The 46,821-nt window shown below is 59.9% G+C and carries 43 protein-coding genes and 1 riboswitch; of the genes, 15 read left to right on the top strand and 28 right to left on the bottom strand.

The features are described from left to right. Positions 1-163: 163 nt before the first annotated feature. The 5 genes from ACR0J1_RS19125 to ACR0J1_RS19105 form a co-directional block, all read right to left on the bottom strand. Entirely contained in the window at positions 164-2,173 is a 2,010-nt protein-coding gene (locus ACR0J1_RS19125) for a putative 2-aminoethylphosphonate ABC transporter permease subunit (RefSeq protein ID WP_480734260.1), read from the bottom strand. Then, positions 2,173-3,303: a putative 2-aminoethylphosphonate ABC transporter ATP-binding protein gene (locus tag ACR0J1_RS19120; protein WP_480734259.1), complete on the bottom strand. Its 1,131-nt coding sequence runs from the start codon at positions 3,301-3,303 to the stop codon at positions 2,173-2,175. Before ACR0J1_RS19120 ends, ACR0J1_RS19125 begins: the two co-directional genes overlap by 1 nt. Positions 3,304-3,438: 135 nt before the next feature. Continuing rightward, positions 3,439-4,461: a putative 2-aminoethylphosphonate ABC transporter substrate-binding protein gene (locus ACR0J1_RS19115; RefSeq protein WP_480734258.1), complete on the bottom strand. Its 1,023-nt coding sequence runs from the start codon at positions 4,459-4,461 to the stop codon at positions 3,439-3,441. Positions 4,462-4,813: 352 nt separating this feature from the next. Next, positions 4,814-6,496 carry a Na/Pi cotransporter family protein gene (locus ACR0J1_RS19110; RefSeq protein ID WP_480734257.1) on the bottom strand — a complete coding sequence of 561 codons (1,683 nt, stop codon included), beginning with the start codon at positions 6,494-6,496 and terminating at the stop codon, positions 4,814-4,816. A gap of 82 nt (positions 6,497-6,578) precedes the next feature. After that, a complete protein-coding gene (locus tag ACR0J1_RS19105) occupies positions 6,579-7,358 on the bottom strand; it encodes a DeoR/GlpR family DNA-binding transcription regulator (protein WP_480734256.1) in 780 nt (259 codons plus the stop codon). Positions 7,359-7,555: 197 nt separating this feature from the next. Beyond that, a riboswitch (cobalamin riboswitch) is annotated at positions 7,556-7,769 on the top strand. A 101-nt stretch (positions 7,770-7,870) separates the two neighbouring features. On the opposite strand from ACR0J1_RS19105, the gene ACR0J1_RS19100 reads away from it, so the two are divergent. The 4 genes from ACR0J1_RS19100 to ACR0J1_RS19085 are packed head-to-tail and all read left to right on the top strand — an operon-like array spanning position 7,871 to position 10,989. Continuing rightward, the gene (locus tag ACR0J1_RS19100; RefSeq protein WP_480734255.1) at positions 7,871-8,227 is read left to right on the top strand and encodes a DUF1636 family protein; all 357 of its coding nucleotides are present in this window, start codon (positions 7,871-7,873) and stop codon (positions 8,225-8,227) included. Next, on the top strand, positions 8,224-9,030 hold the full coding sequence (locus ACR0J1_RS19095; protein ID WP_480734254.1) for an ABC transporter ATP-binding protein: 807 nt from the start codon (positions 8,224-8,226) through the stop codon (positions 9,028-9,030). The genes ACR0J1_RS19100 and ACR0J1_RS19095 overlap by 4 nt, the downstream gene beginning before the upstream one ends. Beyond that, positions 9,027-9,974 (top strand): ABC transporter substrate-binding protein, encoded by a 948-nt coding sequence (locus ACR0J1_RS19090; RefSeq protein ID WP_480734253.1) that lies wholly within the window; start codon positions 9,027-9,029, stop codon positions 9,972-9,974. The genes ACR0J1_RS19095 and ACR0J1_RS19090 overlap by 4 nt, the downstream gene beginning before the upstream one ends. 1 nt (position 9,975) lies before the next feature. Then, complete coding sequence (locus ACR0J1_RS19085; RefSeq protein ID WP_480734252.1) at positions 9,976-10,989, top strand: FecCD family ABC transporter permease; 1,014 nt, start codon at positions 9,976-9,978, stop codon at positions 10,987-10,989. A gap of 45 nt (positions 10,990-11,034) precedes the next feature. Here the strand turns inward: ACR0J1_RS19085 and ACR0J1_RS19080 are convergent, their stop codons facing one another. The 8 genes from ACR0J1_RS19080 to ACR0J1_RS19045 all read right to left on the bottom strand — a co-directional run bounded on the left by ACR0J1_RS19080 (position 11,035) and on the right by ACR0J1_RS19045 (position 19,397). After that, positions 11,035-12,045 carry an AbrB family transcriptional regulator gene (locus ACR0J1_RS19080; RefSeq protein ID WP_480734251.1) on the bottom strand — a complete coding sequence of 337 codons (1,011 nt, stop codon included), beginning with the start codon at positions 12,043-12,045 and terminating at the stop codon, positions 11,035-11,037. A 147-nt stretch (positions 12,046-12,192) separates the two neighbouring features. Beyond that, positions 12,193-13,536, bottom strand: coding sequence for an MmgE/PrpD family protein (locus ACR0J1_RS19075; protein ID WP_480734250.1), 1,344 nt, complete (start codon positions 13,534-13,536; stop codon positions 12,193-12,195). A 1-nt stretch (position 13,537) separates the two neighbouring features. Next, positions 13,538-14,719 (bottom strand): M20 aminoacylase family protein, encoded by a 1,182-nt coding sequence (locus tag ACR0J1_RS19070; RefSeq protein WP_480734249.1) that lies wholly within the window; start codon positions 14,717-14,719, stop codon positions 13,538-13,540. A gap of 76 nt (positions 14,720-14,795) precedes the next feature. After that, on the bottom strand, positions 14,796-16,322 hold the full coding sequence (locus tag ACR0J1_RS19065) for a tripartite tricarboxylate transporter permease (RefSeq protein ID WP_480734248.1): 1,527 nt from the start codon (positions 16,320-16,322) through the stop codon (positions 14,796-14,798). A 34-nt stretch (positions 16,323-16,356) separates the two neighbouring features. Then, positions 16,357-16,884 carry a hypothetical protein gene (locus ACR0J1_RS19060; protein ID WP_480734247.1) on the bottom strand — a complete coding sequence of 176 codons (528 nt, stop codon included), beginning with the start codon at positions 16,882-16,884 and terminating at the stop codon, positions 16,357-16,359. Between the two features lie 64 nt (positions 16,885-16,948). Then, the gene (locus ACR0J1_RS19055) at positions 16,949-17,932 is read right to left on the bottom strand and encodes a tripartite tricarboxylate transporter substrate binding protein (protein ID WP_480734246.1); all 984 of its coding nucleotides are present in this window, start codon (positions 17,930-17,932) and stop codon (positions 16,949-16,951) included. Further along, positions 17,908-18,735: a creatininase family protein gene (locus ACR0J1_RS19050; RefSeq protein ID WP_480734245.1), complete on the bottom strand. Its 828-nt coding sequence runs from the start codon at positions 18,733-18,735 to the stop codon at positions 17,908-17,910. The genes ACR0J1_RS19055 and ACR0J1_RS19050 overlap by 25 nt, the downstream gene beginning before the upstream one ends. Then, on the bottom strand, positions 18,732-19,397 hold the full coding sequence (locus ACR0J1_RS19045) for an RraA family protein (RefSeq protein ID WP_480734563.1): 666 nt from the start codon (positions 19,395-19,397) through the stop codon (positions 18,732-18,734). The genes ACR0J1_RS19050 and ACR0J1_RS19045 overlap by 4 nt, the downstream gene beginning before the upstream one ends. Before the next feature lie 146 nt (positions 19,398-19,543). On the opposite strand from ACR0J1_RS19045, the gene ACR0J1_RS19040 reads away from it, so the two are divergent. Next, complete coding sequence (locus tag ACR0J1_RS19040; RefSeq protein ID WP_480734243.1) at positions 19,544-20,242, top strand: GntR family transcriptional regulator; 699 nt, start codon at positions 19,544-19,546, stop codon at positions 20,240-20,242. 49 nt (positions 20,243-20,291) lie between these two features. Continuing rightward, positions 20,292-21,806 carry a M81 family metallopeptidase gene (locus ACR0J1_RS19035; protein WP_480734242.1) on the top strand — a complete coding sequence of 505 codons (1,515 nt, stop codon included), beginning with the start codon at positions 20,292-20,294 and terminating at the stop codon, positions 21,804-21,806. Here ACR0J1_RS19035 and ACR0J1_RS19030 read toward each other — a convergent pair. After that, positions 21,794-21,988 (bottom strand): helix-turn-helix domain-containing protein, encoded by a 195-nt coding sequence (locus ACR0J1_RS19030; protein WP_480734241.1) that lies wholly within the window; start codon positions 21,986-21,988, stop codon positions 21,794-21,796. The two genes, ACR0J1_RS19035 and ACR0J1_RS19030, sit on opposite strands and share 13 nt — an antisense overlap. 264 nt (positions 21,989-22,252) lie before the next feature. On the opposite strand from ACR0J1_RS19030, the gene ACR0J1_RS19025 reads away from it, so the two are divergent. Further along, positions 22,253-23,878 carry an AMP-binding protein gene (locus tag ACR0J1_RS19025; RefSeq protein WP_480734240.1) on the top strand — a complete coding sequence of 542 codons (1,626 nt, stop codon included), beginning with the start codon at positions 22,253-22,255 and terminating at the stop codon, positions 23,876-23,878. Positions 23,879-23,999: 121 nt separating this feature from the next. Here the strand turns inward: ACR0J1_RS19025 and ACR0J1_RS19020 are convergent, their stop codons facing one another. From ACR0J1_RS19020 to ACR0J1_RS18990, 7 genes are all read right to left on the bottom strand, one after another. Next, a complete protein-coding gene (locus tag ACR0J1_RS19020) occupies positions 24,000-25,055 on the bottom strand; it encodes an aldolase/citrate lyase family protein (protein WP_480734239.1) in 1,056 nt (351 codons plus the stop codon). Positions 25,056-25,068: 13 nt separating this feature from the next. Continuing rightward, entirely contained in the window at positions 25,069-25,869 is an 801-nt protein-coding gene (gene hpaH / locus ACR0J1_RS19015) for a 2-oxo-hept-4-ene-1,7-dioate hydratase (protein WP_480734238.1), read from the bottom strand. Then, positions 25,866-26,720, bottom strand: coding sequence for a fumarylacetoacetate hydrolase family protein (locus tag ACR0J1_RS19010; protein WP_480734237.1), 855 nt, complete (start codon positions 26,718-26,720; stop codon positions 25,866-25,868). The genes hpaH and ACR0J1_RS19010 overlap by 4 nt, the downstream gene beginning before the upstream one ends. Continuing rightward, a complete protein-coding gene (locus ACR0J1_RS19005; protein WP_480734236.1) occupies positions 26,717-28,114 on the bottom strand; it encodes a pyridoxal phosphate-dependent decarboxylase family protein in 1,398 nt (465 codons plus the stop codon). Before ACR0J1_RS19005 ends, ACR0J1_RS19010 begins: the two co-directional genes overlap by 4 nt. A 103-nt stretch (positions 28,115-28,217) precedes the next feature. Then, on the bottom strand, positions 28,218-29,060 hold the full coding sequence (hpaD, locus tag ACR0J1_RS19000) for a 3,4-dihydroxyphenylacetate 2,3-dioxygenase (RefSeq protein ID WP_480734235.1): 843 nt from the start codon (positions 29,058-29,060) through the stop codon (positions 28,218-28,220). Positions 29,061-29,111: 51 nt separating this feature from the next. Beyond that, positions 29,112-30,620, bottom strand: a complete 1,509-nt coding sequence (hpaE, locus tag ACR0J1_RS18995) for a 5-carboxymethyl-2-hydroxymuconate semialdehyde dehydrogenase (RefSeq protein ID WP_480734234.1) — start codon at positions 30,618-30,620, stop codon at positions 29,112-29,114. A gap of 12 nt (positions 30,621-30,632) precedes the next feature. Further along, positions 30,633-31,022 carry a 5-carboxymethyl-2-hydroxymuconate Delta-isomerase gene (locus ACR0J1_RS18990; RefSeq protein WP_480734233.1) on the bottom strand — a complete coding sequence of 130 codons (390 nt, stop codon included), beginning with the start codon at positions 31,020-31,022 and terminating at the stop codon, positions 30,633-30,635. Positions 31,023-31,128: 106 nt separating this feature from the next. On the opposite strand from ACR0J1_RS18990, the gene hpaR reads away from it, so the two are divergent. Then, positions 31,129-31,569 (top strand): homoprotocatechuate degradation operon regulator HpaR, encoded by a 441-nt coding sequence (gene hpaR / locus ACR0J1_RS18985; RefSeq protein WP_480734232.1) that lies wholly within the window; start codon positions 31,129-31,131, stop codon positions 31,567-31,569. A 7-nt stretch (positions 31,570-31,576) separates the two neighbouring features. Here hpaR and ACR0J1_RS18980 read toward each other — a convergent pair whose 3' ends face one another. Both ACR0J1_RS18980 and ACR0J1_RS18975 read right to left on the bottom strand, forming a co-directional pair. After that, positions 31,577-32,929 (bottom strand): aminotransferase class III-fold pyridoxal phosphate-dependent enzyme, encoded by a 1,353-nt coding sequence (locus tag ACR0J1_RS18980; RefSeq protein WP_480734231.1) that lies wholly within the window; start codon positions 32,927-32,929, stop codon positions 31,577-31,579. Between the two features lie 31 nt (positions 32,930-32,960). Next, complete coding sequence (locus tag ACR0J1_RS18975; RefSeq protein ID WP_480734230.1) at positions 32,961-33,740, bottom strand: IclR family transcriptional regulator; 780 nt, start codon at positions 33,738-33,740, stop codon at positions 32,961-32,963. Positions 33,741-33,847: 107 nt separating this feature from the next. Between ACR0J1_RS18975 and ACR0J1_RS18970 the strand changes: the two genes are divergently transcribed. From ACR0J1_RS18970 to ACR0J1_RS18945, 6 genes are all read left to right on the top strand, one after another. Next, entirely contained in the window at positions 33,848-34,777 is a 930-nt protein-coding gene (locus ACR0J1_RS18970; protein ID WP_480734229.1) for a tripartite tricarboxylate transporter substrate-binding protein, read from the top strand. 59 nt (positions 34,778-34,836) lie between these two features. Further along, on the top strand, positions 34,837-35,373 hold the full coding sequence (locus ACR0J1_RS18965; protein ID WP_480734228.1) for a tripartite tricarboxylate transporter TctB family protein: 537 nt from the start codon (positions 34,837-34,839) through the stop codon (positions 35,371-35,373). 7 nt (positions 35,374-35,380) lie between these two features. Then, positions 35,381-36,913 (top strand): tripartite tricarboxylate transporter permease, encoded by a 1,533-nt coding sequence (locus tag ACR0J1_RS18960; RefSeq protein ID WP_480734227.1) that lies wholly within the window; start codon positions 35,381-35,383, stop codon positions 36,911-36,913. 7 nt (positions 36,914-36,920) lie between these two features. Further along, positions 36,921-38,405, top strand: coding sequence for an aldehyde dehydrogenase (locus tag ACR0J1_RS18955; RefSeq protein ID WP_480734226.1), 1,485 nt, complete (start codon positions 36,921-36,923; stop codon positions 38,403-38,405). A gap of 37 nt (positions 38,406-38,442) precedes the next feature. Beyond that, on the top strand, positions 38,443-39,678 hold the full coding sequence (locus ACR0J1_RS18950) for a Tm-1-like ATP-binding domain-containing protein (RefSeq protein ID WP_480734225.1): 1,236 nt from the start codon (positions 38,443-38,445) through the stop codon (positions 39,676-39,678). Between the two features lie 97 nt (positions 39,679-39,775). Then, positions 39,776-40,414, top strand: coding sequence for a DsbA family protein (locus ACR0J1_RS18945; protein WP_480734224.1), 639 nt, complete (start codon positions 39,776-39,778; stop codon positions 40,412-40,414). Between the two features lie 22 nt (positions 40,415-40,436). Here the strand turns inward: ACR0J1_RS18945 and ACR0J1_RS18940 are convergent, their stop codons facing one another. The 5 genes from ACR0J1_RS18940 to ACR0J1_RS18920 form a co-directional block, all read right to left on the bottom strand. Next, a complete protein-coding gene (locus tag ACR0J1_RS18940; protein ID WP_480734223.1) occupies positions 40,437-41,297 on the bottom strand; it encodes an ABC transporter permease in 861 nt (286 codons plus the stop codon). Next, entirely contained in the window at positions 41,294-42,160 is an 867-nt protein-coding gene (locus tag ACR0J1_RS18935) for an ABC transporter permease (protein ID WP_480533053.1), read from the bottom strand. Before ACR0J1_RS18935 ends, ACR0J1_RS18940 begins: the two co-directional genes overlap by 4 nt. A gap of 3 nt (positions 42,161-42,163) precedes the next feature. After that, on the bottom strand, positions 42,164-43,270 hold the full coding sequence (locus tag ACR0J1_RS18930) for an ABC transporter ATP-binding protein (protein ID WP_480734222.1): 1,107 nt from the start codon (positions 43,268-43,270) through the stop codon (positions 42,164-42,166). Positions 43,271-43,336: 66 nt separating this feature from the next. Beyond that, complete coding sequence (locus ACR0J1_RS18925) at positions 43,337-44,398, bottom strand: extracellular solute-binding protein (RefSeq protein WP_480734221.1); 1,062 nt, start codon at positions 44,396-44,398, stop codon at positions 43,337-43,339. 201 nt (positions 44,399-44,599) lie between these two features. Further along, positions 44,600-45,592, bottom strand: coding sequence for a porin (locus ACR0J1_RS18920; protein WP_480734677.1), 993 nt, complete (start codon positions 45,590-45,592; stop codon positions 44,600-44,602). A gap of 401 nt (positions 45,593-45,993) precedes the next feature. On the opposite strand from ACR0J1_RS18920, the gene ACR0J1_RS18915 reads away from it, so the two are divergent. Next, the gene (locus ACR0J1_RS18915; RefSeq protein WP_480734219.1) at positions 45,994-46,710 is read left to right on the top strand and encodes a type 1 glutamine amidotransferase; all 717 of its coding nucleotides are present in this window, start codon (positions 45,994-45,996) and stop codon (positions 46,708-46,710) included. Positions 46,711-46,821 lie beyond the last annotated feature (111 nt).

Genomic DNA, 46,821 nt, shown 5'->3' with positions numbered 1-46,821 from the left:
GCTCCAATACCGCGTAACTAACACACGTTTGCAACCACTCTCCCCATATGTAAAATCGAGAATATCGATCAATGGATAAGCACGGCTTATAGATCAAAAAGAGTCGAAACAGCAAATGCCCGCGGTTCCCAACCGCGGGCATTTATTGTTTTTTGTGAGTGGCTTATCGGTTGCGCCAGGCTTGCGTTCGACTGAGGATTCCTTTTGACGCAATCAGGTGCAAAATACGCGCCCCGGCATTGGTGTAGAAGATCATCATCCCCATCGCAGCAGCTGGTGCAATGTCGCCGGCATCATCCATGTTCAGAACCGCGATCGAGGCCAGAGTAGTCTTGGGTGAATACAAGAACACCACTGCCGACACCGTCGTCATCGCGTTGACGAACAGGTAGATCGAGATATCCAGCACTGCAGGCAAGCAAACCGGCACCGTCACTCGGGCGAACAGCTTCATGGTGGGCTGTTTTAGCGACGACGAGACGGATTCGAACTCGCGGTCCATCTGCTTGAGCGCCGTTACGGCGGTCAGGTGCGACACGGTATAGAAGTGTGTCACCGAGCAGATCACAAGAATGGCCATCGTCCCGTAGATCGCATTCAGCGGGTTTGCGGGATTGTTGAAAAAGAAGATATAGGCCAGGCCCAGTACCATTCCGGGGATCGCCATGGGCAGCATGGCAAACATCTGGAACAACGCGCGCCCGGTTTTGAACCCGTTTGACTTTTCAACAAGATAGGCGCCGAAAAACACGACCGAGGTGCCGATCACTGCAGTCAGCAGCGCCATTCTGATCGAGTTAAAGTACGACGCCCAACCGCCGCCATCCATGCGGTTGAAGTCATAGTTGCGCAAGCTCAGGCTCAGATCGTACGGCCAGAACTTGATCAGTGCAGCGAACTGACAGACCGCCAGAATGCCGACAATAAACAGGGCGACCAGGCTGCAATAGATCAGCATGATGCGATCGGTTTTTGGGTTCGGGTTCGGCTGATAAGGCACGGAGCGCGCCGACAGCAGCGCCACCTGTTTCGACTGCACCAACCGGTCTATTGCAAAGGCCAGGATCGCCGGCACCACCAGAACCACGGATACGACAGCGCCCATTTCAAAGTTCTGCTGACCGATCACCTGCTTGAAGATATCGACCGCCAGAACGTTGAACTGTCCACCAATAACCTTAGGAAGACCAAAATCCGTGATCACCAGATTGAACACCACAAATGCAGCTGAGATCAGACCATAGCGCACGCCGGGGATAGTCACGGTCCAGAAGGTCCGCCATGGCGTCGAGCGCAGGCTGGCGGCAGCCTCGTACAGCCGGGCATCGGAAATGGCCAAAGCCGTCGAAATGATGATGAACGCATGGGGAAAGGTGAAGAAGACCGAACCTATGATGATCCCGATAGGCCCATAGATACTGGCGCCAAACAGCAGTTCCTTGATCATACCCTGGTTGCCGAAGAGATACACCAAAGCGATCCCCGGTAAGAGTGATGGCACAAGGATTGGGGCCATCGCAACCAGACGAAACAGGCCTTTAAAGCGCATACAGCTGCGGTTCAGTGCATAGGCAAACCAAAAGGCCAGCGTCACAGTAATGATCGTAACAACGACCGAAATCCAAAGTGAGTTCTTGATCGAGTTGAACAGCGCCGGGGTTGAGAAATAGCTGACGAAGTTGTCCACGCCCGTCGATTTGACCGGCCGCAACTGAACTCTGCGGAACGTGTTCGAATCGAGCTCGACCCAATCAGTGCCTGTTTGCAGATTGGACCCGATCAGGAACCGCCCATCTGGCACGGTATTGCGGATCTGGTACATCACCGGGCTGCGGAAACTGAAATCCGGGAAAAACGGGGTGACAGACAGCCGTCCGTCCGAGCCGGTCGACAAGTCTTGTTCGCTGTAAGCGCCGGTTTCAGCATTCAGCTGGGCGCCATTCAGCACGGTGCCGCTGAATACGCCATTGTCGTCGCTGACCTGAAACTCGTATTGCGACAACTCCATGCGAAAGGTCGAAAACGATTTGGACAGCATCGCCCAAAGCGGGAACGCCAGCGTCACAACCAAATACAGAGCGATGATGATCATGCCACCGCGCATGATTATATCGTCGCGGCTCAGCTTGCCCTTGATGATCGGGCCGGCGGGCAGAGAGGTGGTATCGGTCATCAGCCCTCCTCCGCCGGGGTGAAGGCCATCAGGCGGTTGCGGGGCAGTTCGATCATCATCTGGCCACCCTCTTCAAGACCCAGACGACGGACCGCGTTGATCGAGAAATCGGCGATCAGCTCTTCGTCTCCGAAGGTCTTGTGGGACAGACGGCAGCGCCAGAACGAGCCAAGGAACTCCATCTCGGTGATCAGCACCTCAAAAGCGTTTTCGGGCGTGGTGACGATGTCGGGCGCACCCGGTGAACGCGCGCCTTCGCCATGCGGAATGATATCCTCAGGCCGGACGGCGGCAACGATGCGACTGCCCTTCTGATGCGAATGCGGCTCGCATTTCAGAACTGAATTGCCAAGTTCCAGCGTTTCCGTGTCGCCTGCCGCTGCAGTCAACTGGTTCATCTCACCGATGAAATCGGCCACGAACAGGTTGGCCGGGTGGCGATAGATCTCGGTCGGGGTGCCGACCTGTTCGATCACGCCGTGGTTCATGACGACGATCCGGTCGGCCATGGCCAGCGCCTCTTCCTGATCGTGGGTCACCATCACGGTGGTCACGCCCAGTTTACGCTGCAATTCCTTGATTTCATGCCGCAAATGCACACGAACCTTGGCATCCAGCGCCGAAAGCGGTTCATCCAGCAGCAACAGGCCGGGATTGGTGGCAATGGCGCGCGCCAGAGCGATCCGCTGTTGCTGACCGCCCGACAGCTGAGCCGGGTACTTGCTGCCCTGATCCGGCAGGCCCACCAGTTTCAGCAGTTCAGCCACGCGCACGGCAATCTCGGATTTGCTGCGGCCGGTGTTTTCAAGCCCGAAGGCGATGTTCTTTTCGATCGTCAGGTTCGGGAACAGCGCATAAGACTGGAACACGATCCCGAAATCACGCTCGGATGGGGGCAGGTTCGAGACATCCTTGCCATCCTGCATGACCGTCCCCTTGGTTTGCAGGTCCAGACCCGCAATCGCACGCAACAACGTGGTCTTGCCGCAACCCGAGGGCCCCAGAAAACAGATGAATTCGCCTTCGTTGATGTCCAGCGAGATATCCCGGAGGGCCAGAAAATCGCCAAACGCCTTCCAGAGGTCTTGGATACTCAGATAGAGATCACCGGGAGAGGTTTTCTTAAGCACGGGGAGTGGTCCTTGAGCTTTGCGCAGCAGCCATGACGAGAGAGTGGCCAGAAATTCGCCGCGCCGTTCACGTGAGTTGTAGGGAGAGTTTATCCAAAGGCCGGAGGGGCGTTAAGCCCCTCCGACGTGAGTGGTTTATTCTTTGGGTTCGGACTTGCCGTCGTAACGCCCTTGCCATTCCTTCAGGATGGCGGCGCGGTTGTTGGCGGCGAATTCGAAATCATTGTCGATCATCGCGTCCAGCAGACCTTCGGGGAAGTGCTCAACCGGCTTTGCGATGCCCGGGTAAGCAACAACCGCGTAGCCAACGTTGTACATCTCGTTGGCCTCAGGCGTCACCGAGAAGTCCACCAGTTTCTGAGCGGCTTCCAGCTTGTCGGTGCCCGCGACAATCGCGGTTGCTTCCATGTCCCAGCCAACACCTTCGCTGGGAACGATGATGTCCAGCGGTGCGCCTGCGGCTTTCGACTTGGCGCCGCGGAAGGCAAACGAGATGCCGATCGGAATCTCACCGGCGGCAGCCAGTTTGCAGGGCTTGGAGCCCGAATGGGTGTAACGCGCGATATTCTCGTGCAGCGCGTCCATGTATTCCCAACCGCCTTCTTCACCGAACATCTGCAGCCAGCTGGAAACGTCCAGGAAGCCGGTGCCCGACGAGTTCGGGTTCGGCATGATCACGTGACCCTTGTACTGCTCGTCGGTCAGGTCTTTCCACGAGGTCGGCGGCGTCAGGCCAACCTTCTCGGCTTCGACGGTGTTGTAGCAGACCGAGGCCACCCACGCGTCCATGCCAACCCAGCTGGGCACATCGCCGCTGTCGACGAATTTCGCATCCAGCTTATCGACACCAACCGGCGCATAGGGCTCCAGCATGTCTTCGGATTTCAGCAGCAGCAGCGAGGTTGCCGCCAGACCCCAGACCACGTCAGCCTGCGGGTTGTTACGCTCGGCCAGCAGCTTGGCGGTGATGATACCGGTGGAATCGCGAACCCAGTTGATCTTGATGTCGGGATGCACGGCGTTGAACTGTTCAGCGTAACGGGCCAGGTCTTCGGCCTCGACAGCGGTGTAAACAGTCAGCTCGGTTTCAGCAGCGGCCGCAGTGGCCATCAGCGAGGCCGCTACAACTGCTGTGAACGTGGAAAGAGATTTTTTCATGTTGTCCTCTGTTGTGTAGATTATGACGCAGACGCCATTCTCATGTGGCGCTTCCATTATTGGTTGTTGATGACAGTAATTTGACAGAAACCAGAAACAAGAAAAATCGTTAATATCTACTATATCATAGGTTTTACCTATATATTATATTCCTGTAAAAAATTCAGCGTTTTGAGGCGGTTTCGCCCAAATTTCCACCACATGACGCCCGTATCGCCCGTAAATCGCAGGGGTGCTGTTACCCTATCACATCCCGAGGGGCCCAAAAGACGCAGCACGAATTCGGCCGATGGTTGCGCGGGGCCATGACCGCAACAACCCGTCCCGCCGCGAGCGGGACGACTCGGCCGACTTACGTCTGGCTTTCGCGGGCCGGCAATTCTTCAATCAGCCGTGTCTCAAGCAACTGGCCGTTGGAATACAGGATCGGCGTGGAAATCGCCGCGATATGGCTGTTGAACTCGCGCAGGGCCCGCAGGGTTTCCAGATGCACATCGCTGGTCTCGAAACTATCGACCATTCCGTTCTGCAACCGCCGGAAGTGGCGTTTGCGGCTGTCCCGTTCGGCCCGTTTGATTTCGGTCTTTTCCGAATTCAAAAGGCGCGCGCTTTCCAGATCTTCCGAGATGATCACATTGGTCGCCAGCTTCAGGTTGGCCAAAATCTTTTCGTGCATATCCTGCACCTCGGACCAGCCTTCGGGCGAAAACTGCCTGCCGGTTTCGCGCAGCTCAACCGCCAGCACCGTCAGCCGCTTGGCCACCACATCACCCGCAGTCTCAAGCCGGACAGCGTATTCCAGCACATCGCGGGCTGTTTCCGAGCTTTTCTTGTCCATTTTCTCGGCGGGCAGCGCGGCGACAAAGGCGCGGATATCAGTCAGGCACTGGTTCACGTCCAGATCAATGGCCTGAACCGCCTTAATCTGTTCGTCATCGCCCGACCGGTACAGTCCAAGCAGCGGGCTGAACATGGTCTGGACCAGTTCGGCCATCCGCAGCAGTTCCCGCTTCAGAGCCGAAACGGCCAGTACAGGGTTCTCGACCATGTCGGGGTCCAGCGCGCTGACCGGGCGGGTCAGCGGATCGCCCTGCGTCTGGGGTTTTGTGTCCGGGAAGAACCGTTCGAACGGGGCATGCAGCATACCGCAGAACGGCATCGACAGAATCAGCAGAGATGCATTGAACGCCAGATGCGCATTGACCAGCATCTGTCCCTGATAGTCCGCGCTCAGCATTCCGGTCCTAAGGGCCAGATTGGCAGCAAACAGGCATATAACAGCCCAAAGTCCGCGTAGTGCAAGGTTGGCAAAGGGGATGCGCCTTGCGCGCGGCTCCATCCCGCGGGTCAGCCAGACGGGGATCAGCGCACTGCCCAGATTAGCCCCCAGAACCAGCGAAAGACCCGCCGAAAATGGCAGCGCTCCAATCTGCACCAGCGTCACGCACATGAGAATCGCCGCGACCGAACTGTGCATCACAAAGGCCAGCGCGCCCCCGACCAGAAAGGCGGCCACATAATCGCGCACCAGATAGTCGGCGATGGCGGGCAGAAAGGCACTGTCGCGGATCGGGTCCATCGCCTCGCGCAGGAACCGCAGCGAGATCAGGATGAAGGCAACCCCCATCAGGATGCGTCCGATCTGGCGAGGCTTCTTACGCTCGGTCTTGACGAACAGCCAACCGCCCACCGCCAGCAGCAGCGGTACCAGCCAGTCCAGCCGGAACGACAGAATTTGGATCACCAGGGCCGAGCCCAAATCACCGCCCAGCACAATCGCCAGACCGGCGGAAAAGGCCAGATACCCACCGGCGGCAAAACCCGAAGCCAGCAGCGCAACCGCTGCAGAACTTTGCAGCACAACCGCCAACAACATGCCCGTCATGCTTGCGCCGATCATGCTGTCATTGCGGGTCAGAACCCGCTGGAACGAGGCACCATAGCTGCGCTCGATCCCAGTGCGCACCATGCGCACCGCAAACAGCAGCAACATCGTTGCGCCGGCTAGCTGCATCAAGAAAACGAGTATTGCCATTATGTAATTGCCTCAGGTCTTGGTTGGGGCTCATCCTGCGCGCTGCTATCAGCAGGAAACCCGTCTTTGGTGCGGAGATATGTCATTCAGCCGCCAACAGTGTTTTGATCTGCCAGCCCTCAAGTTTTGCCGCCAGCTTTTTCCCGGGAAGCGCATCGGTGATCAGTTGATCGACAGCCTGAGGCTCAAACCCCTGATGTGGCCCCGAGGTGTCGAATTTCTGATGCACCATGGCGATCATGGTCCGACTTGTGCGGTCCACCACCACCGAGGCCAGCTCGGCCTCGCCGGGGCTTTGGTACAGAAACCCGAATTTCGGATCCAGCGCATCCGGGCTAAGGATCGCGATGTCGTACGTATAGCGGCGCACCTGCGCCTCGGCGACGAAACCGAACGTCCCCATTTCGTCCTTGCGCATTTCACCACCCAGCAGAAAGACGCGGTTTCCGTTGTGTGCCAAAAGCTTATGCGCCACGTTCATCGAATTGGTCACAACCGTCAGATCGCGCCTGTCCCGCAAGGTCTCGGCGACGAATGCGGTCGTGCTTCCGACGTCAAGGAACAGCGTGGCCCCGTCCGGGACCAGGCTGGCAACTGCCTTGGCAACCTGCATCTTTTCTTCGGTGAACTCGCCAAGGCGTTGGAAAAAGCCGATCTCGTGCTGAGCATCCAAAAGGCGAACCATGCCATGGTTCCGCTCGACTATTCCCAGCTTGGACAGCGATTTGATAGTGCGCCGGATCGTCTCGTCCGAAACGCTGAGCGTTTCAGCCAACTCGACATTGCGGGCCTGACCGCCCAGTTGACGCAGCGCTTCGATTACCTGAAGCTCTCTCGGAGATAACGAATTTCGGGCGATCACGTTCGCAACCCTCACTACTTTGCGCGGTTTTCGCATCAATATCCAACAAAGTCCACACAAGTATTGTTTTTTGCAGACTTTAATCCCCACTATTGGGTGAATCATGACCGGTGGCGATAAAGGTAACGCCTCCGAGGCCCATCTGAAAATTCTGGCGACAAGTGATAAAGATCATATTGACGCATCCCTCTTTCTCGGGCACTCAGATCGCCGATGGTTCCCGACGGTGCGCCCAAGGGATGAAAAGGGAATACGGTGCGGTACCGGGATGACCGGGATACGCCAAATCCGTAACTGCCCCCGCAACTGTAAGCGGTGAGCGACGCCAAACACCCACTGGCCCAAGGGCCGGGAAGGACGGCCGAGCACAGACCCGCAAGTCAGGAGACCTGCCATCAAATGTTAACCAACCCGGGGCGGGGCGTCCTGGAAGGAGGCTTGGATGGCACGTCTGACGCGTGATTACATGATCGGCACCTTCCGCCCGCGCTTGGCAGCAAGTGGAGCGGACAATGCCAGAACGACCTGACCATTTTCTTCTGATCTGCGCCACCTGTGCCGAAGGCAGGCCTGCTGATACCCTGCACCGCGATCTGGCGGGCAAGCTGCCACATGGGTTTGCGATCCGTACTATTGATTGCATGGCGGGCTGCGACCGCCCCCGGACCGTTGGCTTTCAGGCCACGGGGAAGGCCCAATACCTGTTCGGGGACATCCAGACAAAAGCGGATGTCGAAGCGCTGGCGCAATTCGCCCTGCAATATCAGAACACGGCAGACGGATGGACGAATGCCACCGACAGACCGCCCGCGCTGCTGACCAAGACACTGTCCCGCCTGCCTGCGATCCACGGCGAGGGACAGGCATGAAAACTCCGGATTTCCTGATAGCACGCGACCTTGAATACTATGCGCTGAACGGCGACGTCCTGTTGCAGGGCGTGTCGTTCGAACTGAGCGAAGGCGCGATACTGGCTATTGCCGGTCCGAACGGAGCGGGAAAAACCACATTACTGAACCTGCTGTGCGGTGCGGTCGATCTGGCGCTGGGGGATGTGCTGATCAGGGGGCGCAGCCTCAGGCAGATGTCCGCGTCCGAGCGGGCCCGGATGATCGCCGTGGTCAGTCAGCAGGAATATCCCGACGGGCGGCTGTCATTGCGCGATTATGTTGCGCTGGGTCAGATCCCGATTCGGGCCGACCGCTCGGCCGAAGATCATGCCGCCGACCTGTCGCGCATTCTGGACCTGACCGGACTCACAACTCTGGCCGACAAGAAAATGGCCGTGCTGTCCGGGGGCGAGCGTCAGCGGGCCCATATCGCGCGGGCGCTGGCGCAGAACCCGTCGCTGCTGTTTCTGGATGAGCCGACCAACCATCTGGACCCCGATGCCAAGGGGCGGATGCTGTCTCTGGTCGCGGAACTCGGCATTACCGTGGTCATGATCGTCCACGATCTGGTCATGATCCCGGAATTCGCCACCCATGTCGCGCTGATGAAATCCACCCGCTTGACCGGTTTTGGACCCGTGGCCGAGGTGCTGACCTCGGATCGGGTGCGCGACACGTTTGGGGTCGATTACCTGTGCCTGCCGCACGAAGGCCGCATGATTCCGGCGCTGGACATCCGAAGAACCTCAATTTCAACTCAATCAAGGAGTATCCCCGAGTGAAACACATCTGGTCCGTGGTTCTGACCACAGCCATGGCGGGCAGCGCTGCCGCGCATGAGATCACCGTCGACAATTGCGGTGAACCGCTGGTCTTTGACACCGCGCCCGAGCGGCTGGTGGTGCATGACATGAACATGACCGACATGGCCTTTGCGCTGGGTCTGCAGGACAAGATCGTCGGTCTGACCGGCATCACCGGCTGGTACAAGACCAGCCCCGAATTCGACACGCTGCGCGGCGACATCCCCGAGCTTGCGCCGAAATATCCCACGGTCGAAAACCTTGTGGCGGTCGAACCGGACCTGTTCTTTGCCGGTTGGTATTACGGCATGAAGCCGGGCGGCGACGTAACGCCCGACACGCTGGAACCCTTTGGCATCAAGACCATGATCCTGACCGAAAGCTGCGTGCATCTGGACAAGGACCGCCCCGAAGCCAGCATGGACCTGCTGTTTGACGATATCCTGCGTCTGGGGAAGGTGATGCATGTCGAGGACAAGGCCGAGGCGCTGGTCGCTGGCTGGAAAGAGCAACTGGCCGGGATCGAGGCCAAGACTGCCGATCTGTCCAAACCGCGCGTTTTCCTGCTGGACGGTCCGGCGGATGCGCCCTTCACAGCCGGTAAATTCGCCATCCCCGACGCGATGATTACCGCAGCGGGCGGCGAGAATGTCACCCATGACATGGATACCAGCTGGGGCCGCACCTCGTGGGAGGCCGTAGCGGCCGCAAATCCGGAATTCCTGGTGCTGCTGGACTATCAGACCGGCAATGGCGCGGCGGATACGTTCAAGTTCCTGCAGGAACACCCCGTCATGTCGCAGACCGACGCGGTCAAGAACGAGCGCTGGATCGGCCTGCGGTACGAGGAACTGACCCCCGGACCGGCAAATATCGAGGCGATCTCGAAAATGGCGCGGGCCATGCATCCGGGTCAGAGCTGACATGGGCCGAACCGGCCTGACACTTGTGCTGGGGGCGGTCATACTGGCCGCCCTTCTGCTGATCTCGACGATCTACGGCACCACCCCGATCCCCCTGCCCGATACGGTCGACGCCGTTCTGCTGGGCACCGGGCTGTCCGGGGGCGAGATGTCGCCGCTGCACCGGATCGTCTTTGATCTGCGCCTGCCGCGCGCGCTGTTTGCGGCGGTGATCGGGGCCGGGCTTGGGCTGGTCGGTGTTGTCCTGCAGACCACAACGCGCAACGATCTGGCCGACCCGTTCCTGTTCGGCCTGTCGTCGGGGGCCGCAGCCGGGGCCGTGTTCGTCATTACCGTAACGGGCGATATTCTGGGCTTTTGGACCCTGCCTCTGGCGGCGTTCTGTGGCGGGCTGATCGCATCGGGCATCGTGCTGGCGCTGGTCCACGGGCTACGCACCAGCGCGCCGGAAAAACTGATCCTGGCGGGGCTGGCAGTTTCGTTCCTGTTCTCGGCCATCACCAACTATCTGATTTTCGCAGGCGACAGCCGCGCGGCGCATTCGGTGATCTTCTGGATGCTGGGCGGTCTGGGCCTTGCACGGTGGGAGACGTTTCCGCTGGTCTGCGCCGGTCTGCTGCTGATCCTCAGCTATTCGCTCTATCGCAGCCGCTGGCTGGACGCGCTGCTGACCGGAGATCTGACGGCATCTACCCTCGGAGTACCCGTTCAGGGGCTACGGTTCAGCATGTTCTTCGTTGCCGCGCTGGCGACGGCCGTTTTTGTCTCGGTTGCCGGTGTCATCGGCTTTGTCGGCCTGATGGTGCCCCATATCGCACGCGGCATCGCCGGACCGCTGCACCGCCAGCTGCTGCCGACGGCGGCGATCGTGGGCGCGGGGCTTCTGACGGGGTCCGACATTATCAGCCGCCTGCTGCTGGCCCCGCAGGAACTGCCGGTGGGCATCGTCACGACATCCATCGGATCGGCATTCGTGTTCCTTCTGCTGTTCCGAAGCGCGAAGGCACGGCGCTAATCATAGAAATCCCGACCCAACCCCCGAGAATAGCCCCCGGACCGCCTAGCCGATGAACCGCATCACGATTGGTGCACCAAGGATGACCAGCACCATCCGAAACACGTGATGCGCAACCACGAAGGCGACGTCTGCTCCGACGATCAGCGCCAGTACGGCCATCTCGGCCTGCCCGCCCGGTGCGAAAGCCAGCAGGGCCTCGCGTCCCGGTGCAAGGTTAAGGATAATCGCGAACTCGACCAACGCGAAGGTCAACGCGATCAGAACGAGGCAGAAGCCGACCCCGGCCACAAGGTCGCGCTGAACTTCGGCGCGCGTCACGCCCGAGTATTTCGCGCCCACGGTCAGCCCGATGAAAAACTGCGCCAGCCAGATCGCCTCGGCAGGCGGGCGAAAGTGCAGGAACCCGGTCAGGGCGGCAATCGCAGCCGCAATCATCGGGCCGAGAATTGACGCGCCGAACAACCCGACCCGTTCAGCGATGCGCCAGCCTGCGATGGCACAAACCAGCATGATCAGTAATTCCTGCAACGGGATCGACGCCGCAGGCGCGCCGGGCGGGTTGCTGAGGTCGACATCCCAAATCAATTCAAGAATAAACGGCAGCGCCGCAACGATCAGCAGAACCCGCGTTGCATGGATCAGCGAGAGGGTCCGCACATTGCCACCGGCCTCTTCACCGAAAACCAGCATATCCTGAAGCCCGCCGGGCATCGCGGCATAGTAGGCGGTCGGCATGTCATATCCCCAGACGCGACGGAAATAGGGTACGCCGATCAGTCCGATCAAAATCACGCTGACCGGGATCATGGCAAGCGTGGGCCACATGGATGGGAAACTCGCCAGAACCGCCGGTGTCAGGGTCGCCCCGACGGCTACGCCCAGAATAGTCCGCATGGTTTTGTTCACGGCCGCAATCCCGCGCAGCGGCATCCCGAAAGCAGCCGCTATGAGGCAGGCGAAGATGGGGCCTAGCAACCAAGGCAAGGGTAGGTCGAGCAAGTGAAACCCGGCCACGCCAGCAAGACCAACTGCGAAGGTCAGAACGACCGTCATCGCTGGAGTTTCACGGGGGCTGTCATGAACTTTCCGCCTTTCAAAACTGTGACCTCAGGAACGCGTGATTGGTTTTTTACTATTTGCCCCGATCACTACTTAACATCTAATCTGTCGCAGCATGAAGTGCTTGAAGATCAGGTGACGTCATCGAAAAAGAGGGGTGAGGGCGTCCAGCGACTTTAGCGTCGCGATACCTTGCGACAGTGCGTAGAGGTCACCCGCATTTTCATGACCACCCATACAATCGATGAATTTGTCTCGTTTCTGCGTCTCAGAAAATGGCTCGGTGATGCTGCCTTTTGGATTGCGCCGAACCCGCTCGACCTGTGATCCATCCACGAGTGTCGCAGTCAGGATATGCGGCAGAAAATCTTCGGCTGCTTCTTCTTCGACCGTGTAGTGGGTCATCTTGGTCCGGTCGAGCAGAGGCTCGTCCGCATGGTTCGCCACGCCTTCGGGGGTGAAATCCGTGACGCTCAATCGGCCCGCCCGCACCGCGCGCGCAATGCAATAGGACATGGAAAACCGGGCTTCCATTTCGTTTTCGGGATGCGTGAACGGCATGTTCCGATAATTCGCGATGCGCACCTTGACCGAGATGTCCGCGATGTTCTCGGGGGTGATCGCGCCTTCATCCCGCAGATCCAGCGCCATGTCGATGGCCATATGGCTGGACCCGCAACAGGCGAACCGTTTTGGCATGACACCGGCGGTTTCGATATAGTGGGGCATGTCGGGGGCTATGTTGAGATCGCCGTATCCGCGAGGGTCTTTGCCGCCGAAAAGCTCAAGAAACCCCTGCCCCCGCTCAATGATATCAGCGTGCCCGGACAGGCCAGCCCGCGCCAGACGGGCGGCTTCGATGGCATTTTTGGCGCCCATTCCCGCGTGGAACGGTTTCACTGGCGCACCGAACTGGGCCTTGCTGCCCGAGGCGAAGCTGACGGCCAGCGACATTGCGTGAACGATTTGTGCGCGATCGAACCCCATCATCGAAGCCACGCCAGCCGCCGTTCCGATGGTGCCGATTGTCGACGTGCTGTGCCAGCCAGCGGTGTAGTGAGAGGGCACCACACCCGCGCCAATCAGGCCTTGGACCTGCAGCGCGACCAGATAGGCCTCGACGACCTCTGCGCCGGATGCGTTCAGCTCATCGCCGATTGCCAGCAAAGCCGGAACTGAAACCGCCGAAGCGTGGCTGAGCGCGGGGCGGAAATTATCGTCGAAATCCAGTGCATGGGCTGCGGTTCCGTTGATCGCTGCGGCAGTTGCAGCGTCTGACCGCCCGCCACCAATCAGCCGCGCCGGGCCGTCCTGAGTCGACCCCGACAAATAAGCCTGTCGTACACTGAGCGTCGCCGGATCATCACGGCCCAGATACATACACGCGAGCGTGTCCGTGATCGCATCGGCTGCAAGCGCGCGTTGACGATCTGTCGATTGGTACGAGATGCACCAATCCGCGATGCGCTCCAGAACGGTGCTCATGTCAGTTGGGCATGCTGGTCGGGGCCAGCACGTTCTCGACGACCTCGGCAAACCATGCCGCGCCGACGGGCAGAACGTCATCATTGAAATCGTAGCGCGGATTGTGCAGCGGCACGGCCGTTTCACCGGGTTTGGTGGTGCCGATCCGGGCAAAGCAACCGGGGCGCGCTTGTGCCAAAAAGGCAAAGTCCTCGCCCCCCATCGCCGGTGGTCGCTTCATCATTACATTGTCGCTACCAACAACAGCGATGGCGGCGTCCATGCCAAAATCAGTCGGCACATCTGCGTTGATCACCGGCGGATAGCCGCGCCGGTAATCGACGGCAACCTCGGCTCCCATCGTTGCCGCCGCATTGTGGGCGACTTCGGCAATCAGCCTTTCGAATTCGTCCTGAACCTCGGGTGTCAGGCTGCGGGCGGTGCCTTGCAGTTCGGCCACTTCAGGGATCACATTGCCTGTTGTGCCCGCATGAAACTGCGTCACCGAGATCACGCCGTTTTCCAACGGATCGATGCGGCGCGAGAGGATCGTCTGCAGCGACAAGGCAATCTGCGCGCCCGCGATCAGCGGATCGACGGTATGATGCGGACGAGCGGCATGCCCGCCCTTGCCCGTGACCGTAATGTAAAACCGGTCGGACGCCGCCATTGTCGGGCCTTTGACCACGCTCATCACGCCTTCGGGCAATAATGGGTCGTTGTGTTGGCCGAACACCATGTCGGCTGGAAATTTTTCGAACAGGCCTGCATCAAGCAGGCTTTTGGCGCCAGCCAGCCCCTCCTCGGCGGGTTGAAAGATCGCATGAACGGTGCCCGAAAACCGACGCGTCTGCGACAGGTATTTCATCGCGCCAAGCAGCGTAGCGGTATGCCCGTCATGGCCACAGCCATGCATGACGCCCGGCACAGTCGAAGCCCAGGGCGAGTCACCCTGATCTTCCATCGGCAGCGCGTCCATGTCGGCGCGCAGGGCAACCGCACGGTTGCCTTCGCCCGCGCGCAGAGTTGCGACGATGCCGGTCTCGGTCAAACGTTCAAACGGGATGCCCCATTCCGTCAGTTGGCGGGCGACAAAATCCGAGGTTTCGAATTCCTTGTACCCCAGTTCGGGGTGGGCATGGAGATGTCGACGCCAGCCAGTCATTTCGTCGGCAAAGGCGGTAATTTCGGCGGGAATAGCCATAAGAAAACCTCGAGCGTTTGAAAGGCTCTGCCCTCTATCCGCGGGCGGCAGCAGAGGGCAGGTGCTGTGTTTGGGATCAGTCGTCCTGAATGGCGGCAAGCGCCTTGTTCATCCGGGCTTTTCTGATCCGCATGATGATCATGATCACCGTCAGGATCAGGATCGTCAGCGAAATCGGACGCTGGAAGATGATCCAGAGGCCGTCGTTGGCAAGCAACTGGGTCTGACGCACCGCACGCTCCATGCCGCCGCCCAGAAGCAAGGCGATCATGAAGGCCGGGATGTTGTAGTGATAACGCCGGAACAGATAGCCAAGGACGCCGAACAGAACCATGATCCATACGTCGAACAGGGACGAGTGCAGCACATACGCCGACGAGACCGAGATCATCAGGATCAGTGAATATGTGATCCGCGCAGGCACCGCCAGAATGATCCGTCCGATCATCGGGCTGAACCAGAAGCCCACGACGAAGTAGGCGACGATACAGAACAGACCGGCGCTGAACAGTGCATAGATCAGGTTGGCGTCTTCGGTAAAGACCTGCGGCCCGACGGTGATGCCATGGATCAACATCGCACCCGCCAACAAAGCCGCCTGTGTCGAGCCGGGAATCCCCAGCGTCAGCAGCGGGATCAGGTTCGCGCCCGAGGTGGCGTTGTTGGCGGCCTCTGAAGCTGCAACGCCTTTGACCTCGCCATCGCCCCATTCGTCATCGGGCTTGGCCTGCCGTCTGGCTTCGCCGAAGGACAGGAACGACGCGACCGAGGCTCCGATGCCAGGGAACATGCCGACCGAGGCTCCGATGAACATGGATCGTATGATCGTCGGCAGAACCCGCAGATAATCCGCGAGCCCGAAGGTATCGTCCGGTTTGCTGACTTCGTTCTTTTGGTTCTTTTGATCCTTGTGCGAGGTCGCGCCAAAATCCCGAACGTCAAAGCGGTGGAACACTTCGCCAACCACAAAGATGCCGATCAACGCCGGGACCAGCGGCAATCCATCCATCAGCGGCAGCTGATCAAAGGTCATGCGCAGATTGCCCGAGATCGGATCGAACCCGACTAAGGCCAGAGTAATGCCGAACAAGGTGCTGATGATGCCTTTGATCATCGATTCACCAATGATCGAAGAGATCACGACAAAGGCGAGAATATAGATCGTCACCAGCTCGGGCGGGCCGATTTTGACGGCGTAAACTGCAAGATAGGCCGCGCCAAAGATCAGCAGACACTCCGAGAAGAAATCGCCCGTTGCCGACGCCGCCGTAGCAGCGCGTAGCGCTTTGACCGGGTATCCCTTCCGCGCCAGCGGATGACCTTCGATCATGGTCGCAGCCGCGGAAGGGGTCCCGGGAGTGTTGAACAGAATTCCGGGGATCGAGCCGCCGAAATCCGATGATTTTGAGATCGTATACATCAGGATCAACGCGATCAGCGGATCCAGATAGAACGAGAAGGGCAATAGCAGGGCGACCGCGGTTGTACCGCTCAGCCCCGGCACGGCGCCGACGAGGATACCCGCAACCGAGCCGATGATGGCGACAATCACCGCACTAGGGCTGGTGATGAACGCCGACATACCTTCCAGGAATGGAGACATATTCTAGTTCCTTTTGATCGGTCTTCGGATGCGCTCAGAACGCGGCAAAGAAGTCTCGGCGCCATGTGGGCACCTTGTCGTTCAACCCAGTCGAAATCAGCGCGCCGTCCCCTTCCGTGATGCCCAGGAAGAAGAAGAACAGCAGGTATGAGAAGAGGGTGAAACACACCGCAATCGTTGCCTGCTTGCGGCCGAATTCTCCGGTAAACAGGCTGATCGCGACAAAGCCCACGATGGTCGTAGCGATGATGTATTCAGCAGCCCAGAAGATGATCGGGTAGGAGCAGCCCACCAGCGCAATCAGAACGCCGCGCCGCGTCATGAACGGCAGATAGGCATCCGGATCCTCACGCTCTTCAAGACTGGCGCGTGCGGAGGGCGACAGGACAACCACGGCCAGCAAGATGACCGACAACACGATGATGGCCAATGCAAAGGCAACTCCGCTGTCTTGTGCAATGCCAGCCAAACCACCAACCGACAGCAGATCATACGCGCCTGCCAGAAAAACAACGATCATGAAGAGACCGAACAGGATCTCGCCGTCAAGCCACTTAGGCATCTTTCCCTCCCTATTTCCGTTGACCGAAGGCAGCGTACCGCCTCCGGTCCTGATCAAGATGCTCTTACAGCGAGCCTGCGACCGCGTCGGTCGTCGGGCGCCATGCGTCCATCAGCGTTTTCATGTGCTCATGGGTTTCCGCACCATCCATGAACACGACATTCAGGTTCGCATTCTTGACTTTTTCCTGCGTCGCCGGGTCTTCGATGGCGAACTTGAACGCAGCCGTCAGTTCCTCGATCACCTCGTCGGGGGTGTCTTTGGGGGCAAGCACGAGGTAAGGCGCGGGCATTGCGACGAACTCGGTGTTCTGTTCGGCGAAGGACAGCATGTCGGGGGCCAGACCATCACGTTCTTCAGCCATAACGCCGATTGCGCTCATGGTGTCGAGGTTGGCCAGATAGTGGTGCGTGCCAACCACGCCAAAGGCCACCTGATCGCCGATGATCGCAGCACGGGCCGGGGCACCGCCTGCAAAGGGTACGTCCTGCACCTTGTCCTGCAGACCGTTGGCCAGAAGCCAGCTGGTCATCGCAACATCGGTGATCGACCCTTTGCCGGTATGGGCCCAGCGAAGCTGTTCGCCTGCCGCATCGGCGTCCAGAATGGCTTGCTTCAGATCGGCAACCGAGTTCAGGTTGCGCGCCTTGGGCGCAACAACTGCCAGGTTCGCCACGGCAACATGCGCAACCGGTTTGAAGTCGTTCAGGACGTCAACTCCGGTCTCTTTGACCATCGTTGCGATCATGGCCGAGCCCGAGATCATCACGACGGTCTGGCCATCCGGCTTCGACGGCTTGGTGAATTTCAGACCAATCAGCTGGCCTGCGCCCGGGCGGTTTGCCACGACGATGGGCTGATTATCCAGTGCCTCGGTCAAAGCCGGAGCGAAGATGCGGGACAGTGTATCAAGCCCGCCGCCGGGTTTTGCGCCCACAACGATCGTGACCGGCCCGTTCGGGAAGTTGTCGGCAGCTGTTGCAGCACCGGCCATAGCGGCCAGCGCGATCGTCGCGCTTGCCGCTACGCTTTTGAGTGTTCTGTACATGGTGTTCTCCCTTGATTGGTATGCGCAGAATTGAGGTTGAAGTAAGCATCCACAAAGCGGGTGAGCTTATGCAGAATGTCGTCGAAGAAGATCTTGCCTGCCTCGGCACTGAACGGCACGTTTTCACCGTTGATTTTTGCGTCTTCGCTGATGTCCTCAGCATAAACGGGTAGGTTTATGTCGAGATCCTCGAACTTGCCCTGATGCAGGGAAACAAGGGGGATCCCGTTCATCTCGCCCTTGCCCTCACGATACACGTCCTGCTGCTGCGGGCAGTCATCGGGGAACAGATAGCGGCTGAGCGAGCCCATCGGCTCGGTCCCGTGGCCTTTGGCGCGAATACCGAGTTCGGGCTGCGCACGGTTCCACACATCATCGTCGAACTTGCCCCAGACATTAACCGACGGAATGATGATGCCGTGCTTGGCGCGTGCCAGACGAAGCTGATTGGCGATGATCCCGGAATTGCCGCCATGCCCGTTCAGGACGAGGATATTCCGAACCCCGTCCCGAATGAGGCCGTCCACGATCTCGGAAAATACGGCGGCAAATGTCTCAGCCGACAGGGCGATGCCGGCGGGGGCGTTCTGAAAATAGGTGGCATGGCCAAACGGCAGCGTCGGCACGGTGATGCAACCTGTCGCCTCGGCCAGACGCTTGGCCAGCTCATCGACCAACCGGTAATCCCCCATGGGCGTGTAGCAGCCGTGCGGTTCGGTCGAACCGACCGGGATCAGGAAGGGCTTGTCGGCGGCGACGGCTGCGCGTGCGTTCAGAATGGTGGTTGCTGCAAGATCGGTCATTGCGCGGTCTCCACGTTCACGGCGTATTGCGCCACCAGATCATCCGCCCCGGACAAAGCACCCAAAGTGGCCCCGGCCTTCATGTCGGCACGGCGCTGAGTGCTCGTGTTCTCTTTCGCCGCCGCTGCTTTGGCTAGCTCTGAGGCTTCGGCGCAGGGAATGCAGATCACTCCGCTATCGTCTGCCATGATCAGATCCCCCGCGTGAACCACGACGCCACCGCAGTTGACGGGCAGGTTCAGGCTGCCAGCGGGGCCGGTCCGACGCGTGGTGATGGGCGAAACGCCATCGGACCACACGGGAAGATCATGCTCGCGAATTTCGTCGGGATCGCAAATCGGGCCATCGACAATCGCACCCGCCGCGCCCGCCTGCACCAGCCCATAGGCTACATTGCCGCCAAGGCAGGCCAGACGGGTGTCCCCTGCCCGGTCGATCACAACGACATCACCGGGCCGCACGCGCCCAGACGCATAGTGCAAAAGAGTGGAATCCGGCGTGGGCAGTCGCAGCGTCACGGCTGTTCCCATGATGCGTTTGTCGGACTGGCGCGGCGTGATGCGACGATGATCGAGAAAGCCGGTCCAGGTCAGGTGACCGACCGTTGCGACCGAAACGCCGGATAACATCGACAAGATTTCGCCGTCAATCTGGTCCGGCATGGGGGCTATGTCGTAGTGCTCAGGCATATGTTCGAACATTTCTATTATTTCGATGATCGACTGATTTGTAGCAGGATTGGAATTATCGGTCAATAATTTCAAATTCGACTATTTTCTGATGCCCGATCGCATGCTAAACACTAGGAATGCGCACAGATATTTTGCCCACCTCAGCGACCTCGACCGCCAAAGAACCCATCACGAACCGAATCTATGATTCGATTCTCGAGGACATCCGCTCTGGAAAGCTTGAGCCGGGCCAAAAGCTGAAAGTGCGTGAGCTGACATCCGAATATGGCGGCAGCACCGGATCATGCCGGGAGGTCCTGAACCGGCTTGCGGGCGAGCGTTTTGTGCAAACCAAAGGCATGACCGGGTTCAGCGTCCGCGATCTGTCCGCCGAAGATCTGGTCGAGGTGCTCGATCTACGGGACCAGCTGGAATCGCAGGCCTTCGTTCAGGCGATCCAGCATGGGGATACCGAGTGGGAAGAACGCATGGTTCTGGCGTTCCACAGACTTGAGCGCGAGCGCGCCCGAGAAGGAACCTCGCTGATCGAACGGGAATACTACCATCGGGAATTTCATCTGGCTCTGATCGGAGCCCATACATCCGAATGGCATCAGTTCTTTATCAGGACACTAAGCCTGCATTCCGAGCGATATCGCCGGATTCTTCTGCCAAAGAGGATATTCGAACCCGACTACGTGCGCGTGGTCGATGAAGAACATGAGCAGATCATGCGCCTCGCGCTGGAACGCCAAGCTGAAGAAGCGGCGGATTTGCTAGCGAAACATCGCTCAAGATCACGGACCGATCTGCTTGTTGCACTGGAAGGTCGCTAACCGCGAATCTGATTTCGCCCATATCCCCGCATAAAGTGAAGCTGAAGACATGACTCTGCCCCGGATTGCCCTGATCCATTTCCATCTGGAAAGCAATCGCGCCGCGCCGATCACCGCACGCACGGATTTTGCCGCCCAACGTCTGGCCATCGGAGAAGACTTCGCTCGCGACCTCAAGGACAAACCGTCCCTCGCCTCGGCGGGCATCAGAGGGTTCCGAGAGGATTTCGGGCCGTTTGACCCCGTGCCAGTCTTTGCGGCTTTCGCAGGTGCTGGCGGCATGATGGACGGCCCGTTTTTCGATGAACTATTGCAAGTGGTGCGTGACCAGCTTCCGGCTGATGTGGACGGTGTCTATCTGGATGCGCACGGAGCCTGCATCGCAACCAATGACGAAGACCCCGACGGGACGCTGATCTCCTTAGTCCGCGAAATTGTCGGGCCGGTTGTCCCGCTGGTGGTCACGCTGGATCTACACGCCCATGTCAGCCCGGCCATGATCAAAGGTGCGGACTTTATCGCCGCATATCGAACCAATCCTCATGTGGATCAGTTCGAACGGGGACAGGAAGCCGCCGGTGCGATGAAACGGCTTCTGAACGGAGAAAAGACAGGCCGTGCCTTGGTCCGCCTGCCCTTTATTCCGCCGTCAACCACGCAGGATACGACTGGTGGACCATATGGGCGGCTGATGACAGAGGCGGTGGCGCAGGCGGTCGACCCGATCTGGAACGTGTCGTTATGCGCAGGCTTTTCCGTCGGGGATTCTTCGAAAGCCGGAGTGAATGTCACGGTCACGGCGGATACCTCTGCGGTCGCGCTGAAAACCGCGCGCGCAATCGGTCAGGCGTTTTGGGACGCGCGTCATGAGTTCCGGATCAACCTGACCTCGATCGACGATTCCGTTCGCCTGATGTCGGATAGGGGGACCGCTCGGATATATGCAGACGTGGCAGATAACCCGGGCGGCGGAGGACGTGGCAACACGCTCGCCATTCTCCGCGCCATGCTCGACGCAGGGGTCGGAAACGCTCTGGTCGGAATGCTATTTGACCCCGAGCTCGCCGCCGAGGCTGCGGAACATGGCGAGGGCGCAAGTTTTCAAGCCCGGTTCAACCGATCCGAACCCAACGCGCAATCGGGCCATCTGACAGCTGACGTCGACGTTGTGAAACTGGCCGATGGCCCGGTCGATTGCAGGCGTGGCCTGTATGCTGGCGGGCGGCAAGACCTTGGTCGATGCGCCCTTCTGCGGTGCCAAGGCGTGCTGATCATGGTCACAAGCATTCGCCGCCAATTGTGTGAACCTGCCTTCGTCGAGCGTTTCGGGCTGAACATCGCTGATTTCAGCACTATCGTGGTAAAATCCCGCGGCCACTTTCGGGCCGGGTTCGACGAATTTTTCACGCCTGACCGTGTCATAGAAATCGACGGCCCCGGCCTGACGTCCCCCGAACTGTCCCGAATAGACTTCAAGAAAACCCCCCGCCCGATCTACCCGATTGACGCAAGCGTCGACTGGGCAGCCAAAGGCGAAGGTTACGTTGCGGGTCATTCGCCATAGATCGCCCAAGCGTCGGATCGGGATGACTTTGGGCAGCTCTGGCGGGCGATCTGATAGCGGATGGCAGGGTGCTGAACATTCAACGCATCGGCGGCCCGAGTGAAGCTCCCCAGAACATAGATTTCTTCGAAAGCGCTAAGACCTTTCAGCGTTGGCGTGCTTCGTAACACTAAAAATTCCATACCCCTTCAAGATTTTCGCGCATTTTGCAGATGATACGTTCGAGTTAGACAACACCAGATCAGAAATTAATCAGGCAGGGTCATGGCAATGCACCATTGACGATCCTGATATGACCGAGACATGCTCGACCAGACAGTGGCTGGTTTGTAGGGGATCATATCGAGTACCGGTTTTTCCACTGGGCTTTCTGGCTGAAAATTCCGCGCCACCAAATGGGCCGATGAGCCAAGAAACTATGATCTGGTCATTTTGGGAGGAAGGCCATGCAATCAAACTACGATGCGCTGACGCAAAACGCAGCCAACTTCGTACAGCTTTCGCCGTTGTCGTTCCTGTCCCGGGCCAATTCGCTTCATGGCGACCGCGTGGCGGTTATCTACGGAGACCTGCGCCGAAGCTGGGCCGAGCTTGGGACGCGCGCCCGGTCCATCGCCAGCGGTCTCAGCGCACTGGGGCTGGCCAAGGGCGATACGGTTTCAGTGCTCTGCCCCAACATCCCCGAATTGTTCGAACTGCATTTTGCGGTGCCCCTGTCGGGCGCCGTTCTGAATACTCTGAACACCCGCCTCGAGCCGGAAACGATCGCCTACATTCTGGATCACGCGGATACAAAGCTGGTGATCGTTGATCGCGAGTTTGTCCCGTTGCTGTCGCAGGCCTTCCAGCGACTGGGCCGGTCCATCCCCGTGGTCGAAATCAACGACCCAAACGCACCCGCCTCGGAAACGCTGGGCGGACGGGATTACGAAGAACTGGCAGCGTCGGCCGTCGACCCGAACCTTTGCGACGCACCGGCCAGCGAATGGGATGCCATTGCGCTGAATTATACCTCTGGCACATCGGGCTGCCCGAAAGGCGTGGTCTATCACCATCGCGGCGCGTACCTCATGGCGTTGGGGACCGTAGCAGCCTGGGAGATGCCTCATTACCCGGTCTACCTGTCTGTGGTTCCCATGTTCCACTGCAACGGCTGGGGCCATCCCTGGATGATGGCAATTCTGGGTGGCACCAAGGTTTTCACCCGCACCCCGGCAGCGGACAAGGTTCTGGATGCCATCCGCACTCATGGCGTTACGCATCTGGGCGCTGCACCGATCGTGTTGCAGATGGTCGCCGAACACGAAAAGGCGGGAACGGCTCCGTTCGACCCGGCGATCCGGGTTCTGACCGCCGGTGCGCCCCCGCCCCCGTCGGTTCTGGAAAAGACCAGAGCGATGGGCCTTGATGTCATGCAGGTTTACGGCCTGACCGAAACCTACGGCCATATCTCGCAATGCCTCTGGCAAGACGAATGGGACGAGAAACACCCGACCGAGCAGGCTCAACTGCAGGCCCAGCAAGGCATCGCCTTTCCCATGGTCGAAGATGTCACCGTTCTGGACAGCGAAACCGGGCAGGAAGTCCCGCGTGACGGCGAAACGCAGGGCGAGATCGCCATTCGCGGCAACACCGTGATGAAGGGGTATTACAAAGATCCCGCGGCGACTCAAAAGGCCTTTGAGGGTGGGTGGTTCTGGTCCGGTGACGCCGCTGTCGTGCAGCCGGATGGCTATATCCAGATCCGAGACCGCCTGAAGGATGTGATTATCTCGGGCGGTGAAAATATCTCGTCGGTCGAGGTCGAGGCGGTGCTGTATCGTCACCCCGCCGTTCAGGGGGCAGCTGTCGTCGCCAAGCCCGATCCCAAATGGGGCGAGGTGCCCTGTGCTTTCGTCGAACTGCGGCCCGATCATAACGCCACCGAGGCAGAGATCATCAGCTTTTGCCGCGGCAGTTTGGCCGGGTTCAAGGCGCCGAAGGCGGTTGTCTTTACTGACCTGCCAAGAACCTCGACCGGCAAAATCCAGAAATTTCAACTGCGCGATATCGCAAAATCCGCAAAGGAGTAGACCCGCCCAGTCACACCAACAAAACAAACCGCCGAGCCGAAGAAACCAAAGGGCAGCAGGTCGGGCGGATGGTATTTGGGCACAGGGTCCCAGGGTGATGCAGGTCCTTTTTCCGAAACCTCTATTCAGACCAGTCGATGTGCAGCTCTTCGCGGAAGGCGAACCGCACCAGATGCGCTTCGATCACGTCTTTCCAACCTGCCAAGTCACCTCGGGGACCGGTCGTGGCGGTCAGTGTCAGCTTGGCACCGTCCGCGGCAAGGGTGACCCGGTTCCCGCTGGGAAAGGATACGCTGCCTTTCGTCTCATCAAACTCGACCTCGGCCTTATGGGACCAGTGTTTGCACAGCTGCTGTAGGTACTTACCGGCCGCAGCGGTCGTGGCGACACCCGAAACGGTCTGATCCGGCAATAGATCAAGCCCTGCCTTGGCGGCGTTGCGCATCGCTGTTGCAAAAAGCGTGACGTCGATATCCGTGGCCACAAAGCTGGCCCCCAGATCCAGACATTTGCGCTGCATTGCCGGATCAAGCGCCAAGATGCCCGCAGCCTTGCCCGCAGCGACGATACGGGTCAAGGCGTCCAACACGGCTGCGATCACGTCGGGGTGACCCGCGTCACCAAGATGGCCCATGTCGGCGGCCAGATCGGCCGGGCCGATAAACACACCATCCACATCCGTGGTCAGAATGTCGTCCAGCGCGGCCATACCCTTTTTGTTTTCCACCTGCACCAACAGGCAAATCTGGTCATCTGCAGTTTGCAGGTAATCGGGAATGGCGGCAAAGCGCGAGGCCCGCGCCAAAGCAGATCCCACCCCCCGAACGCCAGCCGGTGGATAGCGCACCGCCCGCACCAGATCACGCGCCTGGTCGCCGCTTTCGACCATCGGCACCAGAAGGTTCTGCACGCCTGCGTCCAGATATTGCTTGATCATCCAGGTCTCGCCAATCGGCAGGCGCGCAACTGGCGCACTGCCCGACCCTTCGATCACCCGCACCTGTTCAAGGATCGAACGCAGATCGTTCGGCGCATGTTCACCATCGACCAGCAACCAGTCGAACTGAGCCGTTGCCGCGATCTCGGCCGAATAGGCGCTGGCCAACCCGACCCAGCACCCGATCTGAGGGCGTCCGGCCCCAAGGGCAGCCTTAAACTCATTCTTTGGCGCTGGCATATCCCCTCTCCTCTCAGGCGAAATTGATATCGACCGAGCCGAATGGCCCGAAATCGGCGTGAATCTTGGTGCCCGCCGGGCACTCGACCGGGCGGATGAAACTGCCGGACAGGATGATCTGCCCCGGCTCGATGCTCTGACCGTATTGCGCCATGCGTCGGGCCAGCCAGACCACACTTTCGACCGGGTCGTTCAGCACCCCGGCCCCAAGCCCGGTTTCCTCGATCTCATCATTGCGGAAGGTCAGCGCGCCGACCCAGCGCAGGTCAAAGCTACTCAAGGCGTGGCGTTCGGCCCCAAGAACAATGCCTGCATTGGCCGCGTTGTCGCTGATCGTATCAAACACCGTGCGCGCCTTGCCGGACCCGGGATCGACCCGCTGAATGCGTGTGTCGAGGATTTCGATGGACGGCGCAACGTAATCCGTGGCGGCGATGATATCATCCCGGCTTACGTTCTCGCCCCCCACCGCGGATTTCATGACAAAGGCGATCTCGGCCTCGATCCGCGGCTGGATGAAGCGGCCCGCCGGGACGGTTTCGCCGTTTTCGAACGCCATGTCGTCGAACAGGATGCCGCTGTCGGGAATGTCGATGTTCAGCGCATATTGCATGGCCTTCGAGGTCAGGCCGATCTTCCAGCCGATCACCTTGCGCCCCTCGGCCAGTTTCTGGCGATAGATGGCGTTCTGCACCTCATAGGCATCGTCCATCCCCATCTCGGGATGCCGCAGGGTCAGCAGGCCGATCTGCTTACCCGTGCGCTCAGCCTGCAATAGATCAGCGGCGGCGCGGGCGTGATCTTCGGGCGTCATGGACGCTCATCCTCGACCGTGTTGCGCAGCGTGCCGATCCCGTCGACCGACACCTCGACCACATCACCCGGTGCCAGATATTTCGGAGGATCAAACCGCGCCCCTGCCCCGGTGGGCGTACCCGTCACGATGATGTCGCCCGGCTGCAGGGTCATGAAGGTCGAGATATATTCGATCTCGCGCCGGATCGGGAACATCATGCGGTTCAGCGTGTCGTCCTGCCGCAATTCACCGTTCACCCGGGTCTGGATACGGGCCTCATCCAGCTGCGCGGCGTCGGTGAAGGGCACCAGCCACGGCCCTATGGCACCGGAATTGTCCCAGTTCTTACCCTGAGTGACATTGAACTTTGCGTGACGCACCCAGTCGCGGATCGTGCCTTCGTTACACAGAGTCAGCGCCGCGATGTGATCATAGGCATCTACCTGCGAAATGCGGCGTCCGGCCTTGCCGATCACGATGGCCACCTCGCCTTCGTAATCCAGCGTGTGGTTCTCGGGCGGACGGATCAGGGGGCGGTCATGGCCGGTGAAGCCGCTGGCAAAGCGCGGGAACAGAGACATATATTTCGGCTGCGCGCTGCCATCTTTGTATTCCGCGTTGCGGTCGGGAAAGTTGACGCCCACGCAGAGGATACGGCGCGCGTCGGGCATCACCATGTCATAGGCGAAATCCCGGTGCGTCACCGCGCGGCCCTCGGCGGCTTTGGCCAGTTGATCGAAGGCACCGTCCGCGATTACGTCGTACAGGCTGGCATGATCCGGAAACGCATCGTTCAGGGCAATAGCGCCGGCCTCGGTGATGGCCCCGAAAAACTGACGACCCTCGGCCGAGAAAGTTGCGAACTTCATGACAATGTCTCCCAAATCTCGCGAATGACATCGGCGGCCATCAGCACGTCTTGCCGGGTGGTGTCGAACTGGCCGACCTGAAAGCGGATGATCTTGCGACCATCGAACATACCTTGCGTCAGGTAGATGCGGCCATCATCGTTCAGCGCGTCCACCAAACGCTGCTGCATGGCGTCGTCACCGGGGCAGCGGAAGGAAAACAGGCTGAGGATCGGTCCGGTCGTGATCTCGAACCCCTCGATCGCTCCGATCTGCTCGGCCAGTTCATTGGCCCAGGCGACGTGGTTGCGGATGCGTTCGCGCAGGCCATCCAGCCCGTATGAGCGCAACAGGAACCAGATCTTCAGCGCCCGGAACCGCCGCCCCAGCGGGATGGTCCATTCCGAGTAGTTGGTCACCTCGGCCCCGGTGGTCTTGAGGTATTCCGGCTCGATCTTCAGCGTGTTCAGCTGCGGCGTGGCATCGCGCAGGAACTGGATGGCGCAGTCGAACTGCGCGCCCATCCATTTATGCGGGTTGAAGACGATGCTGTCATAGCGGTCGGCCTGCACCCACAACGCCGCGCGGAATTCCGGACAAATCATCGCCGACCCGGCCCAGGCCGCATCGAGATGAGTGTAAAGATCGAAGGCCTGCGCGATATCCGCAACCGCCGCCAGAGCATCACAGGCCCCCACGCCGGTGCCGCCGGTGATGGCGACGATCCCCGCAGGGATATGACCGGCGGCAAGATCGGCGCGGATCGCGGCCTCGAGCGCATCGGTGTCCATCGCATAGGTTGGCCCCCGCGTCGGCAGCTTGACCAGATTGTCCTGACCGATCCCGGCAACCCAGCAGGCGCGGTCAATCGACGAATGCACCTGATCGGAACAATAGATCCGTAGCGCACCCTTGGCGTTCAGCCCCTGCCGGTTGCCGGTATAGCCCGTGGCGCGTTCCCGCATGGTCAGCACCGCCGACAGGGTGGCCGAAGACGCGCTGTCCTGAATGACCCCGGTCATGCCGTCGGGCAGGCCAAGCGCCTGCCGCAGCCAGTCGACCATGACGCCTTCAACCTCGGTCGCGGCGGGCGAGGTCTGCCACAGCATGCATTGCGCCGCGATTGTGGTCACCAGCATCTCGGCCAGCATCGACGGCGGCGCGGCATTGGCCGGGAAATAGGCAAAGAAACGCGGGTGCTGCCAATGGGTCATCCCCGGCATCACGATGCGTTCGAAATCGCCCATGATCGCCTCCATCGGCTCGCCCGCCTCGGGCGGCACGGCCTCAAGCTGTGCGGCGATCTCGCCGGGCGCGGTCTGTGCCCGAACCGGACGATCCGGCAGAGTGCGGTGATAATCGGCGGCCCATCTGGCGATGTGCTGCCCCCAATGCGAAAACGCGTCCCAATCCATGCGTTAGCCTTCCACTGCCGCAGAAACACCCATCCTTCGGGCCCCGGAGCCGGGGGTGCAGATGTATGTATCCGTCATTTGAACTCTGTCTCTGTTTCCGGCCCTACACCGAAAAGCTGATATTCGCCTGACCTGTGCCAGAACTGCCGAAATACGGGGTGTAGATGTCGATCTCGCCCTTATAGCTGCCCCAGCCAAGCGCCCCGAACAGCAACGCCGTGTCATTCATGGCGCATTCGCCCACGCATTTCTTGGCGTAGTCGGGCAGAAGCTCCAGAAACTCATCGAACCGGCCCTGTTCCCACAGGTCCAGCACGCGCATGTCCATCTGGCGGTTGAACTCGCCATTCACCGAGTTCAGACCTTCGACCGAGCGTTCATTGGGCGAAAAATCATGGCTCAGCGACCCCGAGGCCAGAATCGAGACATTGCGGTCCGATCGCGTGATGGCTTCGGCGATGGCCTCGCCCCAGGCCCGGTTTTCGGCAATCGACGAGAACTGGTTGACCGCCACGGGCAGAACCCGGGCGTTGACGCCCCCATTGATGAAATGCATCGGCAGAAGGGTGCCGTATTCCATTCCCATATCGGGATGCGAATGCCCCAGCGCCCGCTCGCCACGCTCGCGCAGAACGTCAAGGATGGTCTCGCCCAACGCGTGGTCACCGCGATAGTCGAACTCCATATCCGCAAGCATGTGGGGCAGTTCGTGGCTGATGAACCGGCCCTTGTGATGCTCTTTGGTGTTCAGGTGAAAACCCTGATTGGTGATCCAGTGGGTGTCGAACACGACGAACGTGTCGACCTTGCGGTCAATCGCGTCCTGACGCAGGCGCGCATAGCCGTCGATGGCCGGCTGGCGGATGCCTTTGTATTTCGGCATCGTGTGGGACATCCAGATGCTTGGCACATGCGTGATCTTCGCAGCCTGCACAATCTTTCCCATGACAGTTCCTCCTGTTGCATAAGATCCGGTCGGCGATCGGTATGCGGGCCTTTACTTACCCAGCTGCATGATCTTGTGCTGACCGGTGGCAAAACCGATATGCTTTTGTTCCATATAAAACTCGAACGACCAATCGCCGCCATCCCGACCGATGCCCGAGGCCTTGACGCCGCCAAAGGGCGTCGGCAGGTGGCGGACGTTTTCCGAGTTCACCCAGATCATCCCGGCCTCAAGCTTGTCGGTGAACCGCAACGCCCGCGTCAAATCATTGGTCCAGACATAGCCGGTCAGGCCATAGGGCGTATCATTGGCGATCTGCAACGCCTCTTCCTCGGTAGAGAACGGGATCGAGGTCAGGACGGGGCCAAAGATTTCCTCGCGCGCGATGCGCATCTGGTTGTTGGCGTTGGTGAACAGGGTCGGGCGGATGAAATAGCCTTCGTCGCCCAGTGTCTCGCCCCCCGCCGCGATGGTCGCGCCGTCCTGTTTGGCGATATCGAAATAGCTGGTGACCTTGTTATAGTGCTCCTCGGTGACCAGCGGCCCAATCTCGGTCGCCGGGTCCAGCGGATGGCCAACCTTGATGTTGTTCACGCGCTCGATCAGCCTGGCCTCGAATTCATCCTTGATGCTGTCCTGCACCAGCAGGCGAGAGGACGAGGTGCAGCGCTCGCCATTGATCGAGTAGATCATGAAGATCACCGCATCCAGCGCCCGATCCAGATCGGCGTCATCAAACACGATGACCGGGTTCTTGCCACCCAGTTCCAGATGCATCCGCTTGAGCGTATCGGCCCCCTGTTTGGTGATGATACTGCCGGTGCGGCTTTCGCCGACAAAGGCAATGGCCTTGATCAGCGGATGCTCGGTCAGGGCCTTGCCCGCGTCGGGCCCGAAACCGTTCACGGTATTCAGCACACCCTTGGGCAACCCGGCCTCTTCGGCGATTTCGACCAGCAGGCGGGCAGACAGGGGCGAATCCTCGGCGGGTTTGTGAACCACCGTGCATCCTGCGGCCAGCGCAGGTGCGATCTTCCAGGTCGACAGCATGAACGGCGTGTTCCATGGGGTGATCACGCCGACCGGGCCGATCGGCACGCGGGTGGTGATATTCATCAGGGTCGGCGATTTCAGGTGCTGCCCGTCCCGCGCCTGCACCACCTGATCCGCGAAATAGCGGAAATTCTCGGCCCCGCGCAACGCCGCCTTGGACATGAACCGCAGGGTCTGGCCCGTGTCCCAGCATTCGCACAGCGCGATTTCCTCGGCCCGGGCCTCGATCCCGTCGGCCACGTTCAGCAGGATACGGCGGCGTTCGGTGGCGGGCATGTCGCGCCACGCGGCAAAGGCCGCATGTGCGGCATCGGCTGCGGCGTCGATATCCGCAGCCGTGCCATGGGCCACGTCGCAAATCACCGATTTATCGACCGGCGAGGTGGATTGAAACACGCCAGCAGCCCCGCCAACATCCTGCCCCGCGATCCGGTTCCTGATACCGGTCTCTTTGAAACGCGCCAGGAACCCCGCCAGTTTTTCGAGGTTTGAATCGAGTGCACTCATGGCTCAGGTCTCCTACGTGGATGCGCCCAGATGGTCACGGATCGTGCCGGTCTTGGGCGAAAGCTTGGGGTCGATGTCGCGCATCTCAAGGGAAAGCGCGATGGAATGGTCGGCGAATGCGGGCTGTAGATAGGTTTTGACCGCATCGAAAATACGCTGGACGGCCTCGTGCTTGACATCATCAGACCGACCGGCGCGCAAACGGATCGAGATATCGACGAAACCATGCGCCGGGTTACCGTCGGCGATCGCATAATGATCGACCCGTGTGGCGCGGACGCGAATGCCCGGCATCGGAAAGGTCTCGATCCCAGCAGCGGTTGCCCGGATGCACTCACACAGGCCAGCCATGTCAATCTTGTCTTCCAGATTGCCGGAATACTCGACGTGAAAATGTGGCATGTACCCCCCTCCTATTGCTTAACATATTTAGTATTTTGAAATCACACTGTCAAGAACTTGTCTTGTTAATCTTTGCAATTCCGAAACTGGCGCTCTAGAAATCCGCATGACCACGCAAAGCCACACCAAAAGCACAGCCCGATCCCTGCCAATTGCCCTGCTACGCGCCCGCGAAACCGTCATGGCACCGATCCGGGAAATGCTGCATGACGTCCAGCTCAGCGAACAAAAGTGGCGCATCCTCAGGGTTCTGGACGAGCTGGGCGAAGTTGAACAAAGCACCATCGCGCATGAGGCCTGCCTGCTGCTGCCAAGCCTCACCCGCATTCTGCGCAAGATGGAGGCCGAGGCCCAGATCACCCGCCGCCAGGACGAAGAAGACAAACGCCGGACCATGGTCCGCATCACCGATACGGGCCGCGCGGTACTGGAAAACAACCTTGCCACCTCGCTGGCGATTTCCAGCAATATCGAGGCGCAGATGGGCCGCGAGAAGCTGGACCAACTGCTGGACCTGCTGGAAGAGCTTCAGGCGATCAAGGTCTGACCCCCCCCTACAGGCTGGCCAGCCCGGTATCCAGCGCCGACAGGATCTTGGCCACATCATCGGACGTGACGATCAGCGGCGGTGACAGGATGATGTTGTTGCCGGATACGCGGATCATCACACCATCCTCATAGGTCGCCTTTTGAACCTGCAGCGGCAGATGTTTGGCAACCGGCGTCTTGGTCGCGCGATCTGATACCAGCTCCAGCGCGCACATCAGCCCCTCGCCGCCCCGCACATCGCCGATCACATCGTATTTCTCGGCCAGTTTCTGCAGCCCCGCGAACAACTCGTCCCCGCGCGCACCGGCATTTTCCCAGATGCGCAGACGGTTGATTTCCGACAGCGCCGCAAGGGCCGCCGCCGCGCCGACGGGATGGCCGGAATAAGTATACCCCTGATCAACCGAGGCCTTTCCGGTCGTATCACTCTCGAACACCTCGGCAACCGCGCCCGAGATCATCGCGGCGCCAAAGGGGAAGTAACCATTGGTGATGGCCTTGGCCGTGGTCATGATGTCAGGCTGCACGCCCCAATGCCGCGCGCCGCTTTCGCTGCCGGTCCGGCCAAAGGCGGTGATGATTTCGTCCGAGATCAGCAGAATGCCATGTTTCGAGCAGACCTCGCGCACCATGGGCATAAAGCTGTGATGAGGCGGGATGACCCCCCCTGCCCCCAGAACCGGCTCCATGATGAAGGCAGCAACGGTGTCGGCCCCCTGAAACGCAATCTCAGCCTCAAGCGCGTTGACGCACAGTTGGGCCAGACGCTCGGGGTCCGTTTCGTCGAACGGGTTGCGATAGGCCCATGGCGCGGGAACGTGGAAACATCCCGGCATCATCGGTTCGTAGGCCGCCCGAAACTTCTGATTGCCATTGACCGAGGCGGCGGCGAAATGGGTGCCGTGATAGCCCTGCTTGAGGCTGATGAACTTGGTCCGCCCCGTCTGACCCCGTACCTTATGGTATTGCCGCGCCAGCTTCAGCGCGATTTCAACCGAATCCGATCCGCCCGAGGTAAAGAACGCGCGGGTCAGACCGTCAGGCGCAAAGAATTGCGCCAGTTCATATGACAGCTCGATGGCCTTGTCGTTGCTGGTGCCGCGGAAGGTCGAGTAATAGGGCAGCGCGTTCAGCTGATCTGCGATGGCCTGCTTCACCGGCTCGCAGGAATAACCCAGATTGACATTCCACAGCCCCCCGACCGCGTCCAGCGCCTTGTGGCCGTCGATATCAATGATGCTGACGCCTTCGCCACCATTCAGAATGGTAGGCGGGTTTTTCTGGCTGTCGGCGGGATGCGCCATCGGGTGCCAGAAATGACGGGCGTTGTTTTCCTTGAGAAAGTTCGAGTCTTTCATGTCACGGGCCTCCGGGAATGGATCCACCTGCTCAGGGGTGAAATTCGGTTGGGAATGTGTCGGGAAGCTGGCCGCCGAAAACCGCGGTCAGGTCAGTCGTCAGGGCGCGCAGGGTTGTCAGGATCCCGGGCAGCAGGTCGCCCGTGGCGCGGCCTTCGGGAACCGCAATGGCAATGGTTCCCAGGGCCACCTGATCAATACCGAATATGGGGGCTGCATAGCCGTGGACGCCACTCTCATAGCTTCCGTTGCTGTTGGCCCAGCCGGTTTGGCTGATTGCCGCGACGCGTTCGCTGATCTGAACCGGGTCGGTCAGCGTGGTGTCCGTGTACTGCACGTGGTCGTCCTGCCCGAGGCGATCCGCCAGAAACGCCGGACCAAAGCTGAGCATACACAGGCCCGAAGCGGTCGCATTGATCGGAAGGATCTCGCTGGGGTCCAGGCTGACACGGACGCTGTGATGGGTGGTTTCTACCACCAGCGCGGTCCGCAGCGCATCTTTTTCCAGCAAAGACAAATGCAGGCTTTCACCGACATCGTGCATGGCGGTCTGCATTCTCTGACGGGCGCTTTCGATGCCCGGTCGGGCAATCTGGCGCAACGCCGCCAGACGCAGCGCGACCGGTCCGACCGCATAGGATTTCGTCATCGGATTCTGTTCGACCAGCCCGTATTCCTCAAGCGCCCGCAGATGCCGCAGCGCGGTGGCCTTGCTCAAACCGGACAACCGCGCGAACTGACTCAGCCCGATTTCGGGCCGGGCGTTCGAAAAGTAGTTCAGCATTTTCAGGGCGTTCAGGGCGGTACCCATGTGTTTCATATCCTCTGGCTAAGGTAATACTTGACAGAATACGCTTAACAACGCAACATTATTATTGGTAACGCGGTTCAATTAATGAACCACAACGGGAGGTGCCAATGAAGAAAGTTCTAACAGCCGCCGCTTTTGTTGCTTCTGCAACGGCCGCACTGGCCGAGTACCCTGAAAAACCAGTGACCTTTGTCGTTCCGTGGCCTCCGGGCGATCTCGAGGACGTGCTGACGCGGATCATCGCGGATGAATTTCAAGCCATGTACGGCGTTCCGGCCGCCGTCGTGAACAAACCCGGCGGCGGCGGCGGCCCCTTCCCGGGCGCTGTCGAAGTGGCCACCGCACCGGCGGATGGCTACACCATCGGGTCCTTTGTGACCGACGTGCCCATCGGCGGTCCGCAGATCGGCATCCCCGAACTGTCCCCGAACCCGTTCGAGCCGATCGGCATTTTCATGACCTATCCTTTCGTGATCGCGTCCGGCAAAGATGCCCCCTTTGCGAACTGGGAAGAACTGGTTGCCTATGGCAAGGACAACGACGTGGCGCTGGGGCATTTCGGGTCCTTCCTGCCGCCCACACAGGTCACGTTTGCGGCCGCTATCAGCTCGGGCTTTGATTTTGCAAGCGAGGCGGCCTTCGACGCGCTGGACTGCAATACGTTGGCATCCGGCGATGTCGACGTGATCAACACGACGCTACAGCTGATCCTGCCCTGCATGGATGACGTCAACGTTCTGGCCAGCATCGGCAACGAGCGCATCAGCCTGACCCCGGACACACCCACCGTCAGCGAGTTGCACTCGGATCTGAACGTGGCGCTTTGGAACGGTCTGTTTGTCCACAAGGACACCCCGGCAGAGGCGCGCGATAAAATCGCAGCGGCGGCTCAGCAGGCGTTGCAGACCGAAAAGGCGCAAAACCTGATCGGTGAGACCGGCGTTCTGATCTACTGGCAGGACGCTGACGCCTCGAACGCGCAGATCGAGCGCGACAGCGAGACGATTGGCGCAATCCAGGCTCTGGTCGGCGAATAAGTGAACCGAAGGGTCGCGCGGGGATTCCGCGCGGCCTTTCCGCAGTTTGGGAGGGGGCCATGATCGCCAGAACGCTTCAGGATATGTTCAAACGATACCGCCGGCCCGGCGATGTCGTGTTCGCCAAGGCCTTCCTGATCTTTTCCGTCGTCCTACTGACGCAGCTTGGAGAGCAGACCCAGGTCGTCAAACGGACCAAGTGGTTTGCGCAACCCGGTTTCTGGCCCATGATCTCGCTTTGGGCGATGGTCATCTTTGCCTTTCTGCACTGGCTCAGCTCAGCCATGTCAGATCGCATTCCGGGCCGCTGGCCCGAGGTCGTCTTTTGGGTTCGGGCGCTCGAATACGTCGCCTATTTTCTGGTTTACGTCAAAGTCGTCCCGCTTTTGGGATACCTGCCGTCAACCATGCTCTTCGCCGTTTTCCTCGCCCTTCGCACAGGGTTCCGGGACGTCCGGTCCATCACGCTTGCCGCCGTTTTTGGCGCTGCAGTAACACTCATATTCCGCGCCTTCCTGCAGGTGAAGATACCCGCAGGGGCCGCCTATGAATACCTGCCCGCTTCCGTGCGCACCTTCGCGCTGACGTATCTCTGAGGTCCCTATGGAAACGCTTCTGTCAGGCCTTGCAATTCTGACGCAATGGCAGGTGATTGCCGCCTTGCTGGTAGGCTCCATCGGCGGCGTCATCATCGGTGCCGTACCCGGCGTCGGCGCGGCCGTGGCCATCGCCATCCTGCTGCCTGCCACCTTTGCATTTGAACCCATTGTCGGGCTGACGCTGCTGCTGGGCATCTATGGCTCGTCCATGTATGGCGGCGCGATCCCGGCCATTCTGATCAACACGCCCGGCACGGCGGTCAACGCGCTGACCACCTATGACGGCTATCCGATGACCAAACGCGGACAGGGGCACCGGGCGTTGTCGCTGGCCTATTCCGCGTCTTTCTTTGGCGGCGTCTTTGCGATCATCTGCCTGATGATCCTGTCGCCGGTCCTTGCCCTGATCGCCCCACATTTCGGCAGCCGCGAAATCTTTTTGGCAGCCTTGTTGGGGATCGTTCTGGTCATTCTGGCCCACCGAGGGCAGATTTTCGCCGCCGGTATGTTGGCCGCCTTCGGCATCTTCCTGAACACGGTCGGACTTGAGCCGGTCAAATACACCCGGCGCTTTACCTTTGACCAAAGCTGGCTGGCCTCGGGCGTCGATCTGATCGTGGTCGTGCTGGGCCTGTTTGCGATCAGCCAGGCGCTGCTGCTGTTGCTGGAAAAGAACCATGCCCCGGGCGAGGCGCATGTCAGCGGCAATATCTTCGCCGGTCTCAAGGAACTGCTGGGCATTAAGCGTGTCGCCACCGTATCCTCAAGCATCGGCGTCTTCATGGGCATGGTGCCAGGCACGGGCGAGTTCACCTCGCAATTCCTGTCTTACACCTATGCGCAAAAGACCTCGAAAAACCCCGAGAAATTCGGCGATGGCGCGCCCGAGGGGCTGGTGGCCTCTGAGGCCGCCAATAACGCGGTTCCGGGTGCTGCCATGATCCCGCTGCTGGCACTGGGTATCCCCGGCGAGGCGCTGACTGCAATGATGCTGTCCGTGTTCTACGTACACAACGTCATCCCCGGCCCGCAGCTGTTCGAGAACCAGATGGACTTTGTGATGGCGCTGTATATGGCGCTGATCCTGCTGAACGTGATCGTTCTGGTCTTCTTGCTGTTCTCGACCAACCTGCTGCTGAAAATCATCCGCATTCCGACCCGGTTTCTGGGCATCATGATCCTGATCCTGGCCTTTGTTGGCGTCTATAGCCTGCGCAACTCGATCACCGACTGCGCCATCGCCGCCGGGTTCGGAGTGTTCGGCCTGATCCTGAAACGGCTGGACCTGCCGATTGTGCCGATCATCCTCGGCATGGTTCTGGGCGGCATCATGGAGGTCAAGCTGCGCAGCGCCATGGCGCGGGTCAAAACCCCGCTCGATTTCGTCGACCGCCCGATCGCGGCGATCCTGACGGCGCTGATCGTGCTGGTCCTGCTGCTGCATTTCCGCACGCTGTACTTTGAATTCCGCAACAAGCTGAAACCCGAACCGACGGCGCAACCGGTCGATTCCGATCACCCCAATCAGCAAGGGTAATCCTGCCATGAACCAATCCGATATTGACGCCCTGCGATCCCAGACCCTGTCGCCCCGGTCCCATTTCATCGACGGGCGCTGGGTCCCGGCACAAGACGGTGGCCACCGCGACGTGCTGTCCCCGATTGACGGCACGGTGCTGACCCGGATCGCCGACGGCTCGCCAGCGGACATGGAGGCCGCGATTGCCGCCGCTCGCACCGCGTTCGAGGATGGCCGCTGGTCCCGCCAATCCCCGGCAGCGCGCAAGAAGGTCTTGTTGAAGCTGGCCGACCTGATCGAGAAACACGCCCTTGAACTGGCGGTTCTGGGCGTGCGCGACAATGGCACCGAGATCACCATGGCCCTGAAAGCCGAACCGCTGTCGGCGGCGGGCACCTTCCGCTACTACGCCGAGGCCATCGACAAGGTCTACGGCCAGATCGCCCCGACAGCGGACACCGTGCTGGGCCTGATCCATCACGCGCCAGTCGGGGTTGTCGGTGCTATCGTGCCATGGAACATGCCGATGATGATCGGCGCATGGAAACTGGCCCCGGCGCTGGCCACCGGGAATTCGATGGTGCTGAAACCCGCCGAAAGTGCATCCCTGTCGTTGCTGAGGCTGGCCGAACTTGCCGCCGAGGCCGGATTGCCCGACGGGGTGCTGAACGTCGTCACCGGCGCGGGCCGTGTGGTCGGCGAAACCCTGGCCCTGTCGATGGATGTGGACATCATGGTGTTCACGGGCTCGGGTGCAACGGGGCGGCGGCTGCTGGAATATTCGGCGCGGTCGAATATGAAACGCTGCTATCTGGAACTGGGTGGCAAATCCCCCAACATCATCTTCAACGACGCTCCGAATCTGAGCGAGGCCGCCAAAGTATCGGCAGGCGGCATCTTCCGCAACGCAGGCCAGATCTGCATCGCCGGATCGCGCCTGCTGGTGCAGGAAGACATCCACGACGATTTCGTGGCCGAACTGGTCCAACACGCTGAGGCGATGCGGGTCGGCGACCCGCTGGACCTGACCACGCAAATCGGCGCGGTTCATTCGTTGTCGGAACTGGACTCGAATCTGGATTTCGTAACCAAGGCCGAGGCCGAAGGTGCCAAGCGCCGAACCGGCGGCACGCGCATTCTCGAAGACACCGGCGGGTACTATATGGCCCCAACCGTCATGACCGGCGTGAAGCCCACCGACAACCTGTTCCAGAACGAAGTCTTTGGCCCAGTTCTGGCGGTCACGTCCTTCAAGGACGAGGACGAGGCGATCCGGCTGGCAAACGACACAGTCTACGGCCTGTCCTCGGGCGTGTGGACATCGAACCTTGGCCGCGCCCACCGCATGATCGCAGGCATCCGCGCAGGCGTTGTTCACGTGAACACCTATGGCGGCTCTGACTTGACGGTTCCGCTGGGCGGTGTGCGCCAGTCGGGGAACGGGCATGACAAGTCATTGCATGCGCTAGAAAAATACCTCGATCTGAAAACCGCATGGATCAAACTCTGACCACAGAGCAGATCGCAGACACGGACCGGAGGACCCCATGACCGACAAAACGATCCTGCTGATCGGGACATACGACACCAAAGACCCCGAGATGCGGTTTCTCGAAGACGTCATCCGCACGCAAGGCGCAAATGTACTGACAATGGACGTGTCCGTTCTGGGCGATCCCCAAGCCCCGACCTATATCTCAAAGCACGAGGTCGCCGCCGCCGAAGGCATGACCATCGACGAGGTGATCGCGCTGGGGGATGAAAACAAAGCGTTCCGCGTCATGTCCGCCGGGGCCGCCAAGGTGGTGGCAAAAGCCTATGCCGACGGTCGGCTGGACGGGATGCTGGCCACCGGCGGCACCATGGGCACCGATCTGGCGCTGGACTGCGCGCAGGCGCTGCCGATGGGAGTGCCGAAATACATCGTCTCGACCGTCAGCTTCTCGCCCCTGATCCCACCCCACCGTCTGGCCCCGGACATTCAGATGATCCTGTGGGCCGGGGGGCTCTATGGCATGAACTCGGTCTGCCGGTCCTCTCTCAGCCAGGCCGCCGGTGCCGTGGTTGGTGCGACCAAAGCCGCCATCGCGCCCGACCGCAGCAAGCCACTGATCGGTATGACCAGCCTGGGGTCGTCCTGCCTGCGCTACATGAAGACCCTGAAACCGGCGCTGGAAGACCGCGGCTTTGAGGTCGCCGTGTTTCACTCGACCGGCATGGGCGGCATGGCCTTCGAGAAACTGGCAGCCGAAGGTGCCTTTGCCTGCGTTATGGATTTCTGTCTGCAGGAGTTCGTCAACTTTCTGGCAGGCTCGGTCGTCTCAAGCGGGACGGACCGCCTGACAAATGCCGGGCGCTCGGGCACACCGCAGATGGTTGCGCCGGGCGCGCTGGACCTGCTGGATTTCGCCGGCTGGCAAGAGATCCCCGACCAGTACACCGACCGCCCTTTTCACGAGCACAACCGTCTGATCAAGAGCTCGGTCTTCAACGGCGACGAACGCCGCGCCTGGATCCGCGAACTCGCCGACCGGCTGGATGCCGCCACTGGACCGGTTCATTTTTTCCTTCCAACTCAGGGCGTCGAGGCCTGGGACAAGGAAGGCGGCGAGACCCACGATCCCGAGGCCCTTGCGGCCATGGTCGACGAAGCCCGCAAGATCATGCCGGGCCGGGTATCGATGACCGAACTGGACACCCATATCAACGACAGCGCGTTCTGCGACGCGGTACTGGCCCAGTTCGATGCATGGCTGGACGCTGGAGTTGTCAGCCGGAGTTAGCGGGCACGTTGCGCCCTGTCGGGCGATTCAATAGTGCTGATCACGGAGCGCTTTGGCGAGGCTATACTTTCCGCACCGCTTTGCGCATAACGATGGCATGTCCGTTATCGAATACGTCTACTCGGCTCATTCCGCCTTTGCCTATCTCGGATCGGCAGAGTTGCGGCGTATTTGCGCCCAACATGATGTGACTTTGGTGCATAAACCGGTCCTTCTGTCCCCGGTTGTTGAGGCGCAAGGAAGCCAGCCATTTCGCGCCCGCACGCAAGCGCATGTGGATTATTTCTTCGGGCGCGAGATCGAAAGATGGGCGGAATATCGTGGCGTTCCGGTCATCCGGTTCCGGCCCACTTTTCACGATGCGGATTACAGCCTGGCCTCGGGTCTTATCCTTGCGCTTGGCGAGACCGGGCCCGGCCCTGACGCCATGGCGCATCGATTGCTTGAAGCGCATTGGCGCGACGATGCCGACCTGTCAGACACCGCGACACTGGCGGCGATTGCCGCCGAGCTTGGCCACGATCCCGATGCGCTGCTCAGGCGCGCAGGGTCGTACGGGGTGCAGCAACAGCTGGCTGCGAACTCGGACTGGGCCCGCGCCAAGGACGTATTCGGATCCCCGACCTATATCGTGAACGGGGATCCGTTTTACGGTCAGGATCATCTGGAACTGGTGAAACGCGCCCTTATTCAACCCTTCGCACCATCGACATGGGCAAACCCGTCGGTTGGGTGATGCGCCAGCCAGGCCCAAGCAGCTACCGTGCTCTCCCCGATTTCTGAAACAGCAGCGATAGCAGCCCCAGCGCGGCGGACACGATGATCAGCAGCAAGGACACGGCGTTAAGAACCGGGGTCGATCCTTGCTTGAGCTTGTCGAACATCGTGATCGTCAGCGGCGACTCGGACCCGACCAGTATCAGCGTCGTATTGAAGTTCTCGAAACTCATCAGCAGCGCGACCACGGCAGAGGCGACAATCGCGGGCAGCAGGAACGGCAGCGTGATCTGACGGATCGCGCCCCATTTGCTGGCGCCCAGGTTCAGGGCCGCCTCCTCGAGGCTGGGGTCGAACTTTTGCAAGCGCGCAGAGATTACCAGGGTTGCAAAGGTGGTGATAAACGAAAATTGCCCGAGGATCACCAGCATCAGCCCGGGCCTCAGACCATCAAACCAAAGGCCTGTCGCGTCTTCCAGATTATTCGCCACGGAACTGAAGAAGACGAGGATCGAGATACCAAGGATCACACCGGGGATGATCAGGGGCAACAGCATGAGCATATAGAGGAACGCCTTGCCTCTGAACTCGTGCCGGACGAACAGGAAGGCGTTGCAGGTGCCAACCACGACGGAAAGCCCCGATACCCAGGCCGCGACAAAGGCCGAGATTCCGATGGACCGCATGATCGAACGTTCGTTGAAGACGCCGATAAACGGCGCGTCGGTGCCAAAAAACCATGCCATCGTAAAGCCTTCCCATGGCAGCGACGGGAAGACGCTGTTGTTGAAGGCAAAGACGCAGACCACGGCCAGCGGCAGCGCGAGATAGATGAAGAAAACCGCGACATAGGCGCGATAGCACAGCTTAGTGAAGGCGGGCTGGGGAATACTGGGTATCATGAGCGCCCCATCGTCCCGGACAGCGACTGGCCCGACAGTTTCAGCCCAAGGAACACCACAAGCGACGACAACGCCAGCAGCAGGAAGCCGAAGGCCGAGCCGAGCTCCCAGTTAAAGCGGGTGATGAATTGGGTGTAGATCATGCCGGTGAACCACAGGCTGTCCTTGCCGCCCAGCAGGATCGGGGTCAGGTAGTTGCCCAGTGACAGCATGAAGACGACAATGCAGCCCGAGACGATGCCAGGCATGGCATGAGGGATCACGATCTCTCGCATGATCGACATGCTGGTTCCGCCCAGATCATAGCCCGCCTCGATCAGGCTGTCGTCGAGACTGTCCAGCGTGGTCACCAGCGGAACAACCATGAACAGGATCGAGGTATAGACAAGGCCCACCATGATCGCGGCGTCGTTATACAGCATCTCGACCGGTCCGCTGACCAGCCCGAGATATTGCAGGACGTTTGAAAACACACCGGTTTCGCGCAGCAGGATCATCCAGCCAAAGGTGCGCACCAGTTCGGACACCCAGAACGGGATCATGCACATCAGAAACAGCGTCGTCTTGGTGCGCCCCCGGGTGAGTTTGGCGATGTAATAGGCAATCGGAAACCCAAGGATCAGCGTCAGCGCGGTGGCCAGTATCGACATGATCGCGGTGCGCGCAAAGGTGCGCCAGTAAAGCGGCTCGGTAAAGAAGGCGGCGTAATTGTCAAACCCCGTCTCGTATTCGCGCGGCCCAATCTTTTCGCTGATCGAGACCAGGAACAGGCCCACATGCGGCAGGATGATCAGCACAATCAGCCACAACAGGATCGGCGCCAGCAGCAGGTAGAACCCCAGCCGTGAGGTATCGGATACCATGGCTCAGCCCTCCGCCGCCGGATAGCACCGCGCCTGTTTGGGCTGCCAACGGGTGCGCACCGCATCACCCTTTTGCAGCGTGGCAAATTCACCGGTTTGCGGAAGCGCCGCTTTCCAGCTGACGCCGTCGGTACCCGTCACGGTCACCATGCTGTTGGCGCCGTTGAACAGGACGTTCTCGACAATGCCGGGGCTGACGTTTGAGGCATCGCCCGCGTCGGCCCCGTTCGGCACCAATTCGATGGCTTCGGGTCTGAGGAAAACCTGGACGTTCTGGCCCGCTTGCAACTGCGCTGCCCCGGCGGCGACACGAATGTCCGAACCGCCATCCGCCCGCAGGATCAGCATCCCCTGATCCGTTGCGATAACCTGCGCCGATATCTTGTTGGCGTCTCCGACAAACCCGGCGACAAAGGCCGTATCGGGCGCGTGATAGACATCATGCGGCGTGCCGATCTGTTCGAACCGCCCCTTGTTCATCACGGCGATATTGTCGCTCATCACCAGCGCCTCGGACTGGTCGTGGGTGATATAGACAAACGTTGTGTTAAAGACCGACTGAAGCGACTTGAGCTCGACCTTCATATGCTCGCGCAGCTTCAGGTCCAGCGCACCCAGCGGTTCGTCCAGCAACAGCACATCCGGTTCCAGAACCATGCAGCGGGCAATCGCGACCCGTTGCTTTTGCCCGCCGGACAGCTGATCGACCCGGCGGTGCGTCACGTTCGGCAGGCCGACACGGTCCAGCACCTTTTCCACGCGGGTCTTGATCTCGGACTTTGACACGCCGCGCTGGCGCAGACCGAAGCCCACATTGTCGCCGATATTCATCGTCGGAAAAAGCGCAAGGTGTTGGAATACCATGGATACCGGCCGTTTGTTCGGCGGCACCCCGATCATGGATCTGCCCTTGATCAGCAGATCTCCGGCCGACGGGGTCTGAAACCCGGCGATCATCCGCAGCAGCGTGGTCTTGCCACAGCCCGAGGGGCCGAGGATCGAAAAGAATGAGCCTTGCGGCACGTCGAAACTGACATGATCGACAGCACGGAACGCGTCGAAATCCTTGATCAGATCACGGCATTCAAGGTCAGGGGTGGTATTCGTCAAAATTGCAACCTCGCAAGAAGCAAAAGGGCACCCGAAGGTGCCCCCTTTTCGTCCGGTGTCTGTTCTTTAGTTGGCCGCGTTGATCCTGTCCAGCGTCGCACCTTCCATCGCCTCGAGGCCTGCGGGGACCGGCGGGTACCATTTGATGTTGTCGATCGCTTCCTGATCGAAACTGCCCTGATACCGCGCCTTGAGATCGGCGTTGACGCCCGCATCACCATCGACAGCAGCGGTGAAGTTACCAGCAGTATTGGTGATCATCGCTGCGATTTCGGGGCGCATCACGAAGTTGATCCAGTCATAGGCGGCATCATCCGCACGACCACGCGCAGGCAGGACAAACGTGTCGATCCAGCCCAGTGCGCCTGCTTCCGGTGCCACAAATGTGATGTCGGGATTGTCCGCGTTCAGCTGCCAGCCGCCGGTATCCCACGCCATCGAGGCCACGACCTCGCCCGAGCGCAGCAGATTCTTGATCTCGTCACCGCCGCCCCAATAGGTTTTCACATTGGGTTTGCATTCGGTCAGCTTCGCTTCGACCTGATCCAGAATGCCCTGATAGGCGTCGCTGTCGCCATAGGCGGCAAAGGGATCAAGCCCCATGGAATAGGCAAACCCGATCAGCGTCGGGCGCTTGAGGCGGTACGAGACCTTGCCCGCAACCGATGCATCGCACAGGTCGGTATAGTCGGTCACATCCCCGGCCTCGGCCGTATTCACCACCAGACCGCTGGTGCCCCAGACATGCGGCAGGCCATAGACCTCACCATCAAAGGTTGTGTTCCCTGCCGTCGCACTGAGCATCGACGGAATGAACAGCTCCGCATTCACGCGGGACATATCGATGGGCTTGTAGATCCCAAACTCTTCCTGCGCGCTGGTGATCCGGTCCTGGCTGGGTTGTGCCAGATCGAACCCGCCGCCGTTGGTCGCACGCAGCTTTGCGATCATTTCTTCGTTGTTCGATGTCGTAACCTCGACCGTGTGGCCGGTTTCGGCCTCAAACTTCGCGATCACGTCTTCCGGCGCGTACCCGCCCCACGTCAGCAATCTGAGCGTGTCGGCCTGCAATGCCGGCGCCGCAAGCGCCGACACGACGACAGATGATACGAGCAAAGAATATTTCATGGTTTTCCCCTTGGTAGATCCAGTAACGCGAAGCTAGATGGATGTTTTTTGTAACAGCATTAAGTCAAACTATCCCGGGCGAGTCCATGACCATCTTTTGCGCCTTTGCAAGTCACGGGCGTGCGGCCAAGATCGCCAAAGGCCCCGACAACAAAATAGGGCGGACCCAAGGCCCGCCCCATCTCAAAAGATCAAATCGGATCAGAAGTTGAAGCGTACGCCGAAATCCGCGCGGATCTGGCGGTCTGCGGACCCTTCCTTGATGCTGCCAACACCCCCGCGCAGCGTCGCGCCCGCGCCCAGATCGTAGATCGCACCGATCCCGATTTCCTGGGTGTCGCCATCCGCGGTGCCGTCGCCATACGATGCCAGAATGGTGGTAGCAGCACCCAGATCATAGGCCATCGACACACCATACGCGGTGCCGTCGGTCTCTTCGCCCAACGAGTTCACCTCGGTGTCGTCATCCCGAGCCAGAAGCAAAGTGCCCGAGAAGTCGCCCAGATCAGCGCCCAATGTGAAAATCAGCAGGCTGGGATCAATACCGTCTGCAGGTCCATCGGTTTCGCCATAGGCGAGGGCAACGGTGACGTTCTCAAAGCTGTACTGAAAGCTCACATCCCACTGATCCGCACCGCCCAACGCAACATTGCCGTTGTCGGTCGAGTTCTGGTCATAGGATGCACCGACCGCGAAGTTGCCGATTGCGTATTTGAAGAAAACGGCATTGTCGCCCGTGCCGGTCGAAGTGTAGCCCAGAATCTCATAGTTGTCGCCGGATCTCTGATCGACAAAGCTCTCCAGACCGGGCTGGTTGCCGGACCGGTTCGGCATGTTCTCGATAGCACCACCGACGTTGCCCACGTCGACACGCAGGCCCTCGTAGATCATCGAAAAGCGCGCGCCGTTCAGCCCTGCCGCACCGGCTTCACCAGTGGTCGAACTTTCGTCAGCCTGCAGACGAACACGGGCCGAGAACTCGATCCCGCCGTCGGTTTGGGCGACGCCGTCGAGGTTCAGACGGAAACGCGAAATCAGGATGGTGTCGGAGATGTTGTCGTTGGTGGTCGAACGGTCCTCGAGGTAACCGATACCGAAGCGTCCGTAGCCGCTGAACTTGATCTCGGCGGCTGCGGTGGTGACACTGGCTGCCAGCAGCAAGGGCGTCAGTGTATACAGGGTCTTGTTCATCATAGTCCTCTCATTCCTCCTCTGATTTTCAGAGTTTTCTTTCGGTGCACGCTTGGGCCAGGTGTCAGCCCAGGGCTGGTCAACATGCGCGCGCAGGGTAAAGTCGGGCTCAGTCTGCCGCGGCGAAAACACCGCCGGTCGGTCACAAGTGCCGCCGATATCCACACCAGATCATCGCACGGGTGGTCTGGCTGTATATCTGGATTGATGTGCAAACCTCATTTTCGAATCCGACTGACCAGCTTATGGCTTGGGTCTCGGAAGATCGAAATCTTATTAAGTTACCCGAGGCGGGCATAAGGTGAAATTATGAGATCGGCCTTATGATGCGATAAGGCAATGCAATAAAGTATTCTGCCATCGCAATCCGTCCTAAGGGATACCAAACGCCCCCGGAGGACATCATGGATATCTGCATACTTCACATCGGACATACGGAACCCGGCGAAAAGCCCAAGCACCTTCCATCGCCTCAGAGGTTTCGAAATGCGCTCGAGCCGCATCTGCCCCACGCAAACTGGACGGTGGTCAGCGCCGTCAAGGACACGCTGCCCCAGCCTGCGGCCTTTGACGCCTATATCATCACCGGCGGGAAATACTCGGTGTTTGAAGATCTGGATTGGCAGGACCGGCTGTTCGATTTCATCCGCGCGGTGGACGAACAAAAGATCAGCATGATCGGTATCTGCTACGGGCATCAGGCCATCGCCCATGCACTTGGCGGCGCGGTGGAGCGCAGCCCCAAGGGCTGGGGCGTCGGTCTGATGCCTGTGTCCGTGACCCGCGATACCGGCTTTGCCGCACGGGCCGACGACATCATGCTGCACGCGATGCATCAGGATCAGGTTGCCACCGCGCCTGAGGGGGCCGAGATCTTTCTGAGCAGCGATTTCTGCCCGGTCAGCGGTTTCACCATCGGTCAGCATTTGCTGGCCATTCAGCAGCACCCTGACTTCAATCCCGATATCAATCGCGATCTGATCCTGAAACGCATCGAACGCATCGGTGCAGTTGCAGAACCTGCGCTGACATCATGTGACGGGCCGGATGACACGCCGGTCAGTGTCGGCTGGATGGCGGCGTTTCTCAACCCGGCCGCAAGCCAGCGCAAGACCGCATAGTCAGACGCAACCAACATCATCGGCGGCTCGGTTGAGCCGCCGTTTTCATTTCACGCCAAGCAATTTCATCCAAACCGGAGCCCGCCCCATGAACCGAGAGCATCAAATCCT

This window comes from Ruegeria sp. CJ3 (assembly GCF_056536725.1).
Note: the sequence above shows the minus strand (reverse complement) of the source record. Positions and strands in the feature narration are given on the sequence as shown.

What these genes read in the sequence shown, in the direction of transcription:
- hpaD (WP_480734235.1), bottom strand. Translation starts at nt 29,060, where the DNA reads ATGGGAAAGATTGTGCAGGCTGCGAAGATCACGCATGTGCCAAGCATC.
- ACR0J1_RS18935 (WP_480533053.1), bottom strand. Translation starts at nt 42,160, where the DNA reads ATGGTATCCGATACCTCACGGCTGGGGTTCTACCTGCTGCTGGCGCCG.
- ACR0J1_RS18990 (WP_480734233.1), bottom strand. Translation starts at nt 31,022, where the DNA reads ATGCCACATTTTCACGTCGAGTATTCCGGCAATCTGGAAGACAAGATT.
- ACR0J1_RS19070 (WP_480734249.1), bottom strand. Translation starts at nt 14,719, where the DNA reads ATGGCTATTCCCGCCGAAATTACCGCCTTTGCCGACGAAATGACTGGC.
- ACR0J1_RS19055 (WP_480734246.1), bottom strand. Translation starts at nt 17,932, where the DNA reads ATGTACAGAACACTCAAAAGCGTAGCGGCAAGCGCGACGATCGCGCTG.
- ACR0J1_RS18975 (WP_480734230.1), bottom strand. Translation starts at nt 33,740, where the DNA reads ATGGGTACCGCCCTGAACGCCCTGAAAATGCTGAACTACTTTTCGAAC.
- ACR0J1_RS18940 (WP_480734223.1), bottom strand. Translation starts at nt 41,297, where the DNA reads ATGATACCCAGTATTCCCCAGCCCGCCTTCACTAAGCTGTGCTATCGC.
- ACR0J1_RS18955 (WP_480734226.1), top strand. Translation starts at nt 36,921, where the DNA reads ATGAACCAATCCGATATTGACGCCCTGCGATCCCAGACCCTGTCGCCC.
- ACR0J1_RS19010 (WP_480734237.1), bottom strand. Translation starts at nt 26,720, where the DNA reads ATGAAGTTCGCAACTTTCTCGGCCGAGGGTCGTCAGTTTTTCGGGGCC.
- ACR0J1_RS18915 (WP_480734219.1), top strand. Translation starts at nt 45,994, where the DNA reads ATGGATATCTGCATACTTCACATCGGACATACGGAACCCGGCGAAAAG.
- ACR0J1_RS19025 (WP_480734240.1), top strand. Translation starts at nt 22,253, where the DNA reads ATGCAATCAAACTACGATGCGCTGACGCAAAACGCAGCCAACTTCGTA.
- ACR0J1_RS19050 (WP_480734245.1), bottom strand. Translation starts at nt 18,735, where the DNA reads ATGACCGATCTTGCAGCAACCACCATTCTGAACGCACGCGCAGCCGTC.
- ACR0J1_RS19035 (WP_480734242.1), top strand. Translation starts at nt 20,292, where the DNA reads ATGACTCTGCCCCGGATTGCCCTGATCCATTTCCATCTGGAAAGCAAT.
- hpaE (WP_480734234.1), bottom strand. Translation starts at nt 30,620, where the DNA reads ATGAGTGCACTCGATTCAAACCTCGAAAAACTGGCGGGGTTCCTGGCG.
- ACR0J1_RS18950 (WP_480734225.1), top strand. Translation starts at nt 38,443, where the DNA reads ATGACCGACAAAACGATCCTGCTGATCGGGACATACGACACCAAAGAC.
- ACR0J1_RS18980 (WP_480734231.1), bottom strand. Translation starts at nt 32,929, where the DNA reads ATGAAAGACTCGAACTTTCTCAAGGAAAACAACGCCCGTCATTTCTGG.
- ACR0J1_RS19005 (WP_480734236.1), bottom strand. Translation starts at nt 28,114, where the DNA reads ATGGATTGGGACGCGTTTTCGCATTGGGGGCAGCACATCGCCAGATGG.
- ACR0J1_RS19040 (WP_480734243.1), top strand. Translation starts at nt 19,544, where the DNA reads ATGCGCACAGATATTTTGCCCACCTCAGCGACCTCGACCGCCAAAGAA.
- ACR0J1_RS18965 (WP_480734228.1), top strand. Translation starts at nt 34,837, where the DNA reads ATGATCGCCAGAACGCTTCAGGATATGTTCAAACGATACCGCCGGCCC.
- ACR0J1_RS19115 (WP_480734258.1), bottom strand. Translation starts at nt 4,461, where the DNA reads ATGAAAAAATCTCTTTCCACGTTCACAGCAGTTGTAGCGGCCTCGCTG.
- ACR0J1_RS18970 (WP_480734229.1), top strand. Translation starts at nt 33,848, where the DNA reads ATGAAGAAAGTTCTAACAGCCGCCGCTTTTGTTGCTTCTGCAACGGCC.
- ACR0J1_RS18960 (WP_480734227.1), top strand. Translation starts at nt 35,381, where the DNA reads ATGGAAACGCTTCTGTCAGGCCTTGCAATTCTGACGCAATGGCAGGTG.
- ACR0J1_RS19080 (WP_480734251.1), bottom strand. Translation starts at nt 12,045, where the DNA reads ATGACGGTCGTTCTGACCTTCGCAGTTGGTCTTGCTGGCGTGGCCGGG.
- ACR0J1_RS19110 (WP_480734257.1), bottom strand. Translation starts at nt 6,496, where the DNA reads ATGGCAATACTCGTTTTCTTGATGCAGCTAGCCGGCGCAACGATGTTG.
- hpaR (WP_480734232.1), top strand. Translation starts at nt 31,129, where the DNA reads ATGACCACGCAAAGCCACACCAAAAGCACAGCCCGATCCCTGCCAATT.
- ACR0J1_RS19125 (WP_480734260.1), bottom strand. Translation starts at nt 2,173, where the DNA reads ATGACCGATACCACCTCTCTGCCCGCCGGCCCGATCATCAAGGGCAAG.
- ACR0J1_RS19045 (WP_480734563.1), bottom strand. Translation starts at nt 19,397, where the DNA reads ATGCCGGACCAGATTGACGGCGAAATCTTGTCGATGTTATCCGGCGTT.
- ACR0J1_RS19020 (WP_480734239.1), bottom strand. Translation starts at nt 25,055, where the DNA reads ATGCCAGCGCCAAAGAATGAGTTTAAGGCTGCCCTTGGGGCCGGACGC.
- ACR0J1_RS18945 (WP_480734224.1), top strand. Translation starts at nt 39,776, where the DNA reads ATGTCCGTTATCGAATACGTCTACTCGGCTCATTCCGCCTTTGCCTAT.
- ACR0J1_RS19030 (WP_480734241.1), bottom strand. Translation starts at nt 21,988, where the DNA reads ATGGAATTTTTAGTGTTACGAAGCACGCCAACGCTGAAAGGTCTTAGC.
- ACR0J1_RS19095 (WP_480734254.1), top strand. Translation starts at nt 8,224, where the DNA reads ATGAAAACTCCGGATTTCCTGATAGCACGCGACCTTGAATACTATGCG.
- ACR0J1_RS18925 (WP_480734221.1), bottom strand. Translation starts at nt 44,398, where the DNA reads ATGAAATATTCTTTGCTCGTATCATCTGTCGTCGTGTCGGCGCTTGCG.
- ACR0J1_RS19065 (WP_480734248.1), bottom strand. Translation starts at nt 16,322, where the DNA reads ATGTCTCCATTCCTGGAAGGTATGTCGGCGTTCATCACCAGCCCTAGT.
- hpaH (WP_480734238.1), bottom strand. Translation starts at nt 25,869, where the DNA reads ATGACGCCCGAAGATCACGCCCGCGCCGCCGCTGATCTATTGCAGGCT.
- ACR0J1_RS19060 (WP_480734247.1), bottom strand. Translation starts at nt 16,884, where the DNA reads ATGCCTAAGTGGCTTGACGGCGAGATCCTGTTCGGTCTCTTCATGATC.
- ACR0J1_RS19100 (WP_480734255.1), top strand. Translation starts at nt 7,871, where the DNA reads ATGCCAGAACGACCTGACCATTTTCTTCTGATCTGCGCCACCTGTGCC.
- ACR0J1_RS19085 (WP_480734252.1), top strand. Translation starts at nt 9,976, where the DNA reads ATGGGCCGAACCGGCCTGACACTTGTGCTGGGGGCGGTCATACTGGCC.
- ACR0J1_RS18920 (WP_480734677.1), bottom strand. Translation starts at nt 45,592, where the DNA reads ATGATGAACAAGACCCTGTATACACTGACGCCCTTGCTGCTGGCAGCC.
- ACR0J1_RS19075 (WP_480734250.1), bottom strand. Translation starts at nt 13,536, where the DNA reads ATGAGCACCGTTCTGGAGCGCATCGCGGATTGGTGCATCTCGTACCAA.